Raw genomic sequence first — 40479 nt, 5'->3', positions numbered from 1 at the left:
GGCACGTGGCGAGTGCGGCCGGTGAAACCCCGCTGCCAGTCCCTGGGCCCGGAGGGACGACGGCGCATGCCAACCCGCTTCGGGCGCCGGAAGCGGCATGCCGGGGGAAGGAGGGAGCGGCCTTCCGCACCAGATGCCTGGCGCTGTCTCCGGATGCGCTTGTGCGTGGAGGCAACATTCCCTTATTCCCCGGTTCCCGTTCCCTGCCTGTCATACAGCAGATCCCAGACGCCATGGCCGAGTTTCTGGCCGCGGGTCTCGAAGTGCGTCTGCGGGCGCCAGTCCGGGCGCGGCACGCTGCCGCGCGGACCGGCGCGGTTGGCCAGGCCTTCGGTGGCGCCGAGCACGTCCCACATCTGCTCGGCGTAGTTTTCCCAGTCGGTGGCGCAGTGCAGCAGGCCACCCGGGCGCAGCTTGCGCACCAGCAGAGCGGCGAACGCCGGCTGCACCAGGCGGCGCTTGTTGTGGCGCTTCTTGTGCCACGGGTCCGGGAAATAGATGCGGATCTCGTCCAGCGCGCCGTCGGCGATTTCCTTCTCCAGCACCTCGACCGCATCGTGGTGGTAGAGCCTGACGTTGCCGGCGTCGTCGTCGGCCAGCGCGTTGAGCAGGCGGCCGACGCCGGGCGCGTGTACCTCGATGCCGATGTAGTCCTTGGTCGCGTCGAACCGCGCGGCATGGCGCAATGCCGCGCCGTTGCCGAAGCCGATCTCCAGCACCTTGGGCGCGGCGCGGCCGAAAACAGCGTCCAGATCGCGCGGCTCGCCGGTGAAGTCGATGCCGAAGCGCGGCCAGCGCTCGTCGAACGCGCGCTGCTGGGCGGGCGTGAAACGGCCCTGGCGCAGCACGAAGCTGCGGATCTCGCGGCGGCCCTCGGTGACGGTGAAGGGCTTGGGCGGCGCCTTGGCGCCGGCGCTGTCGAAGGGATTGGTCATCAGCCGATCAATCCGTCCACCGGCGAGGACGCGCTGGCGTAGCGCTTGCGCGGGATGCGGCCGGCGAGGAAGGCTTCGCGGCCGGCTTCCACCGCCTTGCGCATCGCGCCGGCCATCAGCACCGGGTTGCGTGCGCCGGCGATGGCGGTGTTCATCAGCACGCCGTCGCAGCCCAGCTCCATCGCGATGGCGGCGTCCGAGGCGGTGCCGACGCCGGCGTCGACGATGATCGGCACCTTGGCGTTCTCGATGATCTCGATCAGGTTGTACTTGTTCTGGATGCCCAGCCCCGAGCCGATCGGCGCAGCCAGCGGCATCACCGCGGCGCAGCCGATCTCCTCCAGGCGCTTGCACAGGATCGGGTCGTCGGAGGTGTAGACCATCACGTCGAAGCCGTCCTTGACCAGCTGCTCGGCCGCCTTGAGGGTCTGCACCACGTCCGGGTACAGGGTCTTCTGGTCGCCCAGCACCTCGAGCTTGGTCAGGTTGTGGCCGTCGAGCAGTTCGCGCGCCAGGCGGCAGGTACGCACCGCGTCCTCGGCGGTATAGCAGCCGGCGGTGTTGGGCAGGATGGCGTAGCGGTCCGGCGGCAGCACGTCGAGCAGGTTGGGCTCGCCCGGGTTCTGGCCGATATTGGTGCGGCGGATGGCGACGGTGACGATCTGGGCGCCGGCGGCCTCGGTGGCCAGGCGGGTTTCTTCCAGATCCCTGAACTTGCCGGTCCCGGTCAGAAGCCGGGACGCATAGGTCTTGCCGGCGATGACCAGCGGATCGGTGGGGACGTGTGCGTTCATGGGGCGATTATCGCCCATCGCGCCAGATGCTGCGTCCTCCGCCGTGGAGCGATTCCCATGAATCCCACCTGTAGGAGCGGCTTCAGCCGCGATGGCTTTGCCGTCAAAGCCCGCAGTTCGTCAAATCCATCACAGCGCAAGCCGCTCCGTCAGCCTTCCCGGCGTCAATCAGCCGCCGCCCAGCGCGTGCACGATCTCGACCACGTCGCCCTCGTTCAACCGCCACTCGCCGTGCCGGCCGCGGGGGACGATCTCGCCGTTGACCTCCACCGCCACGCGGCGTTCGGCCAGGCCTTCGGCGGCCAGCAGGTCGGCCAGGGTCGGGGGTGCCGGGAAGCGGCGCGGTTCGCCATTGAGCTGGATGTCCATGCGGGCATTTTCGCCAGCATGGGTGGAAAATCCCAGCCCGATGCGGCGGTGCAGCGTGAGCCCGCCGTGGGGCAATGAAAAACTAACACCGTGCGGCAGCGTACGCTGCCGCCTTCCTCGTCCGTCAGGAGTTTCCCATGCGTGTTTCCACCCGCCCGCTGCGTTCGGCCCTTGCCCTGGCGCTTGCCTGCGCCGCCGTCCCGGCCATGGCGCAGTCCCCGTTCTCGAAGACCGTGTTCTTCGGCGACAGCCTGACCGACACCGGCCATTTCCGCCCGGTGCTGATGCAGCTCGATCCCAATGCCTCCCTGGTGGGCCGCTTCACCACCAACCCGGGCTGGGTCTGGTCCGATTACCTGGCCGATCATTACGGCACCGATGCCTCGCCCAACGGCAATGGCCAGAAGGGCGACAACTACGCCGTCGGCGGCGCGCGCGTCGGCGTGGATACGGTGGGCGGGCTCGGCCCGACGCCGTCGCTCAAGACCCAGCTCGGCACCTACCTGGCCGCCAACGGCGGCAAGGCCGACGCCAACGCGCTGTACACCGTGTGGGGCGGCGCCAACGACCTGTTCGAGGTGCAGCGCACCCCGGCCCTGGCGCAGGCCATCATCGGCGGCGCGGTCGCCGACCAGGTCGGCATCGTGGGCATGCTGAAGGCCGCCGGCGCGCAGTACGTGATGGTTCCCAACCTGCCCGACATCGGCCTGACCCCGTCCGCCCGCGCCGGCGGCGCCCTCGGGATGGCGCAGGGCACGGCCCTGTCCAAGGCCTACAACGACGCGCTGTTCGGCGGGCTCCGGCAGGCCGGCCTGCAGGTCATCCCGGTCGATACGTTCACCATCCTGCGGGAGATCGTCGCCGATCCGGGCACCTACGGCTTCGCCAACGTCAGCGGCGTGGCCTGCAAGGCGCAGCCGGCGCCCAAGGGCGATTCCTCGCTGTTCTGCAACCCGCTCAGCTACACCACGCCCGGCGCGGCCGACACCTATGTCTTCGCCGATGGCGTGCACCCGACCACCGCCGCGCATGAAATCCTGGGCCAGTACGCGATCTCGGTGCTCGAGGCCCCGCGCCTGCAGCAGGTACTGACCCATTCGGCGCAGACCACCGGCCGCGCGCGCGCCGCGCAGGTCGGCGGCCACCTGGCCGGCCGACCGGCCGACGGCATGGGCTGGTGGGGCAACGTGCGCGGCGACATGCAGCGCTACGACCACGGCGACCTGTACGACGGCATGGCGCCGGCCGGCCTGTTCGGCGTCGACTGGGCGCGCGACGGCTTGGTGGTCGGCGGCTTCGCCGGCTATGGCCGCATGGAGGCCGATTTCGGCAACAACAAGGGCGATTTCACCCAGTCCGACACCACGCTGGGCCTGTTCGCCGGCTGGTACGGCGAGCACGCCTGGGTCAACGGCCAGGTCGGCTACAGCTGGCTGGGCTACGACGTCACCCGCAAGGTCCAGCTCGGCCCGGCCACCCGCGAGCACAAGGGCTCGCCGGACGGCAGCAACCTGACCGCCGCGCTCGACGCCGGCTACGAGTTCGGCCAGGAGGGCGGCTTCCGCCACGGCCCGGTGGCCGGCGTGGTCTGGCAGAAGGTCAAGCTCGACGGCTACGTCGAAAGCAACGCCAGCGCCACCGCGCTCGGCTACGGCGACCAGGACGTGGATTCCACCGTCGGCCGCATCGGCTGGCAGGCGCGTTTCGACGGCGGCAGCGTCCGCCCCTATGTGCAGGTCACCTGGGATCACGAGTTCGAGGACGGCACGCAGGCCAGCGCCTGGCTGCAGACCATGGCCGACGTCGGTGCCTACAAGGTCCCGGGCCTGCAGTTCGACCGCAACTACGCCACCGCCGTGCTCGGCGCGCGCGTCAATGCCTGGGGGCTGCAGAGCAACATCGGCGTGAGCGCCACCACCGCGCAGCGGTCGGCACGCGACGCCACCGTGTTCGCCACGTTCAGCGCCGGCTTCTGAGCCGGTAACGGCAACCGGCAGGGCGGTGCCGTTCGCGGCGCCGCTCCTTGCCGGAGCGGTGCGGTAGCGCCGTCATCGCGTGCGGGCCGCGGAGCGATCCGTGGCCCGCACCACCATTGCGCGGCAGGCCTCCGCCCGCATAGACTGCGCATCGCCGCGCGGGTGTAGCTCAATGGTAGAGCAGAAGCTTCCCAAGCTTACGACGAGGGTTCGATTCCCTTCACCCGCTCCATCTTCCAGGTGCCCCGCAGGCACTGAGGCGTCAGGCAAGGGCAGGGCGTGATGTGCCCGGCCTGTCCATCAGGCTCTGCGATGAAGCTCGCCATCCTTTCCCGCAACAGCAAGCTCTACTCGACCCGGCGTCTGGTAGAGGCCGCGCGCGCGCGCGGCCACACGGTACGCATCCTCGACCCGCTGCGCTGCTACATGCGCATCACCGCGGGCGATTTCAGCATGCACTACAAGGGCCGGCCGCTGGCCGGCTTCGATGCGGTGATCCCGCGCATCGGCGCTTCCATCACCCGCTACGGCACCGCGGTGCTGCGCCAGTTCGAGATGATGGGCGCACGCACGCCCAATCCGTCCGACGCGATCCTGCGCGCGCGCGACAAGCTGCGCGCGCACCAGGTGCTGGCCGCCAAGGGCATCGACATGCCGGTGACGGTGTTCGGCGACAACCCGGACGACACCCACGACCTGCTGTCCATGCTGGGGCCGCCGCCGCACGTGGTGAAACTCAGCGAAGGCACGCAGGGCCGGGGGGTGATCCTCACCGAGAAGCTCAGCGCGTCCAAGGGCACGGTGGAGGCGCTGCGCGGCCTGTATGCGAACTTCCTCGTGCAGGAATTCATCGCCGAGGCCCAGGGCGCCGACCTGCGCTGCCTGGTCGTGGGCGACCAGGTGGTGGCGACCATGCGCCGCCAGGCCCAGGAGGGCGACTTCCGCTCCAACCTGCATGCCGGCGGCAGCGCCGCGCCGGCGGTCTGCAGCAAGACCGAACAGCAGGTCGCGGTGCGCTCGGCCAAGGCGCTGGGGCTGGGCATCGCCGGGGTGGACATGATCCGCTCCCGGCGTGGGCCGCTGGTGCTGGAAGTGAATTCGACCCCGGGCCTGGAGGGCATCGAGAGCGTTTCCGGCGGGGATGTCGCCGGGCGCATGATCGACTACGTGGCCAATCTCAAGCGCTGAGGCCGGATTCCGAATTGCTTGCAAGGTTTTAACGGACCTTTAATTCCCAGGGTCCTACGCTTGCCTCACTGCGACCAGCCCTCCTCAGCGGGTCCGGTGATCGGGAATCTTCAGGCCCTGGCGACGATTCGCCGGGGCCTAGTTTTGTCTGCCGCAAGTACAGACTTGCAGCAGGTGTCCGTCGATGCGAATGTGGCAGGCCTATGCTACTCAACGAAGGCCAAGGGGCTTGGTATGAAACTTCAGTATGTACTTCTCGGTTTGATGTGGCCGCTGGCGACTTTCGCCAACGATTCGACGCCCGACAAGGCCATCGATGTCGTCCTGCCTTTTTCGGCGCAGGCGCAGCAGATCCGGACGGATCTGAATGGAGACACCTATTCCGAAATTTCCAAGGATGACCGGCAGAAGGTTGCCGATGCCCTTCAGCGCATGGAGGCGCTGATGCACGATGAACCCGACGCCGCGAAGTTGAAGGAGGCCGACAAGGTCCAGCTCTTCAACGATCAGGAGCTGATCAATACTGTGCTGACGAAGGCGCGCGCTGACAGTCGTGTCGTGTGCAAGCGCGAGAAAACGGTGGGTTCACATCGTGCTGTGTCACAGTGCCTGACAGTCGCGGAAAGGCGCAAGATCCGTGAGCAGTCTTTCGAGATCCTGCAGGCCAACCAGCGCGATCTTTCCAAACCAAAAATAGATTAAGGCTTCCCACGTGCGCATCCTCGTAATCGAAGACAACAGCGACATCGCCGCCAACCTCGGGGATTACCTTGAAGACCGCGGGCATACGGTGGATTTCGCGGCCGACGGCGTGACCGGCCTGCACCTGGCGGTCGTGCACGATTTCGACGCTATCGTGCTCGACCTCAACCTGCCGGGCATGGACGGCATCGAGGTCTGCCGCAAGCTGCGCAACGACGCACGCAAGCAGACCCCGGTGCTGATGCTCACCGCGCGCGACTCGCTGGACAACAAGCTCGCCGGGTTCGATTCCGGCGCCGACGACTACCTGATCAAGCCGTTCGCGCTGCAGGAGGTCGAGGTGCGGCTCAACGCGCTGTCGCGCCGCGGCAAGGGCGGGCACACCCGCGTGCTGGAAACCGGCGACCTGGAATACAACCTGGACACGCTGGAAGTGCGGCGCCAGGGCAAGCTGCTGCAGCTCAACCCGACCGCGCTGAAGATCCTGCAGGCGTTGATGGAAGCCTCGCCGGCGGTGGTCACCCGGCAGGAACTGGAAACCCGCGTCTGGGGCGAGGAACTGCCCGATTCGGATTCCCTGCGCGTGCACATCCACGGCCTGCGCGCGGTGGTGGACAAGCCGTTTAACGCGCCGATGATCCAGACCCGCCATGGCATTGGATACCGGATCGCCGTCCCCGATGCCTGAAAACGCGTCGTCTGCGGTCGTCCGCAAGCAGGGGCGGTATCGCCGCCGTCTGCGCAGCCGCATCATCGTCTCGTTCGTGCTGCTGGGCTTCTGCCTGACGGCATTGTTCGCGTTCGCCACCAACTGGGCGCGAACGCGGGTGGAGAACCAGCTTGTCGAAGATGTGATGAATCGCAACCTGGACGCTTCCTGGCAAAGCTATATGCAGAGCGGCGGCCGGGAAGTGGTTGCGCCGGTGCAGCAGATGCGCGCATTCCTGTATCGCCCGGACAAGCTGGATGGGCTGCGTCGCGATTATCCCGAGTGGGAGCACCTGCAGGACGGCATCCATAATTTCAGCGGTGAGGATGCCGATGGCAATGCGTTCTCCTACAAGGTCGGGGTACGCAAGACACCCGATGCCTGGTTCTTCGTCGCCTATGACATGAGCCAGTCCGTCCGTGGTGAGCAGCAACTGAAGCGGGCGCTCTTTCTGTCGGTGCTGGTGTTCAGTCTGCTTTCCTGGGTGCTGGGCTGGTGGTCCGCTTCGCGGGTGATGCGACCGGTATCGGATCTCGCCGCGCGCTTGCGGGCCTATCGAGGAGGCAGCAGCCACCCCGAGCCACTTGCGCCGCGTTTCACCGACGACGAGGTCGGGCAGTTGGCCGAGACGTTGGACGACTATTCGGCGCGCCTGACCGAAGTGGTGCAGCGCGACCGCGAGTTCAACGCGGACGTGAGCCACGAACTGCGCACGCCCCTGGCGGTGATCCGTGGCGCGACGGAACTGCTGCTCGCGCGTCCGGGACTGGACGAGAAGATGCTGCTGCGCCTGCAGCGCATCCAGCGCGCCGAACAGCAGTGCAGCGACCTGATCGGCTCGCTGCTGCTGCTGTCGCGCAACGAACGCGGGCAGGGCAGCAGCAATGTCGCCAAGGTCGCCGAGCAGCTGCTCGAGGCGCACCGTGCCCAGCTTGGCGGCAAGCCGCTGGAGCTGGTGCTCGAAGGCGGGCGCGACCTGGTCATCGATGCCCCGGAAGCGGCCCTGTCGGTGGCGCTGGGCAACCTGATAGGCAACGCGGTGAAGTACACGCAGGAAGGCCAAGTACGGGTGCGGGTGTTGGGCGATGCGGTCGAGGTGATCGACACCGGCCCGGGGTTGAGCGAGAAGGATGCGGCCAGCCTGTTCCAGCGTGGTTACCGGGGTACCCACGCCGGCCATTCGCAGGGTGGCGGCATTGGCCTGTCCATCGTCAGCCGGCTGTGTACGCTCTACGGCTGGCAGGTCAGCATCCGGCCGGGCGCGGAGCGTGGCGTGGTCGGCATGTTGATCTTCGCGCCCGCGGCCGCTCCATAAGCGGGAGCCCGGCCCGCACGGGCCTTGCCAGACGTCAGTCGGGGTGTCTTGCCGTCACCGTCAAGATGCGCGCGCCGCAGCCAGCCGCCGATACAGGCGATCCAGCGCTTCGACCTGCGGTTGCAGATGCTCCGGCTGCCCATCATTGACGATCACGTCGTCGGCCAGCGCCAGCCGCTGTTCCCGGCTGGCCTGCGCCTGGATCATGCGCGTCGCCAAGGCGGTATCGATCGCGTCGCGCTGGAGCAGACGGGCATGGCGCACCGATTCGGGCGCATCGACCACCACGATCCGGTCCAGCCAGGGATAGGTTGCGCGTCCGCCGGCTTCGGCCAGCAGGGGAATCGCGGCGACGGCATACGGGCTGCCGGCCGTTTCGCAGATGTGCCGCACCCGCGCACGGATCGCCGGATGGGTGATGGCCTCCAGCGCCCTGCGCTCCTCGTCGTTGCCGAAGACATGAGCCCGCAGCCGCGCCCGGTCGAGAGAGCCGTCGACCAGTAGCATCGCGCTGCCGAAGCGTACGCTTATCCGTTCCAGCGCGGGGCTGCCCGGCGCCACCACCTCGCGTGCCGCGACATCCGCGTCGGCCACGGTGATGCCCAGTGCCTCGAAGCGGCGGGTGACCTCGCTCTTGCCCGAGGCGATGCCGCCGGTAAGACCGACGATGAAGCCGCTCATGGACGGTACTTCGTGCCCATAGAGCGCTTCAGGGACGCCATCATTTTCACGCCAAGCCAGCCCACTGGCGATAAGCCGTGATCATCGGGTCGCCCCACATGAAGACCAGCCAGCCGGCCACGGCCAGGTAGGGGCCGAACGGGATGGGCGTGGCGCGGTCGCGGCCACGGGAGTACAGCCAGATCGAACCGATGATAGCGCCCACCAGCGAGGACAGCAGGATGATCGGCAGGATGCCCTTCAGCCCGCACCAGGCGCCGAGCGCCGCCAGCAGCTTGAAGTCGCCGTGGCCCATGCCTTCCTTGCCGGTGAGCTGCTTGAACAGCCACCACACGGTCCACAGCGACAGGTAGCCCACCGCCGCGCCTATCAATGCCGGCTTGGCGGGCATGTAGAGATTGTCCATGCTGCCGATCAAGCCCAGCCACAGCAGGGGCAGGGTCAACTGGTCGGGCAGCAGCTGGGTGCGCAGGTCGATGCCCGACAGCGCGATCAGGAAACAGGTCAGCACGATCGCGCCGAAGCCCTGCCAGCCGAAGCCGAACTGCCACACGCTGGCCAGCACCAGCACCGCGGTCAGCAGCTCCACCAGCGGGTACTGGATGGAAATCGGCGCCTGGCAATGGCGGCAGCGCCCACGCTGGACCAGCCAGCTGAACAGCGGGATGTTCTCGTACCAGCTCAGCTTGTGCCTGCAGTGCGGGCAATGCGAGGGTTCGACCACGATGCCGGGCGGCGGCGGCTCGTAGATGTCCGGTTCGTCCAGGATCTCGCGCGCATCCCGCTTCCATTGCCACTCCATGCGCCGGGGCAGGCGCAGGATCACCACGTTCAGGAAGCTGCCGATCAGCAACCCCAGTCCGGCGGCAGCGGGGTAGCCGATGCCGGGATGCTGGTCGAGAAATGCCATGGGTCAATTATCCAACCGCGGATGCCAACTTGAAGATGGGCAGGTACATGCCGACGACCATGCCGCCGACGACCACGCCGATGAACACCATGATCATCGGTTCGATCAGACTGCTCAAGGCATCGACGGCGTTGTTCACTTCCTGCTCGAAGTACTCGGCCACCTTGAACAGCATGGTATCCAGCGCGCCGGCCTCTTCGCCGATGGCGGTCATCTGCACCACCATGTGCGGGAACAGGTTTACCTGCTTCATGGCCATGTTCACTGGATAGCCGACCGAAACGTCGTCGCGCATGCGGAAGACCGCATCCTCGTAGGTCTTGTTGCCGGTGGCACCGGCAACAATGCCCAAGGCCTCCACCAGCGGAACGCCGGCCTTGAAGGTCACCGCCGTGGTCCGGGCGAAGCGTGCGATGGAGCTGTTGTGCATGATCTGGCCGATGACCGGCACCTTTAGGATCACTCTGTCCAGCGTATATTGCATCTGCGGCGAGCGTTTGTAAGCGAACGCACAGCCGCCGATCACGCCAATGGCCAAGAGCAGCAGCAGCCACCACCATCCGACCATAAAGCGCGAAGCTGCCACGATCATCTGGGTGAAAACAGGCAGGTCGGTACCGAAGCTCTTGAAGATATCCTCGAACTGCGGTACGACCCAGACTAGCAGGACCGCGCTGACCAGGATGGCCACGGCAATGACCATGGCTGGATAGAAGAGAGCTTTCTTGATCTTGCCTTTGAGCGTCTCCAGGTTTTCCTGGTAGTTGGCGATGGTCTCAAGCACGGTTTCTAGCACACCTGCTCCCTCGCCGGCGCGCACCAAGTTGCGGTACAGCTCGTCGAACTGCACCGGATGCCTGCTGATTGCCTCATACAGCGATGAGCCGCCTTCCAGATCGGAACGGATCTGCCCAACCAGCTTGGCCATGCGGGGGTTCTTGTGACCGCTGCCGATGATCTCCAGTGCGCTCACGATGGGTACCCCGGACTTCATCATCGTCGCCATCTGGCGGCTGAAGAAGGCGATGTCCTTGGGCTTGATCGACTTGCCGGCCGCGCCGAACAACGGCTTCGGCTTGGGTTTGACCACGATGGGGGTGATGCCCAGCTTGCGCAGCTCGGCGCGCAGCAGGTTGGCATTGCGAGCATCCTGCTCGCCCTTCATCTTCACTCCGCGTTTGTCTGTGCCCTCCCAGACAAACGGTTGCATCTGGCTGGTGCCACGTGCAACGGGCTCTTTGTTCACTGCGCTACGGGTAGCGGACATCGATCTTCTCCCCTTCCGGCCACTCCCCGGGCCGGACAACATCCGCATGTTAGCCGGTCCCTTCAAGGACGGCACCTTGCCAATCGGCAAGCGTGCCCGTCGTCACGCTCCTTGGTGGCCTTGCTGTTTCATCAGAGCGCTGGCGACCATTTAAAGGCGAGGCGGGATAGGGAGGAAGGCTGGTCACAGACTTGTTGAATGGGCGCAATGTGACGTCCTGCGTCACCCTGCTGGATGGATCGCAGATTCAGCAAGCGGTCCTTTCCTTTTATGCGCGCTCTGCCGATCATAGCCGCGGGGACTTACCGTAGGTGACTGGCATTTGGCACACATCCTGCTGTAAAACCCATACCCGGACGGGCGACGGCCCTTCCGAGCTCACACTCCAAACCTCTAGGGGATGTACCAATGAAGAAGCTGCAGAAGGGCTTTACCCTGATCGAACTGATGATCGTGGTTGCGATCATCGCCATTCTGGCTGCCATCGCGCTGCCGGCCTACAACAACTACCGCATTCGTGGCGCGGATGGTGCCTGCAATGCTGAAGCCAAGGCTTACATGAATTCGGCCGTTGCCGCAATTCAGGGCGACATGTCGTCGATTCCGGAGCCGAAGGCGAAGGCTTGCTCCGCTCCGACTGCGGCGATCACCTCGGCCAACGTCACCTCTGGTGCTCAGATCACGTTCTCGCCGCGCGACCCTGGTTCCAATGCCACCATCTGTCTGGCGGACTCGGCCACCTGCGGCAAGCCGGGCGCTGGCGCGCCGTAAGGCGATCATGTCTGGCTAGCCTCATCGCAAGGCACGATGGAGTATGCACAGAACCCCGGGATTCCCGGGGTTCTGTGTAATGGGGCTTGTCCCTAATCGCAATTTGCTTTCAACGGGGGGGGTATGAACGCTGGAAGGAATCAGGGCTTCACTCTAGTAGAGTTGATGATCGTGGTTGCCATCATTGCGATTCTGGCGGCAATCGCACTGCCTGCTTACAACAATTACAGGATCAAGGCCGCGGAGGGGGCTTGTCAGGCGGAAATGAAGAACTATGCAAACTTCGCCTTGGCGTCACTGTACAACGGGAGCGCCCCGGCGGGGGCACCAAAGAAGGCGTGTGTCTCGGCCGACGATGCCAGTTCCATCGGGGTGAGCATCACCGGTACGCCTCGTTCTCCTGGCCTCAAGCCTACGACCTGCAGCATGGATACGGCGAACTGCACGATTACGCCATGAGAACAAGTTGCGACACGAATGCCGGGCTGCGAACGACATTCTTCGAATTCTTGATGATGTAGCGGTGACATCCGCACGGCCTTGCTCTAATGCGCATTTCAGGTTTGTACCGATCCACTCTGCTGCGCTATTTCGTGGCGTCCCTTCTTGCACTGCTGTTGGATGTCGCAGTGCTTTCGCTTTCGCTGCGCCTTCTCCACATGAGCCTGACTTGGGCTGCAACGGCGGGGTTCGTTGCCGGCGCCGTAGTTGCCTATATACTGAGCATTCGCTGGGTGTTCAGTGAGCGGGCGCTGGCAAATACGCCATGGGCTGAGTTTCTTGGGTTTGTCGGCATAGGCGTCGTCGGCCTGGGAGTTACGCAGTTCGTGCTTTGGCTCGGTACTGCCGGGCTGGGGATCATGCCCGAATTGGTCAAGCTTGCTGCGGCCGCAGCGTCTTTTCTTTTCAACTACCTCGCGCGTCGATCGCTGCTGTTCATCGCCCGCTCGTGTATCGCCCGCGGGGAGGACTTGGTTTGACTAGTCATTCAATCATCATTGTAGGTGCCGGCCCGGCTGGCTTGACGGCCGCGCTCGAACTGCAGGACGCCGGCATAACGGACATCACCCTCATCGAGGCAGATGCGCAGGTTGGTGGTATTTCCCGCACCGTACGGCACCACGGCAACCGTATCGACATCGGTGGACATCGTTTCTTTTCCAAATCTGACTGGGTGATGGCTTGGTGGCAGAAGCTGATGCCGGTGGCGGCTCCGTCCGATCCCGAAGATGCGCGGGAACTGCGTTACCAGGGCGCCAGCACTGGCCTTCCCGCGGCGACCGCCAGCGAGACCGACGACGAAGTGATGCTGGTGCGCAGCAGGCTGTCGCGCATCTACTTCAACAAGCAGTTCTTCGACTATCCGCTCAAGCTCGACCTGGGTACCCTGCTCAAGCTCGGGCCATGGAAGACATTCACCTTTGGCCTGAGCTATCTGTGGGCCCGGTTGCATCCGCGCAACCCCGAGGTCTCGCTGGAGGACTTCCTCGTCAATCGCTTCGGGCGGAAGCTCTATCGACAGTTCTTCAAGGAATACACCGAGAAAGTCTGGGGCGTGCCATGTAGCCAGATAAGCGCTGCATGGGGTGCGCAGCGCATCAAGAGTCTTTCGATCCTCAAGGCGATCACCCACGCGTTGCGCAGGATGATCGGTGCGGGCGGCAAAGCGGAGCAGACCTCGCTCATCGAGAGTTTCCTGTATCCGAAGTATGGGCCTGGTCAGATGTGGGAGACGGCAGCCGAGCGTTTTGTCGCGCGTGGCGGAAAGCTGCTGATGCAAAGCCGCGTGAAACAGGTGCAGATTGCCGGCGAGCAGGTGCGCGGCGTGGTCTATGAGGATGCTGTCGGTTCCAACCATGCTTTGGCCTGCAGCCATTTGTTGTCAACCATGCCAATCAAGGATTTGGTGGAAGCCTCGGCCGGGGCATGGACGGCCGAGGTGAGTGACATCGCCAGGCACCTGTCCTACCGGGATTTCATCACTGTGGGGCTGCTTTACCCACGTACTGCCGTCACGCGGAGACTGGACGACAATTGGATATACATCCAGGAGCCGGGGGTGAATGTCGGTCGTGTACAGGTCTTCAACAACTGGAGCCCCTACATGGTGGCTGACGCATCTGCACTCTGGCTCGGATTGGAGTTCTTTTGCAGGGAGGACGATGCGCTGTGGTCGATGGACGATGCGTCGTTGAAGGCGATGGCGCATGCGGAGATGGTGCAAATTGGTCTGGTGGATGCAGCATCGCCCGACGATGCGGTGGTATTGCGTGTGCCCAAGGCTTATCCGGGCTACTTTGGTGATGCGTTTTCGCGTTTCGGTGTGTTGCAGGCGGCGTTGGATCGGGTGGCGAATCTCTTTCTGATAGGTCGCAATGGCATGCACCGCTACAACAATCAGGATCACTCCATGCTCACCGCCCGTGAGGCCGTACGGCAGATCGTGGTTGGCGAAGTGGACAAGGCCAGGATCTGGGCGATCAACGTGGACGATGAGTACCACGAAGAGAAGAGTTGATGAGCACATCCGGTTTGGATTCCCGGGATGCTGGAGCAGATGGTCGCGGCCATCGGCTGGGTGGTCTGTCGGTGCTGACGTTGGCATTGGCCATGGCGGCGCCGTTGGTCATGTACTTCGGACGCATGCCTGGAATGGGTGAGTTCGACTATCTGATCTTCTACCGCTTGCTGTTCTACAACGATCTGATCGGATCGTTGGCGATGTTGCTTGCGTTGGCGGTGATGTTGCTGATACGGCCAATACGCGAGTGGGTCGCGCACCTGGCGGGATGGATGTCTTTGCATCCAGGGAGGGCGAGCCTTGTCGTATTCGTGCTCTTCGCCGTGATGGCTCGCATTGTCTACCAGGGCTTCCCGCTGGCGATGGATGAATATGTACAGTTGCTGCAGGCTAGGGTTTTTGCCAGCGGCCAACTGGTTGCGAGTTATCCGCCTGAACTCCTGGACCGTATGGTTCCACCCGGTTTTCAGGGGTACTTCATTCTGGTCAACCATGAGACGGGGCAGGCAGCCTCTATCTATTGGCCAGGGTTGCCGTTGCTGATGGCGCCATTTGCAAAGCTTGGTGGGGAATGGCTGCTCAATCCCGCGCTGGCGGCGATCGGCCTATGGTTGATTGGTGATCTTGCTTCCAAGGCGAGTGGTCAGCCGGGGGCGCGGGGATGGGCAATGCTGGCCGCATTGGCCTGTCCACAGTACACAGTCAACGCCCTCTCTTTCTACGCAATGCCTGGGGTATTGACGCTGAATCTGCTCTTCTTCTGGCTGCTGTTGCGCCCGGGGTGGCGTGCAGCGCTGCTCGCGGGCATGGTGGGTAGTATTGCGCTGGTAATGCACAATCCGCTGCCGCACGCTCTTTTTGCCATGCCTGTCGGTATCTGGCTGTTGATGGATGGGCGTCGTCGACTCCGCCTTTTGCCGCTGGCTCTGGGCTATCTTCCATTGGTCCTGGTGTTGTGCCTGGGATGGCCCATGCTGATGGATGTCATGGGGTTGCATGTCGCGGTGCCTGCAGAGAACGCCACGGGTTTCGTGGAGTTGTGGAGCCAGAAGCTGCGACAGACGTTTGCCATTCCCGACGCGAACCTGCTTCGTGTCCAAGCCTATTCTCTATGGAAAGCGCTGATCTGGATGGCGCCTGGCCTGGTTTTGGTGGCATTGCTTGCAAGGCAGCGCTCTGATATCCAGCGGGTCTTGCTTGCCGGGCTGTTGCTCAGTTTCGCGTTCTACTTTTTCTTCCCTCATGATCAAGGCCATGGCTGGGGGTATCGCTATATCCATCATGCATGGGCAGTAGTCGCCATCACCGCAGGAGTATTTGCCGTAGCCGACAATGGCGCTCGTACGCAATTCGCGTCCGCTGTACTCGGGGCCGGCCTTCTGGCAACGCCGGTGTTTATGTTGCTGACGCAGCAAACCATCGCACTGTCTATTGCCCAACAACCGACAGTGCCAGCGCAGGGGCGCTCATTGGTTTTCATTTCCAACCGGCAGCAGCTCTATACGGCTGATCTTGTTCGCAACTACCCCGGCGACAGTGAACGCATGGTGCGGATGCTGGGGTCTGATCCGGAAGCGGATGCTGTGCTCGCAAGAGGGATCTCGCCCGATGCTGTTCGTGTGAGTTTTGATGAGCGCGGTTCTGTTTGGATGTTGCCGCACCATGCCGGGTCTTTCGAATGACAGTGAGCCAGCCATCGATGGAATTGACGATCCTCATGCCGTGCCTGAACGAGGCGGAGACACTTGCAATCTGCATTGAGAAGGCCCAGATGTTTCTGGCCAGGGAGGGGGTTGAGGGCGAGATACTGATAGCGGACAACGGGAGTATGGATGGCTCGCCGGAGATTGCGCTCGGCATGGGTGCTCGTGTCATACCCGTTGACGCGCGAGGCTATGGATCCGCGCTTATCGGTGGGATCGCCGCTGCGCGAGGCCGCTATGTGGTCATGGGGGATGCAGATGACAGCTACGATTTTTCTGCACTTGAGGGGATTCTTGCCAAGTTGCGTGAGGGCAATGATCTCGTCATGGGTAACCGCTTCAAGGGTGGGATCGCGGAAGGGGCAATGCCCTTCCTGCATCGCTACCTTGGCAATCCAGTCCTGAGTTTCCTCGGGCGACTGTTCTACCGCATACCCATTGGTGACTTTCATTGCGGGCTGCGTGGCTTCCGGCGCGATTCCATGCTGAAGCTGGGGCTGTCCACGCCAGGCATGGAGTTCGCCAGTGAAATGGTGGTCAAAAGCGGGCTGCGCAAGTTCCGGATCGCCGAAGTGCCCGTCACGCTCTCGCCCGATGGGCGTTCGCGCCCTCCCCATCTGCGAACCTGGCGTGATGGCTGGCGGCATCTCAAGTTTCTGCTCCTGTACAGTCCTCGATGGCTGTTCCTGCTGCCTGGTGGGTTGTTGTTCTTTGTTGGATGCATGGCGATGTTTGCAATCGCGTTCCACTGGATCTCGCTGGACATCCATACGATGGCCTACGCTGGTGCCGCCATCGTTCTGGGCTTCCAGATGCTGCTGTTGGCGGCGTTCACCAAGTTGATGGGAGTGCGGGCTGGATGGCTGCCGGCGACTCCCAGGCAACAGCGGTGGTCGTCCCATCTCACCTTGGAATGCTGTCTGGTGTTGGGTGGCGCGATGTTCCTGGCCGGCCTTGCGCTGTCAATGCATGCGTTGCAGCTATGGGCGAGCGTGGATTATGGCGCTCTCGATCCAAGGGCCACAATGCGCTGGGTTGTCCCTTCCGTAACGATTCTCGCCCTTTCCGGAGAGATCGTCATGGCAGGGTTCTTCTTCGAAGCTTTGCGTATACCGGTCGGGGCGGCGGTGGTTCGGGAATCGGAGGGCGTATGAGTAGAAAGCCAATCCGTATAGGAATCGTGGGCCTTGGATGGGTCGCGACACATCGCCATATTCCGTCGATCCGTTGCGACTCCCGCTTCCAGATCGTCGGCGTGGCTGATCGTAATGGCGCGCTTGCCGCGGAATGGGGGCGCAAGCTGGGTGTTCCTCATGCAGTGGCCGATGCCGTTGGTGGCATCGACTGGATGCGCGATGCCGATGCGGTTGATATAGCCACGGCGCCCATGTCGCACCATGCACTTGCCTGCGATGCGCTTGCGGCTGGAAAGCATGTCATCACTGAAAAGCCGTTCGCGATGAGCGTCGAAGAAGGGCGAGATGTCATTGCGAAGGCTGCGCAGGAAAAGCGGGTGCTGGCCATCGTGCACAATTTTCAGTTCTCATCGGCGTTCCGCAAGCTCGAAAGCGACATGCAGAATGGCGTCATCGGTCCGGTAAGGGCTATCGTTGCGACTCAGTGGGGGAATCCAAGAAGAAGACTGCCAGTCTGGTATGACCAGTTGCCAGGAGGGCTTTTCTATGACGAAAGCCCTCATCTGCTCTACCTGATCAAGAGATTGTCGCCGGGTGCGTTGACGCTGCAGAGCGTTGATGCGTGCGCTAGTTCCCGGGGGTTGCGCACGCCTGCTTCAATAGATGCGAATTTCAGGGCGCAAGCGGCACACGGAACCATTCCGGTTACCGTCAGCTGCCGGTTCGAATCACCATTGAGCGAATGGCATGTTGCAGTCTTGGGTGAGCGCTGTGCCGGAATATTGGATGTTTTCCGGAATATCTATATGCGCCTTCCCAATGATGGGGGGCATGATACGTGGGAAGTGTTGAGGACGTCCCTTCTATCCACCTGTTCCCACTGGTGGCAGCACTTGGTCAACGGTCCTCATCACCTTGCCGGTCGCCTGTTGTATGGAAATCCCACCGTGTTCCAACGGTTTGCCGATGCGATCGAATCCGGTGGGGAGGCTGGCGGCGTGTCGGGCGGTGATGCACTTTCAGTGTTGCAGATGCAATGGGAAATACTGGAGCGTTGTCGCCCCGCATGGGATCGCCAGGATGATGCGGGAGTCATGCCATGAGGGCGAAGCAGATCTATGCGGACCTGGTTGCGAGTTCGCCGTACCAGCCGGCGACCAACTACTGGAGAGCAGTTGAGCTGGACGCGGTTCGGCAGCATGGTTTGCCTGAAGGGCGGGGACTCGATCTGGGGTGCGGCGACGGAAAACTGACCCAAGTGTTGGAGCAGGGTCTCAGCAGCGAAGCCGGGCGTAGTTGGGTGGGCATAGATCCGGATCCGGAAGAAGCCTCGTTGGCCGAGCGCGTGGGTCTCTATGAGGCGGTGCACGTCTGTGGCGGAGACAGCATTCCAGAAAAAGATGGTTCGTTTGACTACGCATTCTCAAATTCTGTGCTTGAGCATATTCCCGGAATCGAGCCGGTTGTCGCGGAGGTTGCCAGACTTGTTCGGTCTTCGGGGCGGTTCATATTTACCGTTCCTGCGTCATCATTCCATGAATGCCTTGGCGGCCCCATCATGGGAAGGATGTCCGAGGAGTATCTCCGGGAAGTCGATAGGCGATGCGCACATGAACGTTACTGGTCCCTGGCGCAATGGAAGGAGTGCCTGGATCGTCATGGGTTCGACGTGGTTGCCCATGTGGAGTACCTGGATCGCCGACAGACCAGGCGCTGGGAGGTGCTTTCCAACATGACCGGTGGGTTGCTTTACCGGTTGCATGGTGGAAGGACGCGTCCGATCGAGATCCAGCGTTCGCTGCGGATGCGGCGCGCGGGTACCGGGATCATTGATCGATTGGCGGCCCATCTGTCACATGTTGCGTTGCTTGGCGCGGATCCGTCCGCGCAGACTGGTGATGCCAAGCGCGCCTGCCTGTTGGTCGATGCAATCCGGCGTTGATGGCGTGCGATATCAAATGGTGAGCATCCAGGCCTTTCTTCGGTTTGCATTGGTTGGCGGACTTTTTGCTTTAGTAAATGTACTTCTTCTTGCATTGCTGGTGTCCGTTGCTGGATTGAATTATCTGGTGGCGTGCGTGGTTTCGTTTTTTCTGCTGAACTTTATGAGTTATATCCTGAACCGGGTTTTTACTTTCCGTCTGTCACGGAAGGTGGAATTCGGTGAGTTGGGTCGTTATTACCTCGTTATGGGCGCCAGCCTGGGAGGTAACCTGCTGCTCATGTATGTTCTGGTTGACGTGCTGTCCATGCATTACCTATGGGCCAGCGCGTTGGTGATTGTCATGTTGTCGATGGTGAATTTCTTCGGGCACGCTGTCTTTTCGTTTCGGCGGCCCGATCGCGACCATGCATGCAAGTACGATGTGCTGCAGGTATCGGCGTTCTTTGCCGAGCAGGGGGGCGGCATAGAGATCGTCGCTGGGCGACTGGCTGATGCCTGGGCACAGGCCGGGGTGAGTGTCGCCTGGTGCGCAGGGAGCCGCTCCCGTCGTTCCGCGATGTCCCGGATCGCAGGGGTTGATCGGTTTGCGGGGCAATACTGGAGCCCGTTCGAGAAGCGGATGGGACTGCCTCTGTCAATTTGGTATCCATCGGCTTTGTGGGGTTTGTGGGCAGCCATGCGACAGTCCAGGGTCGTACAGCTGCATGATGTCCTTTATCTTCCGTGTATGGCTGCGATGCTGTTTGCCCGGCTGCAGGGGAAGCCGGTTGTGTTGACTCAGCATATCGGCGAGTTGCCGATCCGGAGCTTTGCCGTAGCCAAGATGGTCGAATTGGCCAACGCAACGATCGGCCGGTGGATGCTGGGCCGCGCCGACCAGGTCGTTTTCATCGCTGCTCCAGTGCAGGCCTATTTTTCCCGGTTCGTTCGTTTCAGGGTGCCACCGCGACTGATAGCCAATGGTGTGGATCATGGAATTTTCCATCCGTTGCCGGGTGTGGCAGATCGCAAACCCCCTGTGCGACTGCTGTTCGTGGGCCGCTTCGTAGAGAAGAAAGGTATCCACCTCCTGCGCTCTTCGCTGGATCTGCCAGGTTCATCCTGGACATTCGCCGGCAGAGGGCCGCTTGATCCTGCATCCTGGCCAGAGCTCCCTTCCTCGACGGTGCTGGAAGGCCATGCCACCGCCAACCGGTTGGCTGCTCTGTACCGACAGGCGGACTTGCTGGTTCTGCCCAGCGTAGGGGAGGGTTTTCCGCTCGTCGTTCAAGAGGCATTGGCCTGTGGTACGCCAGTGCTGGTGAGTACGGAAGTGGCCGCTGCCTGCCCCGATCGGGATCCGGCTTGTGTCTTCGAGGTCGATATATCCGGCCCAGCTCCAGAGCGTAGGGTGAAGCATGCACTCACTAAGCTGATTGACGACCCTGGGCATCTGCGTCGAGCGCGGATGCCCGCAGCGCGCATGGCAAGGCAGTGGTCATGGGATCGTTGCGCTGCATCCTATCGGGAGCTTTACTCATCGCTACTGGGTACTCAGATGATTCTGGGTGTGAACAGGCAATGACCTCTGCCTGGACGAAGATCTCGTTCCTGGTGTGCGTGAGCCACCTGCCGGCCCACTGTTGGTGCCAGTGGGGCAATCTGCCGGGTACTTTCTCGCCTTCCATGAAGCATGGAGGAAAAACGGGATGGAGATGATTCCGGCGTCAATCCATAGCCTGAAACGGCTGTACGCCACGATTGCGGGGGCTGGCCTGGGGCTGCTTCTGATTCTGTGCCTGCATCGCTATCCCGGGATCAATCACGATGCGATCCTGTATCTGGCGCAAGGGCTGAAGCATCGTTGGCCGGGTGTGCTTGATCACGATCTGCTTTTTTTGGGAGGGGGACAGGAGCACTACACCCTGTTCCCATGGGTATTGGGTCAGGCACTGCGGATCGCGCCGGCCCCTGGTCTGTTCATGTGGGCGGCATTGCTTGGGTTGCTGATTTTTGCCATCGCTAGTTGGCATGCTTTGAAGTCGGTATTGCCCCCGGTACAGCGCTACTGGGCCTGGATCGGAGTCCTCTGCCTGCCTGCGCAGTATGGGGTGGTCAGCATTTTCAGCTACGCCGAGTCATTCCTTACGCCCAGGCCTTTTGCCGAGGCATTGTGTTTGTTCGGCCTCGCTGCACTGGCGCGACGGCGCTTTCTTCTGGCCGCGGCAGTGTTCGCGCTGGCGGCTTTGTTGCATCCGCTGCAGTCGTTGGCAGCCTTGATCATTGTCTGGTTGTGGATGGCGATCGGCGACCGCCGGTGGCTGAACGCACTGTGGCTGGTCCTGCCGGTGTTTGTCCTGGCACTGGTCGATGTTCGCCCATTCGATGGTCTGCTGCGCCCGGCGGATTCATTGTGGCTGGAGAGCATGCAATCCAGCACACAGCTATTTGTTTCCCATTGGCAGACCAACGATTACAAATTCCTGTTGCTGGACTGTTTTCTTCTCGCACTGGCATGGCGCCGAAGACAGGATGCGTTTGGCAGCTGGTGTCGTGCGGCGCTGCTCGGCTTGTTGCTGGGAGTGGGCACCAGCCTGCTATTGGTGGATGTGCTGCATCTGGTGCTACCCACCGGTCTGCAGCTGTGGCGTGTTCAATGGCTGGCGCATTGGTTCGCGGTAGCCGCATTTGCTGTGCTGATGTTCGATCACTTCGGCGCCCGTGCCATTCCGCAGGCGATGTTGTTGGCGCTGGTCGTGCAGTTGGGCTGGGGCGAGAGCGAGTGGGGATGGGTGGGGCTGGCTGTGCTGTATCTGGCCTGGCCCTGGCTGGTCGCGGAGCAACGCGCCAGGCTGGGTGCTCTGCTCGGCTGGCTATTCGGATTGATGCTGCTGCTGCTGCTGGTGAGCCATGTCACCAACGAGCTCAAGTGGTTTTCCCGGTCGCATTTCCGCTGGGACATGTACCCGCTCGACCATAGGTTGCTGGCCTTCCCAATGCTGGGGTGGGGCCTGCCGGTCTTGCTGTTCGAGCTGTGGAGGCGATGGCAGTGCAGGCACCAGGTGCTGCTGGCTACTTTGCTGCTGCCCCCCGTTTTGGTCATGGCGGCGATGCGATGGGATGCGCGTTTGCCGTTCCATAGGCTGTTCGAGGGCGCTGCAGGCAAGCCGCACATCTTTGGTGTGGATGTTCCCAATGATGCGCTGGTCTACTGGGGAGACGACTCTCCGTTGGGGACTTGGCTGATTCTGCAGCGGTCGAACTATTTCAGTGCCAGTCAGATCGCCGGGCAGGTGTTCAGTCGTGAAATCGCTCTCGAAGGGCGCCGCCGCCTGCAGCGCATGGCTCCATTGATGGCGGATATCCAGAAATGTCTGGTCGGTGATATGGATATGGAGAGTCGTCGTGATTGTCGTGCCACCGCCGAATCGATCCATCTGGCATGTGCGGATGCTCACGGCCGGCCTGGCGGGACTCGACCGCCCGACTACCTCGTCCTGCCGTTTGATCAAGGGGTTCGTGCGCTCGGAGTATGGACAATGCGCGACCCTTACACGCAGAGCAGCGTGATCGACTACCGCCTGTATTCTTGCCGGGAGTTGAGTTTCACGATGGAGGCAAAGCAATGAGCGGCGCTTCTAAGCTATCGCGGAACTGGCCCGCTGTGGTCGCGGGCGGCTTGTTGGGGGTGGTGCTGCTCCTGCACATCCGCCGCTATGCCGGCATCAATCACGATGCCGTTTTGTACATGGGGCAGGGGCTGCTGCACCGTTGGCCGGAAATCTATTCCGTCGATCCATTTTTCTCTCATGGAAGCCAGGAAAAGTTCAGCCTTTTCCCCCGTTTGCTGGCGCTGGCTTTTGGTGTTGCCCCCCCGCCATTGATTTCCCTTCTGGGGACGCTGGGGAGTCTGCTTCTGTTCGGTATGGCCAGTTGGTGCTGCCTGCGCGCCACAATGCCGGCCGGACAGCGGTTCTGGTCATGGCTGGCCGTATTGACCCTTCCTTCCTCGTATGGCTTCGCTGGCATGTTTGCCTATAGCGAACAGTTTTTTACCCCGCGAACGCTTGCGGAAGCACTTTGCCTGTTGGCAATCGGGCTGCTGTCCCTGCGGCGCTGGGTGATCGGATTTGGTGTGCTTGCAGTAGCCATCATGCTGCACCCGCTGCAGACCATCGCCGCTTCTATCATCATCTGGATGTGGCTGATACAGCGTGACAGGCGCTGGCTGCATGCGCTATGGATGCTCGCGCCGGTAGGCGTGCTCGCGGCTTTGGGTGTGTCTCCATTTGGCGGACTCTTCGTCCGAATGGATCCCCCATGGATGGAGAGTCTGCATCGCTTCACGGCGCAATTGTTCGTTAGCCGCTGGAGACCCGGCGAGTATGCGCTGCTGGCTTTTGATCTTGGCGTTCTACTCTATGGCTGGCGGTCACTGCGCGGGACCTGGGGACAATGGTGCTTGGCCGCGCTATGCGGAGGGGTGGTGGGAATCGCTTCCAGCTACGTGCTGGTGGATGTTCTGCACCTTGCATTGCCGGCGGGGCTGCAGTTGTGGCGAGTACAGTGGTTGTTGCATTGGCTGGCAATGGCGACCGTTGGCGCATTCCTGTGGCGCGACGCCATGGCTCGCGATTTGCCGCGTGCGTTGTTGCTGTGTCTGATCGTCGTGTTTGCCGCGAGTGGGTTTGGCCTGGGTTCGTGCGCAGCCATAGCGCTGTACCTGGGTTGGTCCAAGCTGCGCAGTCGATCATCCGAAGCCTTCCTTCGCCTGCTTAGCGGTCTCTTCGTGCTTGGCATCCTGGTGGTTTTCGGGAATTTCGTTCTGTCCGAGTGGATCTTCTTCCGGATGGCGCACTACCGGTTGGATCTCTATGCGATAGATCGTCGTGTTCTTGCGTTCCCGATGTTTGCCTTGGCTTTGGCCGCGACGATGGTTGTCTATTGGTCGAAGCTGTCGTCGCGAACCCGCATCGGCATCATATGCATCGTGCTGCTTCCGTTGTTGATAGTGAGCTTGGTGCGCTGGGATTCACGTCCTCCCATCAATCGTGCCATCGAGCAGGCGGCATTTCGCAGCGGCATATTCGGAACATCATTGCCCGCCGATGCTCAGATCTTCTGGGACGATGATTCGTTGATCGGCCCCTGGCTGGTGCTGAGGAGGGTCAGCTATTTCAGTCCCGGGCATTTGGCAGGCTTGGTGTTCAATCGGGAAACCGCGGTCGATACCAACAATCGGCTCGGGAGGGTTCTGCCGATTATCGAAGAAGGGCGGCGATGCAGGGATCGGTCGTTGCCGCTCGAGGAGCGCGAGCATTGCCATATCAGCGATGGCGCGTTGCTGCGGGCCTGCGGGGCGACATCCGAGAGGCGCCCGGACTACCTTGTACTCCAGTACGACCAGCCTCAGCATGCCGTCGGGAAGTGGACGATTGCCGATCCGGTGACTGGCGAAACGGCGGTTACTTACAAGCTTTTCCGCTGCACTGACCTCTTGGCAGAATTGTCGCTGAAGCCAGAGGGGGAGAAACACTGATGCGTACCTTGGTCTGCGGCGGCGCCGGCTACATCGGCAGCCACATGGCGCGCCTGCTGGCCGCGCAGGGCCACGAGGTGGTGGTGCTGGACGACCTCTCCAGCGGGCACGCGCAGGCGGTGCAGTGGGGGCGGCTGGTGGAGGCGGACGTGCTGCACCCGCCGTCGCTGGAGGAGGCGTTCGCAGGGCAGCGTTTCGATGCCGTGTTCCATTTCTGCGCGCGTTCGCTGGTCGCCGAGTCGGTGGCCCGGCCGTACGACTATTACGCGACCAATGTCGTTGGCACGCTCAACCTGCTCGAGGCGATGCGCCGGCACGAGGTGCGGCGGCTGGTGTTTTCCTCTAGCGCGTCGGTGTTCGGGCAGCCGGCCACCGGCATGGTCGACGAGGACCATCCCACCCAGCCGATCAATCCGTACGGCGCCAGCAAGCTGATGGTCGAGCGCATCCTGGCCGATGCGGCGACGGCCTATGGGCTGGATTCGGTGGCGCTGCGCTATTTCAACGCGGCCGGCGCGACGGCCGATGCGCGCATCGGCGAGTCGCACGCCTGCGAGACCCATCTGATCCCCAACGTGCTGCGTTCGGTGCTGGGCGACCGGCTCGCGCTGAAGGTTTTCGGCGGCGACTATCCCACGCCGGACGGCACCTGCATCCGCGATTACGTGCACGTAGAGGATCTGGCGCAGGCGCACCTGCTGGCGTTGGATTACTTGGGCGCCCATCCCGGCGCCCACGCGTTCAATCTCGGCAACGGGCGCGGTTTTTCCGTACGCGAGGTCATCGCCGCCGCGTCTGCCGTCACCGGTCGCGCCGTGCCCTGGGAGATGGCGCCGCGCCGGGCCGGCGATCCGGCGGTGCTGGTCGCGTCAAGCCGGCGGGCGAAGGCGGAACTGGGCTGGTCGCCGACCTGGACCGACCTGGAGGCCATCATCGAGAGTGCCTGGCGCTGGCATCGCGCGCAGCCCTGGTGAGCCGGCGCTCGCGGGCGTCCGTCAGTAGGTGACGACCCGTACCGGTTGCAGGCTGCCGGCGTCGAGCACCAAGCGTCCGGCGCCGTGCCGGGCCACGATCGGCAGGCTGCGGAACGGCGCGTCCGCCGGGGTGGCGGCAGGGTGGCCGTCGGCGGTGCTGGGCGCGGCGTTGAAGGCCAGCCGCGGCACGACTTGGGCATAGGGCACGTACCACGCCGGGTTCCGTTCCTGGTCCATGCCGGTATCGAGGAAGGCGGCAAGCGCGGAGGCATGGTCGGTACGCGCGGTTCCCGGCCGCAGGCCGACCAGCAGCGGCGCGCCGTGTGGCAGATGCGACCCTCCGGGAGCGCTGGCCCGCGCCAGGTCGGAAGGCTCCACCTCGTTGGCCAGGACCACGGCCAGGCGCATGTCGCTGGCGACCACGAATACCGGCCGCGTCTGCCACAGCAGGTGCAGGCCGAAACCGAGGAATACCAACTGCAGCAGGCAGACCACGGCCAGGTCCAGGCGCAGGCTCTTCTTGCCGGGCCTGAAGACCACCAGGGTCAGCAACGGCCCGGCGATCAGCTGCGCGCCGAGCAGCAGGCCCAGCAGCGGCAGCACGCCGGTGATGCGGTACAGGCCCCACGGGTGCCATAGCGGCAGGACGATGGCGGCGATCGCGGCGACCAGCACCAGGCTGGCCAGGGCATGCAGGGCGGCGGCTTTCCAGCGGGTCATGGGCGTGGCGGAGGTATCGGGGCGTGCAGCATGCCCCAATGGCGCCGGTCGCGGCAGCATGCCGCGTTCCCACTCTCTCTTGCCGGCACGGATCCGGCGGTCGGCCGCTCCCGGGCGAAGCGACCGGCCCGACATCGCACGCGGGAATGCCGGGCCCGGAGTCGTTCCTATTGCCGTCCCGCTTGCCCGTACAATCGCCCGATGTCGTCCATGCCGGGGAACACCATGAATACAGCCGTCACCGCCAATCTCGTGGGCATCACCGGGATCGCACGCCGCCTGGTGCAGGACGGGGCGCTGGACGAGGCGGCGGCGCGCAACGCGATGGCGCAGGCGGGGACGGCCAAGGTGCCGCTGGCGCAGTGGCTGGCCGAGAAGAAGCTGGTCAACGCCGCGCAGCTGGCGGCGGCCAACGCCGTCGAGTTCGGCATGCCGCTGCTGGATGCCTCGGTGTTCGATGCCGGCCAGAACGCGATGAAGCTGGTGAGCGAGGAACTGCTGCGCAAGCACAACGTGCTGCCTCTGTTCAAACGTGGCGGCAAGCTGTTCATCGGCACCAGCAACCCGACCCAGTCGCTGGACGAGATCAAGTTCCACACCAACCTGGTGGTCGAGCCGATCCTGGTGGACGAGGACCAGATCCGGCGCACGCTGGACCAGTGGGTGGCGAGCAACGAGAGCCTGGCCGGCGGCCTGGGCGACGACGAAGAGGGCATGGGCGACCTGGAGGTCGCCGCCGGCGACGAGGACATGAGTGGCGGTGGCGATGCCGGCATCGACGCCAAGGGCGACGACACGCCGGTGGTGAAGTTCGTCAACAAGGTGCTGGTGGACGCGATCCGCCGCGGCGCCTCGGACATCCACTTCGAGCCCTACGAGGACGACTACCGGGTGCGCTTCCGCATCGACGGCCTGCTCAAGACCGTGGCCAGGGCGCCGGTGAAGCTGCGCGAGCGCATCGCCGCGCGCCTGAAGGTGATGTCGCAGCTGGACATCGCCGAGAAGCGGGTGCCGCAGGACGGCCGCATCAAGCTCAACCTGTCCAAGACCAAGCAGATCGACTTCCGCGTGAGCACGCTGCCGACGCTGTTCGGCGAGAAGATCGTGCTGCGCATCCTCGACGGCAGCGCGGCCAAGCTCGGCATCGACAAGCTCGGCTACGAGCCCGAGCAGCAGCGGCTGTTCCTGGAAGCCATCCACAAGCCCTACGGCATGGTGCTGGTGACCGGCCCGACCGGCTCGGGCAAGACGGTGTCGCTGTATACCGCGTTGGGCATCCTCAACGACGAGACCCGCAACATCTCCACCGCCGAGGACCCGGTGGAAATCCGCCTGCCCGGCGTGAACCAGGTGCAGCAGAACAACAAGCGCGGCATGACCTTCGCCGCGGCGCTGCGTTCGTTCCTGCGCCAGGACCCGGACGTGATCATGGTCGGCGAAATCCGTGACCTGGAGACGGCCGAGATTGCCATCAAGGCGGCGCAGACCGGCCACATGGTGCTGTCGACGCTGCATACCAACGACGCGCCGCAGACCATCGCGCGCCTGATGAACATGGGCATCGCCCCGTACAACATCACCTCCTCGGTCACCCTGGTCATCGCCCAGCGCCTGGCGCGGCGGCTGTGCGGCCAGTGCAAGCGCCGCGCCGAGCTGCCGGCCAACGCGCTGCTGGCCGAAGGCTTCACCCAGGCGCAGATCGACAAGGGCATCCAGCTCTACGAACCGGTCGGTTGCGAGGAGTGCACCGAAGGCTACAAGGGGCGTACCGGCATCTACCAGGTGATGCCGATGACCGACGAGATCGCCACGATCGTGCTGCAGGGCGGCAACGCGCTGGACATCGCCGAGGCCGCGCAGAAGATCGGCGTCAACGACCTGCGCCAGTCGGCCCTGCTCAAGGCAGCGCAGGGCATCACCAGCCTGACCGAGATCAACCGCGTCACCAAGGACTGAGTCGCCGCCGCACCGTACGCCTGTTGCGGCAGGCGTACTGACTGTGCGTGCGTGGAGGCGCCGGTGCGGCGCGCTGGCGCATCTTCCGGCACGCCGACGGGCGACGGCTGCGCCGCGGAACGCCGGGTGTGCCTCGCTCAAGCGCGGCCTCCGAAGGCCGATACACCACCAGAGGGGCAGGCAGAGGCAGTTCGACCGCCGGGCATGATTGCGCTAGGCTGGCGTGGCACGTGTCGGTCCAGTACAGCCGGGTCTGGGGGAAAGGGGCATGAGCGGTAGCGCATGGTCGGGCGACGACAGGATGTTCGAGTTCCGCCAGGAACTGGCCGACGGCGGCCAGCCGCCGGACAGCACGCCTTTCACCGTGTTGAGCGTCGATGACGATCCGGGTTTCCAGCAGTCGCTGCGCATGGCGCTGTCCGATTTCCGCTTCAACGAAAGCCCGCTGCGGCTGCTGACCGCATCCTCGTCCGGCGAAGCCCGCCAGGTGCTGGAGGACAACCCCGGCATTTCCGCGATCCTGCTGGACGTGGTGATGGAAACCGACGACGCCGGCCTGCAGCTGGTGCGCGCAGTGCGCGAACAGCTGGGCAATTCCGAAGTGCGCATCGTGCTGATCACCGGCCAGCCCGGCATGGCGCCGCTGCGCAAGACGCTGCAGCAGCTGGACATCAGCGAATACTGGCTCAAGACCGATCTCTACCGCGAACGGCTGCAGGGCATCGTCACCGGTTCGCTGCGCACCTGGAGCGAGATCCACGCGCTGGCGCGCGCCAAGCGCGGGCTGCAGCACATCGTGCAGGCCGGCAGCCGCCTGGCCGGGCTGCGCGACCCGGACGGTTTCTCGCGGCAGCTGCTGCGCGAGCTGGCCGCGCTGCTGGAAGTCCCGCTCGACGGCATGGTGTGCGTGCACGACGGCTCGGCCGACACGCCCGCCGAGGACGCCGTGGTGACCGCGGCCGATGGTTGCTTCGAGGCGCAGGAAGGCCGCACCGTGCAGGACATCGCCGACCCGATGGTCCGCGACCTGCTGGTGGACGCGTTCTCCCGCCGTTCCAGCATCGGCATGCCGTCCAGCCAGGTGCTGTACCTCGACGGCGACGGCACGGTACCGCCGATGGCGGTCTACCTGGCGACCGAGCGCTCGCTCGATGCCGAGGAACACGAACTGCTGCAGGTGTTCGTCACCCATGCCAACGCCGGCCTGGTCAACGTCGACCTGGCGGCGCGGCTGGACCGGGTCGCCTACCGCGACAGCCTGCTGGACATCCCCAACGGCAATGCGCTGCGCCGCGACCTGCGGCAGGTGCTGGAGCAGCCGCGGCCCTGCGGGCAGAGCCTGCTGGTGGTCGACCTGGGGCAATACACCGACGGCAGCCTGGCGCTGGGCCCGGAGCAGGGCGACCTGCTGCTGCAGCGCATGGCCGAACGGCTGGCGCAGATGTACCCGCCGCCGTGCCGCATCGCGCGCCTGCACGAGGGCACCTTCGCCGTGCTCGGGCCGTCGCGGTGGCTGGCCGCCGATCCGGTCGACGCGCTGGAGCAGAGCGAGGACGCCGGCGAACTGCCCTTCCTGCGCGTCGACGCGGCCCGCGTGGACCTGGACGAATACCGCGGCGGCGCCGGCGGCGCGCTGGCGGCCGGCCTGCTGCTGGTGAACCGGATACGCGCCAGCGGTGGCCATGGCGTGGCCGAGTACCAGATCGAGAGCGAGCAGGAGAACCTGCGCCGTTTCCTGGAATCGCGCGCGCTGTACCGCGCGCTGCGCGAGGACCGCATCGGCATCGTGCTGCAGGCGCAGGTCGACCTGGAAAGCGGCGCCATCGTCGGTGCCGAGGCGCTGGCGCGCTGGAGCGAGGATGGGCGGCCGATGTCGCCGGCCAGCTTCATCCCGGTCGCCGAGGCCAGCGGCCTGATCGTGCCGCTGGGCGGACGCGTGATCGAGCTGGTCTGCGACGCGTTGCGGGCGATGGAACGGGCCGGCTTCCCGGACGTCCCGGTCTCGGTCAACGTATCGCCGCTGCAGCTGCGCCGCCGCGAGTTCATCGAGGAACTGGCCGCGACGGTGGCGCGGCATGGCATCGAGCCGCGGCGGATGGAGATCGAGATCACCGAAGGTGCGGTGATGAGCGACTACCAGGACGGCCGCGAGCTGCTGGCGCGCCTGCGGCGGCTGGGGTTCGGCATCGCCGTGGACGACTTTGGGACCGGCTATTCGTCGCTGCGCTACGTGCATTCGCTGCCGGTGACCCGGCTCAAGCTGGACCGCCAGTTCACCGCCGGCGTCGGCATCGGCGACGAGGCGGGCGGGGCGAACGTGGCGGACATGATCATCGCGCTGGGCCGCCGGCTCGGCCTGGACATCGTGGCCGAGGGCGTGGAAACCGCGGCCCAGGTCGAATGGCTGCGGCGCCACGAATGCCCCTGCGCGCAGGGTTACCTGTTCGCGCGCCCCGAGCCCGTGGAGGATTTCATCGCGCGCCTGCGCGGGCAGGGCTGAGCGCATGCGCCGGCTGTGGCAGGCCCCGCGGCTGCGCTGGCAGGAGGCCTGGGCGGCGCTGCGCGCGCATCCGTGGCGGGTGACGCTGATCGCCGCGCCCTGGCTGCTGGGCCTGCTGACCGCGCTGCCGGTGCTCTGGTACGAAATGGACCGCGCCGTGCGCCTGCCCGAACGCCAGGCCGCGCACGACGTGGTGGACAACGCGGCGCAGTCGATGCTGCGCCGGCTGGGACGGTTGCGCGACGACACCCGGTTTCTCGCCTTCCTGACTCCGCGCCTGCTGGAGACCGGTTCGCAGGCGCAGCTGCTGGATACCTACACCAGCTTCCTGATGGCCGGGCGCGACTACCACAAGGTGCGCTGGATGGATGCCGCCGGGCAGGAGCGCCTGCGCGTGGACCAGGATGCGGGCAGCATCCACCGCGTGCCCGGCCGCGCGCTGCAGGACAAGCGCGGCCGGCCGTTCTTCGAGAATGCGCTGCACCTGCTGCCGGGCCAGATCCATCTCTCGCCGCTGGATCTCAACGTCGAGAACGGGCGCATCGAACAGCCGCTGCGGCCGACCCTGCGCGCCTCCTCGCCGTTCATGCTGGCCGACGGCAGCACCGGCGTGGCCGTGGTCAACCTGCACGGCAACGTGCTGCTGGAGCGCCTGCGCGAACGCGCGGCGCAGTCGGGTTTCAGCCTGTACCTGGTCCATCCGCAGGGCTACTGGCTGCTGGCGCCCGCGCCCGACGATGCCTGGGGATGGCAGCTGGACCGCGCCGACCACACCGTGGCCAATTTCGATCCGGCGCTGTGGGCGGCGATGCAGCGCCGGCCCTCGGGCGACTGGCACGACTGGAGTTTCTCCACCCTGCAGGCGGCATGGCGCGGCACCGAAGGCGACCTGCTGGCCCACGCCGATCCAACGCTGGGACAGCTGCGGCTGCTGGTGCACCGTTCGCGGCCGCCGGCCGCGCGCTGGAAGGCCGTGCTCGGCGGCCTGGCGCTGCTGGGCGGCGTGCTGGTGCTGTGGGTGGTGCTGGGGCAGGCGCGCGGCCTGGCGCGCGAACTGGCCTACATGCAGCGCCTGCGCGACAGCAACGAGGCGCTGGCGCTGGCCAACGAACACCTGCAGGCGGCGCAGCAGGAACTGGCCAGGGCCGAGCGCCTGTCCTCCCTGGGGCTGATGGTGGCCGGCGTCGCGCACGAGATGAACACGCCGCTGGCCAGCGCGCAGCTGGCGCTGGGCACGCTGCGCGACGGCATCGCGCGGTTGCAGGTACAGGTGCAGGCGGGGCTGCGCCGCTCCGAGCTGGATGGCTTCCTCGCCGAGGCGGGCGGGGCCTGTACGCTGGCCGACGGCGAACTGCGGCGTACCGCGGCGCTGGTGCAGCGCTTCAAGCAGGTGGCGGTGGACCGGGCTTCGCTGGAACGCCGGCGTTTCGAACTGGCCGAGGTGCTGCTCGACGCCGACCCGCGCCTGCGCCGCGGCGGACCGGTCGACGGCATCGCGCTCGAACTGGACCTGGAACCGGGCATCGCCATGGAGACCTACCCGGGGCCGCTGGAGCAGGTGGTGGCCAACCTGCTCAACAACGCCCTGCTGCACGCGTTTCCCGGCGACGGCGAGGGGCGGATCCGCCTGTCGGCGCGCCGCGACGGCGACGCCTGGGTGCGCATCGAGGTGGCCGACGATGGCGGCGGCATCGCGCCGGAGCACCTGCCGCGCATCTTCGAACCGTTCTATACGACGGCGCGCAACCGCGGCGGCACCGGCCTGGGCCTGCACATCGTCCACCAGATCGTGACCGAGGTGCTGGGCGGAAGGATCGAGGTGCGCAGCCGCCGCGTGGGCGATCCGGGCAACGGCCCGGTGGGTACCTGTTTCACGCTGCACATTCCGCGCCAGGCTCCCGAGCGGCCGGAGACCCAGTCGCCGGAAGTGTCGTAGGGGTATTTCCTTCTCCCTGCGGGAGAAGGTGCCCTAAGGGCGGATGAGGGCTAGGCGAAGCCTTGCGTTGCCCGGCTGCATGAGGCCTCGCCCGGCCGCATGAGGCTTCGCCCTTACCCTCACCCCAACCCCTCTCCCGCAGGGAGAGGGACTCGTTGGGCTCCGCCCTTCCCTTCTCCCTGCGGGAGAAGGCGCCCCGAAGGAGCGGATGAGGGTAGGGCGACGCCTTGCGATGCCCGGCCGGATGAGGCTTCGCCCTTGCCCTCGCCCCAACCCTTCTCCCGCAGGGAGGGGGGCTCGTTGGGCGCCGTGCCTCCCTTCTCCCTGCGGGAGAAGGTGCCCCGAAGGGGCGGATGAGGGCGGGGCGAAGCCTTGCGATGCCCGGCCGGATGAGGCTTCGCCCTTGCCCTCACCCCAACCCCTCTCCCGCAGGGAGAGGGGCTCGCTCGGCGCCGTGCATCCCTTCTCCCTGCGGGAGAAGGTGCCCCGAAGAGGCGGATGAAGGGTGGGTGCAGCCCCTGCGATACCCGGCTGCATGAGGCTTCGCTCTTACCCTCACCCCAGCCCCTCTCCCGGAGGGAGAGGGGGGCTGATTCGTTGTATCCCCCTCGGTTCGGGGGGGATCCACGCGTCAGTCCATCCCCAGCTTCTTGAGCTTGTAGCGCAGCGCGCGGAAGGTGATGCCGAGCTGCGCCGCGGTGCGGGTCCGGTTCCAGCGGTTCTCTTCCAGCGCCTTCTGAATGGCCGCGCGCTCCATCTGCTCGATGTAGGAGGGCAGGGCGGCGTTGCCCGGTTCGATGTCCACCACCGCTTCCTCGCTGGCCGCCGAGGATGCATCGGTACGCGGCGTCGGCAGCCGCAGGTCGCTGGCGCCGATGCTGTCGCCGTCGGCCAGGGCGAGCGCGCGTTCCAGTACGTTCTCCAGCTCGCGGACGTTGCCGGGGAAGGCGTAGCCGGCCAGGGCGTCCAGCGCCGATGGCGACAGCAGCGGCGTGGGCTGCTGCTGCGAACGCGCCAGCCGGCTGAGGATGGCCGCGGCCAGCTGCGGCAGGTCGCCGCGGCGTTCGCGCAGCGGCGGCACGCGCAGTTCGATCACGTTGATGCGGTAGTACAGGTCGTGGCGGAAGCGGCCGTCCTGCACCAGCGTCGACAGGTCCTTGTGGGTAGCCGACAGGATGCGCACGTCCACCGGCACCTCGGTGGCCGCGCCGACCGGGCGCACCGATTTTTCCTGGATGGCGCGCAGCAGCTTGACCTGCATCTGCAGCGGCAGCTCGGCGACTTCGTCCAGGAACAGCGTGCCGCCGTGCGCGGCCTGGAACAGGCCCGGCTTGTCGGCGTGGGCGCCGGTGAAGCTGCCCTTCTTGTGGCCGAAGAACTCGCTTTCCATCAGTTCGCCGGGGATGGCGCCGCAGTTGACCGGAATGAACGGCCCGGCCGCGCGCGCGCCCTGGTCGTGGATGGTGCGCGCGACCAGTTCCTTGCCCACGCCCGATTCGCCGACGATGTAGACCGGCGCCTGGCTGCGCGCGACCTTGGCGATGGTGGCGCGCAGGTCGGCCATCGCCTGCGAGTCGCCGAGCAGGCGCGAGGCGCTTTCCGGCGGCGCGGGCGGCGCGGCGCGTTCGCTGTTGTTGAGTTCCAGCGCGTGCTTGACCATGCCGCGCAGCACCGCGATGTCCACCGGCTTGCTGACGAAATCGAAGGCGCCGGCCTTCAGCGCTTCCACCGCCAGGTCCATGCTGCCGAACGCGGTGATCATCGCCACCGGCGTGCGCGGGTGGTCGCGCGCGATCTCGGTGACCAGCTCGATGCCGTTGCCGTCGGGCAGGCGCATGTCGGTCAGGCACAGGTCGAAGCTGTTGCTGGCCAGCAGTTCGCGGGCCTCGGCCAGGTTGGCGGCGGTGCTGATGCGCAGCCCCATCCGGCCCAGGGTGAGTACCAGGAGCTCGCGGATGTCCCGTTCGTCGTCGACGACCAGTGCGCTATGCGTCACGTTCATGCCGAAAACGATAGCCGAGTACGCCGCCGGACGTCACCTTCCGCCCTTCGTGCACGGCGGATCAGGCGGCGAAGGCGCCGTGCGGCGCCGCCATGACGATGCGGAAGCAGGCCCCGCGCGTGGGCACGGCGATGTAGTCCAGCTGCGCCTGGTTGGCCCGGCACAGCTCGCGGGCGATGTACAGGCCCAGGCCGGTGCCGTGTTCGGACGTGGTGTAGAACGGCCGGAACAGCTGCGCGGCGACGGCTTCGGGGATGCCGGGGCCACGGTCGATCACGTCGATCACCGCATGGCGCCCGGCCGACGCGACGCGGATGCGCACCCGCGCCGGCTCGTCGCCCGTGCGCCCGTACTTGAGCGCGTTGTGCACCAGCGCGGTCAATACCTGGTGCAGGTGGCGCGGGTCCATCAGCGCCGGCACCGAGGATTCGCGGATGATGGATTCCACGTCGTCGGTCTCGGTGGACAGCGTCTGCCGGTACTCCAGCACGAAGCGGCGCACGAAGCTGGCCAGGTCCAGGTTTTCCGGGCTGGCGCGCTCGCGGCGGGCCAGCGCCAGCACGCTCTCGACGATGCCGTTGGTGCGCTGGCATTGCTGGTGGATGATCTGCAGCAGGCGGCGGTCGGCATCGCCCAGGTCGCTGGATTCCTCCAGCAGCTGCGTGGCGTAGTTGATCGCGGCCAGCGGGTTGCGGATCTCGTGGGCGAGGCTGGCCGAGAACCGGCCCAAGGTGGACAGGGTCAGCGATTCGGCGCGGCGCGAGACCACGCTGGTGTCGTCCAGGAACACCAGGGTCTGGTCGCTGCCGGCAAGCATGCGCACGAAGCGCGGCAGTACCTCGGGCAGGTCGCCGGCCAGGCGCAGCGGCAGCTCCTCCTCGTTCATGCCGTTGCGCCAGCGCTGCAGGCGCCGCGCCAGTTCGGGCGCGACCTGCGCCAGCCGCGCCTCGCCGCCGGCCAGCCCGTCGCCGGCCTCGCCCAGCAGCGCGGCCGCGGCCTCGTTGGCCAGCGCGATCCGGCCGCCGCCGTCGACCGCCAGCACGCCGGTGCGCATGCGGCGGATGATCAGTTCGTTGATCTCGAACAGGTTGGCGACCTCGGCGCCGCGCCGTTCGGCCAGCTGCTGGTTGCGGCGGGCGCGGTTGCCGATCTGGTAGCTGATCCAGGCCAGGGCGAGGTAGCTGGTGATGAACATCGCCAGCTCGGCGAGGGTGCGCGTGCTGTCCCCGCCCTCGATCTCGCGCCAGGCGAACTCGGCCACCGTGGCCAGGCTGGCCACCACCGCCACCAGCATGCCGCGCGAGAGCGGCAGCAGCATGGCCGCGGCGGAAATGTTGAACAGCAGCGTCATCGAGATGCCGGCGCTGGCGCCGGGCAGCGCGTGGGTGAGCAGGGTGGCGGCGAGGATGTCGGCCACCGCGCCCCAGAACACCAGCGGCTGCAGCCAGCGCTCGTTGCGGCCCCACACCAGCAGGCCCAGCGCGATCGGCAGGTAGCCGACGGACACGGCGCGCGCCAGCAGCGGATGGTGGGCTTCGCTCATCAGCCCGCTCAACGGGCTGAATACCAGCGCCGCAATCAGGCTGGCGATCAGCACCCGGTACAGCGCGAAGAAGTACAGCTCGCGCCGCGGTATCGATTCGATGCGGTCGATCAGCGAGGAACGGGAGGGCAAGCGCGGGCTCCGGCGGCGGGCGGCAGGACGGAGTATAGGTGCCGGCGGGAGCCGCCGCGGGTTGCCGGCGGTCCCTGCGCCAAGGTCGTTAAGTGGCTGAAATGGCGCGCGATTCCGCCCCTCCCGTGGTTCCGGGCAGGCCTTTGCTGTGTTTCCGCGATCACTGGGGGAAACCCTGCAGACCATCTGTAAGCGATGTCAAAGACCGCTCCTGGCGGTTTTTTTGCGCCGCGGGCCGCGGTCGGCGACAATGGTGGGCCCGCCCGCCCTGCAGGAAGGCCATCCGATGGCCCTGTGGACTCGTGGCGGTTGTTCCCATTCCCACGGTGACACATGAATTTCCACGAATACCAGGCAAAACAACTGCTTGCCGAGTACGGCATTCCCGTTCCGGCCGGCAAGGTCGCGGCTACCCCGGACGAGGCGGTTGCCGTCGCCCAGTCCCTGGGCCAGGGCCCCTGGATGGTCAAGGCGCAGATCCACGCAGGCGGCCGCGGCAAGGCCGGCGGCGTCAAGTTCTGCAAGACCGTCGAAGACGTGAAGGCCGCTGCCGCCAAGATGCTTGGCACCAAGATGGCCACCTACCAGACCGCCGGCGTCGAACTGCCGATCAACCTGGTGCTGGTGACCACCGCCGGTGAGATCGTCAAGGAACTGTACCTGTCGGTCCTGGTGGATCGTGGCACCCGCACCATCAGCTTCATCGCCTCCTCCGAAGGCGGCATGGAGATCGAGCAGGTCGCCGCCGAGACCCCGGACAAGATCCACACCCTCAACGTCGACTTCGTCGAGGGCGTGCAGGGTTACCACGGCCGCGACATCGGCTTCAAGATGGGCCTGACCGCCAAGCAGGCCGGCCAGTTCGCCAGCATCATGGTGAACCTGTACCGCATCTTCAACGAGAAGGACCTGGCGCTGGTCGAGATCAACCCGCTGGCGATCCTGGACGACGGCAACCTGTACGCGCTGGACGGCAAGTTCAACAGCGACGACAACGCCAGCTTCCGCCACAAGGACCTGGTCGCCATGCGCGACAAGTCCCAGGAAGACGAGACCGAAGTCACCGCTTCGGAGCTGGACATCAACTACGTCACCATGGACGGCAACATCGGCTGCATGGTCAACGGCGCCGGCCTGGCGATGGCCACCATGGACGTCATCAAGCTCAACGGCGGCGAGCCGGCGAACTTCCTGGACGTGGGCGGCGGCGCGAACAAGCAGCGCGTGATCGAGGCGTTCAAGCTGATCCTGTCCTCGGACAAGGTCGAAGGCATCTTCGTCAACATCTTCGGCGGCATCGTCCGCTGCGACATGATCGCCGAGGGCATCATCGCCGCGGTCAAGGAAGTAGGCGTCAAGGTCCCGGTCGTGGTGCGCCTGGAAGGCACCAACGTGGAAGAAGGCAAGCAGCTGCTGCGCGACAGCGGCATGGCCATCATCCCGGCCGACAACATCAACGACGGCGCCAAGAAGGTCGTTGAAGCGGTCAAGAACGCCGCCGCCTGATCATTCCCTGTTTCGGGGCACCGGGCTGCGCTTCTCCAGCCCCCTTGAGTCAAGGGGGCGGCATCGCCGCGAAGCGGCGATGCGGGGGATAGGGAGGCATGCCTGAGCGATGTTTCGCATGGCGGAACATCACGTGGTTCCGAAGCCGATAAACAGCAAGAGATTCAGAGGACTCAAACGAATGTCCGTTTTGATCAACAAGAACACCAAGGTGATCGTGCAGGGCTTCACCGGCCAGCAGGGCACCTTCCACGCCACCCAGATGATCGAGTACGGCACCCAGGTCGTCGGCGGCGTCACCCCGGGCAAGGGCGGCACCACCCATATCGACCTGCCGGTGTTCAACACCGTGGCCGATGCCGTGGCCAGCACCGGCGCCGACGCGTCGGTGATCTACGTGCCGCCGCCGTTCGCGGCCGACGCGATCCTGGAAGCGGCCGCTGCCGGCATCAAGGTCATCGTCTGCATCACCGAGGGCATCCCGGTGCTGGACATGCTGCGCGTGGACAACGTGCTGAAGAGCTCGCACCCGGACACCGTGCTGATCGGGCCGAACTGCCCCGGCGTGATCACCCCGGGCGAGTGCAAGATCGGCATCATGCCGGGCCACATCCACAAGCCGGGCAAGATCGGCATCGTGTCGCGTTCGGGCACGCTGACCTATGAAGCCGTGAAGCAGACCACCGAAGTCGGCCTGGGCCAGTCCACCTGCATCGGCATCGGTGGCGACCCGATCAACGGCCTGAACTTCGTCGACTGCCTGAAGCTGTTCAACGAAGACCCGCAGACCGAAGGCATCATCATGGTCGGCGAGATCGGCGGCGACGCCGAGGAAGCCGGTGCGGAGTACATCAAGGCCCACGTGAAGAAGCCGGTCGTCGGCTTCATCGCCGGCGCCTCGGCTCCGGCCGGCAAGCGCATGGGCCACGCCGGTGCGATCGCCTCGGGCGGCAAGGGCACCGCCGAAGGCAAGTTCGCCGCGATGGAAGCCGCTGGCGTCGTCACCGTGCGTTCGCCGGGCGACCTGGGCGCGGCCATCGCCAAGCTGGTCAAGTAAGACCTGCCGCGACGCGCAACGAAAAGGCCGCCTTCAGGCGGCCTTTTCGTTTGTGCGCTGCCGCTCTTTTGTTTTTGTAGGAGCGACTTCAGTCGCGATGAAGCTTTCCCGGTGAAGCCCCTCGCGACTGAAGTCGCTCCTACGGGGGGCCGCGGCTCAGCGCAGCGACTTGATCGTCAGGTCCAGCGCGTCCTTGCCGCCTTCGCGCTGCAGCAGGCGCACCGGCACCGGCAGGCCCGGCGCGATCCAGGCGATCTGCTCCTTGTCGCCATCCACGCGCGAGACCTTGGTCGCTTCCACGGCCTTGCCGTCGACGGTCATGTTTTCCTTGCCGACGACGCGGTAGGACAGCGTCTTGACCCGGCCGCCATCCACCATGCGGTAGTTGAGCGGCTTGCCGGCGGCGACGTCGCGGGCGATGGCCAGGTTGATCAGCAGGCCGTCCATGTCGCCGTTCTGCAGCTGCACGGGTCCGCGCCGGTCGGGTTTCACATCGCCGCTCCAAGTGGCCTGGTTGCTGCCCCAGTCGTAGCGCGCCTCGACCGTGCGGCGCTTGAACGGGATCACCGAGGCATCGTGGCTGCTCAGCGGGCGCAGGCGGCCGTTCTGCTCGTCGAACAGAGTGCTCTGGCTGAGTTCGGCCAGCTGGTTCTTCACCTGCAGCGTGTAGCGCCACTTGCCGCCGCTGTCCGCGGCCAGGGTCATCATGCCGTTGGCCTGCAGGCCCATGTAGCTGGCCTGGTAGTTGGCGGTGAAGGGCTGCACCGCGAACGCGGGCACGCTGGCCAGCGCGGCCAGGGCGGCGACGGCCAGCGGAAGGGGACGCAGGAAGGGTTTCATGCTCAGGCTCCTTGGTACTCGGTCAGGCGCAGGTCGATGGCATCCTCGCCGTCTTCCCGTTGCAGGATGCGCACCGGGGTCGGCACGCCGTTGGCGATCCACAGGATGGTTTCGTCGTTGCCGCCATTGGTGCGGTAGACGCGCAGCGCGTCGTAGCTGAGGTCGCCGACCTGCACGGTCTCGGTGCCGGCGGCGGCCTGGTATTCGTACTGGCGCACCCGGCCCACGTCCACGTAGCGGTAGCGCAGCGGCTGGCCGGGGCGGGCGTCGCGCATCAGCGACAGGTTGAGCAGCAGCGCGCTCTGGTCGCCATGCTGCAGCGGGATCGGGCGCTGGCGTTCCTTCTTCAGGTCGCCCTGCCACTGCGCGGTGCCGTCCTGCCAGTTGTAGGTGCCGGTGACCTTCTTGCCGAGGAACAGCGCCTTCTTCACCGTGCTCTGGCTCAGCGGCACGTATACCGCGCCCTCGTTGTCGAAGACCGTGCTCTGCTCCAGGTTCAGGCCGAGCACGCCGGCGAACCCGCGGCGGCCGCGCACGGCCATGTCCACGCGCCAGCGGCTGCCTTCGTTGTGGACCACGCGCATGGTCGCATCGCCGGCTTCCCTGCCCTTGTAGAAGGCCTGGTAGGTGGCGACGAACGGCTCCAGCGCCGGCGGGTCCCATTCGGCCTGCGGCAGCGCCATGGCGCCGGCCTGCGGGGCTTCCTGGGCCACGACCGGCAGCGCGGTCAGCAGGCTCGCCAGCAGCAGCGGTTTGAGTAGGGCGGTCGTCATGCTCGGGTCGGGGCGGGGTGGAATGGGGATCATGCCAGCCTGCGCATCAGCGGCATGTGCGGATCAGGCTGTCAGCGTTCCGGCGGAATCTAGGCGCAGC

The 40479-nt window shown here is 65.2% G+C and carries 33 protein-coding genes, 1 tRNA gene and 1 pseudogene (1 of these 35 only partly in view); 23 read left to right on the top strand and 12 right to left on the bottom strand.

The features are described 5' to 3' along the window. Positions 1-182: 182 nt before the first annotated feature. The 3 genes from trmB to thiS form a co-directional block, all read right to left on the bottom strand. Entirely contained in the window at positions 183-935 is a 753-nt protein-coding gene (gene trmB, locus CQ393_RS07705) for a tRNA (guanosine(46)-N7)-methyltransferase TrmB (protein WP_153190969.1), read from the bottom strand. Beyond that, positions 935-1729: a thiazole synthase gene (locus tag CQ393_RS07700; RefSeq protein ID WP_153190968.1), complete on the bottom strand. Its 795-nt coding sequence runs from the start codon at positions 1727-1729 to the stop codon at positions 935-937. Before CQ393_RS07700 ends, trmB begins: the two co-directional genes overlap by 1 nt. A 168-nt stretch (positions 1730-1897) precedes the next feature. Then, entirely contained in the window at positions 1898-2098 is a 201-nt protein-coding gene (thiS, locus tag CQ393_RS07695; protein ID WP_153190967.1) for a sulfur carrier protein ThiS, read from the bottom strand. Positions 2099-2235: 137 nt separating this feature from the next. Between thiS and CQ393_RS07690 the strand changes: the two genes are divergently transcribed. The 6 genes from CQ393_RS07690 to CQ393_RS07665 all read left to right on the top strand — a co-directional run bounded on the left by CQ393_RS07690 (position 2236) and on the right by CQ393_RS07665 (position 7988). After that, a complete protein-coding gene (locus tag CQ393_RS07690) occupies positions 2236-4074 on the top strand; it encodes an autotransporter domain-containing protein (RefSeq protein WP_153190966.1) in 1839 nt (612 codons plus the stop codon). Between the two features lie 158 nt (positions 4075-4232). Beyond that, a tRNA-Gly gene (locus tag CQ393_RS07685) sits at positions 4233-4306 on the top strand. A gap of 80 nt (positions 4307-4386) precedes the next feature. Next, positions 4387-5262, top strand: coding sequence for a 30S ribosomal protein S6--L-glutamate ligase (rimK, locus tag CQ393_RS07680; RefSeq protein WP_153190965.1), 876 nt, complete (start codon positions 4387-4389; stop codon positions 5260-5262). A gap of 174 nt (positions 5263-5436) precedes the next feature. Next, complete coding sequence (locus CQ393_RS07675; RefSeq protein ID WP_343199823.1) at positions 5437-5964, top strand: hypothetical protein; 528 nt, start codon at positions 5437-5439, stop codon at positions 5962-5964. A 10-nt stretch (positions 5965-5974) separates the two neighbouring features. Further along, positions 5975-6652 carry a response regulator transcription factor gene (locus CQ393_RS07670; protein WP_343199816.1) on the top strand — a complete coding sequence of 226 codons (678 nt, stop codon included), beginning with the start codon at positions 5975-5977 and terminating at the stop codon, positions 6650-6652. Continuing rightward, positions 6645-7988 carry a HAMP domain-containing sensor histidine kinase gene (locus tag CQ393_RS07665; protein WP_153190964.1) on the top strand — a complete coding sequence of 448 codons (1344 nt, stop codon included), beginning with the start codon at positions 6645-6647 and terminating at the stop codon, positions 7986-7988. Before CQ393_RS07670 ends, CQ393_RS07665 begins: the two co-directional genes overlap by 8 nt. 60 nt (positions 7989-8048) lie before the next feature. Here CQ393_RS07665 and coaE read toward each other — a convergent pair whose 3' ends face one another. Genes coaE through CQ393_RS07650 form a run of 3 tightly spaced genes read right to left on the bottom strand, consistent with a single transcriptional unit; the run spans position 8049 to position 10846 of the window. Further along, on the bottom strand, positions 8049-8669 hold the full coding sequence (gene coaE, locus CQ393_RS07660) for a dephospho-CoA kinase (protein ID WP_153190963.1): 621 nt from the start codon (positions 8667-8669) through the stop codon (positions 8049-8051). A 46-nt stretch (positions 8670-8715) separates the two neighbouring features. Further along, positions 8716-9579 (bottom strand): A24 family peptidase, encoded by an 864-nt coding sequence (locus CQ393_RS07655; protein WP_153190962.1) that lies wholly within the window; start codon positions 9577-9579, stop codon positions 8716-8718. Between the two features lie 7 nt (positions 9580-9586). Next, complete coding sequence (locus tag CQ393_RS07650) at positions 9587-10846, bottom strand: type II secretion system F family protein (RefSeq protein WP_153190961.1); 1260 nt, start codon at positions 10844-10846, stop codon at positions 9587-9589. 408 nt (positions 10847-11254) lie between these two features. On the opposite strand from CQ393_RS07650, the gene CQ393_RS18395 reads away from it, so the two are divergent. The 12 genes and pseudogenes from CQ393_RS18395 (at position 11255) to galE (ending at position 25414) form a co-directional block, all read left to right on the top strand. Continuing rightward, positions 11255-11617, top strand: coding sequence for a prepilin-type N-terminal cleavage/methylation domain-containing protein (locus tag CQ393_RS18395; protein ID WP_153190960.1), 363 nt, complete (start codon positions 11255-11257; stop codon positions 11615-11617). 123 nt (positions 11618-11740) lie between these two features. After that, a pseudogene (locus CQ393_RS18200) lies at positions 11741-11857 on the top strand (prepilin-type N-terminal cleavage/methylation domain-containing protein); the annotation flags it as partial. Between the two features lie 308 nt (positions 11858-12165). After that, the gene (locus CQ393_RS07635; RefSeq protein WP_153190958.1) at positions 12166-12597 is read left to right on the top strand and encodes a GtrA family protein; all 432 of its coding nucleotides are present in this window, start codon (positions 12166-12168) and stop codon (positions 12595-12597) included. Then, the gene (locus CQ393_RS07630) at positions 12567-14135 is read left to right on the top strand and encodes an NAD(P)/FAD-dependent oxidoreductase (protein ID WP_343199814.1); all 1569 of its coding nucleotides are present in this window, start codon (positions 12567-12569) and stop codon (positions 14133-14135) included. The genes CQ393_RS07635 and CQ393_RS07630 overlap by 31 nt, the downstream gene beginning before the upstream one ends. Continuing rightward, a complete protein-coding gene (locus CQ393_RS07625; RefSeq protein ID WP_153190956.1) occupies positions 14135-15820 on the top strand; it encodes a hypothetical protein in 1686 nt (561 codons plus the stop codon). The genes CQ393_RS07630 and CQ393_RS07625 overlap by 1 nt, the downstream gene beginning before the upstream one ends. A gap of 17 nt (positions 15821-15837) precedes the next feature. Further along, complete coding sequence (locus tag CQ393_RS07620) at positions 15838-16995, top strand: glycosyltransferase family 2 protein (RefSeq protein WP_153190955.1); 1158 nt, start codon at positions 15838-15840, stop codon at positions 16993-16995. Beyond that, positions 16992-18080: a Gfo/Idh/MocA family oxidoreductase gene (locus tag CQ393_RS07615; RefSeq protein WP_153190954.1), complete on the top strand. Its 1089-nt coding sequence runs from the start codon at positions 16992-16994 to the stop codon at positions 18078-18080. Before CQ393_RS07620 ends, CQ393_RS07615 begins: the two co-directional genes overlap by 4 nt. Next, a complete protein-coding gene (locus CQ393_RS07610; protein WP_153190953.1) occupies positions 18077-18919 on the top strand; it encodes a class I SAM-dependent methyltransferase in 843 nt (280 codons plus the stop codon). Before CQ393_RS07615 ends, CQ393_RS07610 begins: the two co-directional genes overlap by 4 nt. A gap of 19 nt (positions 18920-18938) precedes the next feature. Continuing rightward, positions 18939-20486 (top strand): GtrA family protein, encoded by a 1548-nt coding sequence (locus CQ393_RS07605; RefSeq protein ID WP_194269610.1) that lies wholly within the window; start codon positions 18939-18941, stop codon positions 20484-20486. Positions 20487-20610: 124 nt separating this feature from the next. Then, on the top strand, positions 20611-22530 hold the full coding sequence (locus tag CQ393_RS07600; protein WP_153190951.1) for a hypothetical protein: 1920 nt from the start codon (positions 20611-20613) through the stop codon (positions 22528-22530). Continuing rightward, positions 22527-24440, top strand: a complete 1914-nt coding sequence (locus CQ393_RS07595) for a hypothetical protein (protein WP_153190950.1) — start codon at positions 22527-22529, stop codon at positions 24438-24440. Before CQ393_RS07600 ends, CQ393_RS07595 begins: the two co-directional genes overlap by 4 nt. Continuing rightward, positions 24440-25414, top strand: a complete 975-nt coding sequence (gene galE, locus CQ393_RS07590) for a UDP-glucose 4-epimerase GalE (protein WP_153190949.1) — start codon at positions 24440-24442, stop codon at positions 25412-25414. The genes CQ393_RS07595 and galE overlap by 1 nt, the downstream gene beginning before the upstream one ends. Before the next feature lie 21 nt (positions 25415-25435). Here galE and CQ393_RS07585 read toward each other — a convergent pair whose 3' ends face one another. After that, positions 25436-26134, bottom strand: coding sequence for a hypothetical protein (locus tag CQ393_RS07585; RefSeq protein WP_153190948.1), 699 nt, complete (start codon positions 26132-26134; stop codon positions 25436-25438). 225 nt (positions 26135-26359) lie between these two features. Here CQ393_RS07585 and pilB point away from each other — a divergent pair, with 225 nt between their 5' ends. From pilB to CQ393_RS07570, 3 genes are all read left to right on the top strand, one after another. Next, a complete protein-coding gene (pilB, locus tag CQ393_RS07580; protein ID WP_153190947.1) occupies positions 26360-28090 on the top strand; it encodes a type IV-A pilus assembly ATPase PilB in 1731 nt (576 codons plus the stop codon). Between the two features lie 268 nt (positions 28091-28358). Beyond that, positions 28359-30590 (top strand): EAL domain-containing protein, encoded by a 2232-nt coding sequence (locus CQ393_RS07575; protein WP_153190946.1) that lies wholly within the window; start codon positions 28359-28361, stop codon positions 30588-30590. A 4-nt stretch (positions 30591-30594) separates the two neighbouring features. Continuing rightward, positions 30595-32526: a sensor histidine kinase gene (locus tag CQ393_RS07570; RefSeq protein ID WP_153190945.1), complete on the top strand. Its 1932-nt coding sequence runs from the start codon at positions 30595-30597 to the stop codon at positions 32524-32526. Between the two features lie 631 nt (positions 32527-33157). Here the strand turns inward: CQ393_RS07570 and CQ393_RS07565 are convergent. Both CQ393_RS07565 and CQ393_RS07560 read right to left on the bottom strand, forming a co-directional pair. Continuing rightward, positions 33158-34528 carry a sigma-54 dependent transcriptional regulator gene (locus CQ393_RS07565; protein ID WP_153190944.1) on the bottom strand — a complete coding sequence of 457 codons (1371 nt, stop codon included), beginning with the start codon at positions 34526-34528 and terminating at the stop codon, positions 33158-33160. Positions 34529-34589: 61 nt separating this feature from the next. Beyond that, positions 34590-36203 (bottom strand): HAMP domain-containing sensor histidine kinase, encoded by a 1614-nt coding sequence (locus tag CQ393_RS07560; RefSeq protein WP_153190943.1) that lies wholly within the window; start codon positions 36201-36203, stop codon positions 34590-34592. Positions 36204-36536: 333 nt separating this feature from the next. Between CQ393_RS07560 and sucC the strand changes: the two genes are divergently transcribed. Both sucC and sucD read left to right on the top strand, forming a co-directional pair. Then, positions 36537-37709 (top strand): ADP-forming succinate--CoA ligase subunit beta, encoded by a 1173-nt coding sequence (sucC, locus tag CQ393_RS07555; protein ID WP_153190942.1) that lies wholly within the window; start codon positions 36537-36539, stop codon positions 37707-37709. Positions 37710-37890: 181 nt separating this feature from the next. After that, positions 37891-38766 carry a succinate--CoA ligase subunit alpha gene (gene sucD, locus CQ393_RS07550; protein WP_056931245.1) on the top strand — a complete coding sequence of 292 codons (876 nt, stop codon included), beginning with the start codon at positions 37891-37893 and terminating at the stop codon, positions 38764-38766. A gap of 156 nt (positions 38767-38922) precedes the next feature. Here sucD and CQ393_RS07545 read toward each other — a convergent pair whose 3' ends face one another. From CQ393_RS07545 to purN, 3 genes are all read right to left on the bottom strand, one after another. Further along, positions 38923-39606 carry a DUF3108 domain-containing protein gene (locus CQ393_RS07545; protein ID WP_153190941.1) on the bottom strand — a complete coding sequence of 228 codons (684 nt, stop codon included), beginning with the start codon at positions 39604-39606 and terminating at the stop codon, positions 38923-38925. A gap of 2 nt (positions 39607-39608) precedes the next feature. Further along, positions 39609-40289 (bottom strand): DUF3108 domain-containing protein, encoded by a 681-nt coding sequence (locus CQ393_RS07540; protein ID WP_265588082.1) that lies wholly within the window; start codon positions 40287-40289, stop codon positions 39609-39611. A gap of 153 nt (positions 40290-40442) precedes the next feature. Beyond that, a protein-coding gene (purN, locus tag CQ393_RS07535; RefSeq protein ID WP_153190979.1) for a phosphoribosylglycinamide formyltransferase crosses the window boundary here: on the bottom strand, positions 40443-40479 show its end. Its footprint extends 623 nt past the window's final position; the window shows 37 of its 660 coding nt (coding positions 624-660); its start codon lies off the right edge, out of view; it ends in the stop codon at positions 40443-40445.

It is taken from the genome of Stenotrophomonas sp. MYb238 (genome assembly GCF_009496535.1).
In the GTDB taxonomy this organism is placed as follows: Bacteria; Pseudomonadota; Gammaproteobacteria; order Xanthomonadales; family Xanthomonadaceae; genus Stenotrophomonas.
The sequence above is the reverse complement of the archived record's forward strand: the minus strand, read 5'-3'. Positions and strand labels throughout refer to the sequence as shown.

Bases quoted from the DNA above. Each gene is read 5' to 3' on its own strand.
- rimK (WP_153190965.1), top strand. From the start codon at position 4,387: ATGAAGCTCGCCATCCTTTCCCGCAACAGCAAGCTCTACTCGACCCGG.
- coaE (WP_153190963.1), bottom strand. From the start codon at position 8,669: ATGAGCGGCTTCATCGTCGGTCTTACCGGCGGCATCGCCTCGGGCAAG.
- CQ393_RS07585 (WP_153190948.1), bottom strand. From the start codon at position 26,134: ATGACCCGCTGGAAAGCCGCCGCCCTGCATGCCCTGGCCAGCCTGGTG.
- CQ393_RS07540 (WP_265588082.1), bottom strand. From the start codon at position 40,289: ATGGCGCTGCCGCAGGCCGAATGGGACCCGCCGGCGCTGGAGCCGTTC.
- CQ393_RS07595 (WP_153190950.1), top strand. From the start codon at position 22,527: ATGAGCGGCGCTTCTAAGCTATCGCGGAACTGGCCCGCTGTGGTCGCG.
- CQ393_RS07665 (WP_153190964.1), top strand. From the start codon at position 6,645: ATGCCTGAAAACGCGTCGTCTGCGGTCGTCCGCAAGCAGGGGCGGTAT.
- CQ393_RS07615 (WP_153190954.1), top strand. From the start codon at position 16,992: ATGAGTAGAAAGCCAATCCGTATAGGAATCGTGGGCCTTGGATGGGTC.
- thiS (WP_153190967.1), bottom strand. From the start codon at position 2,098: ATGGACATCCAGCTCAATGGCGAACCGCGCCGCTTCCCGGCACCCCCG.
- CQ393_RS07700 (WP_153190968.1), bottom strand. From the start codon at position 1,729: ATGAACGCACACGTCCCCACCGATCCGCTGGTCATCGCCGGCAAGACC.
- CQ393_RS18395 (WP_153190960.1), top strand. From the start codon at position 11,255: ATGAAGAAGCTGCAGAAGGGCTTTACCCTGATCGAACTGATGATCGTG.
- CQ393_RS07575 (WP_153190946.1), top strand. From the start codon at position 28,359: ATGAGCGGTAGCGCATGGTCGGGCGACGACAGGATGTTCGAGTTCCGC.
- CQ393_RS07565 (WP_153190944.1), bottom strand. From the start codon at position 34,528: ATGAACGTGACGCATAGCGCACTGGTCGTCGACGACGAACGGGACATC.
- CQ393_RS07625 (WP_153190956.1), top strand. From the start codon at position 14,135: ATGAGCACATCCGGTTTGGATTCCCGGGATGCTGGAGCAGATGGTCGC.
- CQ393_RS07610 (WP_153190953.1), top strand. From the start codon at position 18,077: ATGAGGGCGAAGCAGATCTATGCGGACCTGGTTGCGAGTTCGCCGTAC.
- CQ393_RS07655 (WP_153190962.1), bottom strand. From the start codon at position 9,579: ATGGCATTTCTCGACCAGCATCCCGGCATCGGCTACCCCGCTGCCGCC.
- sucC (WP_153190942.1), top strand. From the start codon at position 36,537: ATGAATTTCCACGAATACCAGGCAAAACAACTGCTTGCCGAGTACGGC.
- trmB (WP_153190969.1), bottom strand. From the start codon at position 935: ATGACCAATCCCTTCGACAGCGCCGGCGCCAAGGCGCCGCCCAAGCCC.
- CQ393_RS07545 (WP_153190941.1), bottom strand. From the start codon at position 39,606: ATGAAACCCTTCCTGCGTCCCCTTCCGCTGGCCGTCGCCGCCCTGGCC.
- pilB (WP_153190947.1), top strand. From the start codon at position 26,360: ATGAATACAGCCGTCACCGCCAATCTCGTGGGCATCACCGGGATCGCA.
- CQ393_RS07650 (WP_153190961.1), bottom strand. From the start codon at position 10,846: ATGTCCGCTACCCGTAGCGCAGTGAACAAAGAGCCCGTTGCACGTGGC.
- galE (WP_153190949.1), top strand. From the start codon at position 24,440: ATGCGTACCTTGGTCTGCGGCGGCGCCGGCTACATCGGCAGCCACATG.
- CQ393_RS07600 (WP_153190951.1), top strand. From the start codon at position 20,611: ATGGAGATGATTCCGGCGTCAATCCATAGCCTGAAACGGCTGTACGCC.
- sucD (WP_056931245.1), top strand. From the start codon at position 37,891: ATGTCCGTTTTGATCAACAAGAACACCAAGGTGATCGTGCAGGGCTTC.
- CQ393_RS07690 (WP_153190966.1), top strand. From the start codon at position 2,236: ATGCGTGTTTCCACCCGCCCGCTGCGTTCGGCCCTTGCCCTGGCGCTT.
- CQ393_RS07620 (WP_153190955.1), top strand. From the start codon at position 15,838: ATGGAATTGACGATCCTCATGCCGTGCCTGAACGAGGCGGAGACACTT.
- CQ393_RS07570 (WP_153190945.1), top strand. From the start codon at position 30,595: ATGCGCCGGCTGTGGCAGGCCCCGCGGCTGCGCTGGCAGGAGGCCTGG.
- CQ393_RS07635 (WP_153190958.1), top strand. From the start codon at position 12,166: ATGCGCATTTCAGGTTTGTACCGATCCACTCTGCTGCGCTATTTCGTG.